This is a genomic window from Streptomyces sp. NPDC101178 (assembly GCF_044767965.1).
Taxonomy (GTDB): Bacteria; Actinomycetota; Actinomycetes; order Streptomycetales; family Streptomycetaceae; genus Streptomyces.
Map to the genome: position 1 here is coordinate 77,565 of NZ_JBIWOZ010000011.1, position 56,726 is coordinate 134,290.

Consider the following 56,726-nt stretch of genomic DNA (forward strand, 5'->3'; position numbering starts at 1 on the left):
GGGGGGCGGGGGGGCGCGCCCGCCCCGGGGGCGGGGGGGGGGGGGCGGGGGCGGGGGGGGGGGGGGGGCGGGGGGGGGGGGGGCGGGCCCCCCCGCCCCCCCCACGGCGAGGATCCCGCCGCCTGCGCGCCTCGGCACCGTAACCGGGACCCGTCAGCCGGCGCGGCGGCCGTCCACCCGCCGGGGCAGGCTCAACGGGTTGGCCTCGCGCAGTTCCGGCGGGAGGAGCGCGTCGGGCGTGTTCTGGTACGTCACGGGGCGCAGCCAGCGTTCGACGGCCGTCGCGCCGACCGAGGTGGTGGGCGAGGTGGTGGCCGGGTAGGGGCCGCCGTGGTGCTGGGCCGGGGCGACGGCGACGCCGGTCGGCCAGCCGTTGACCAGGATGCGCCCGGCGAGCGGGGTGAGGGCGGTGAGGAGCCCGGCGGCCTCCGGGTCGTCGCCCTCCGTCGCGGCCTGGAGCGTGGCGGTGAGGTTGCCGGGGAGCCGGGCCAGGACGGCGGCGACCTCGTCCTGTGCGGCGTACCGGGCGATCACGGTGACCGGGCCGAAGCACTCGTCCAGGAGCGCGTCGTGCGGGCCCTGGGCGGTCAGGCGGGCGGCGGGCACGGTCAGGAATCCGGCGGAGACCGTGTGGTCACTGCCCGCGCCGGGAGTGACCGGGGCTCCGACGTCCGGGAGTCCGGCCCGTTCCCGTACGCCTGCGAGGAACGCGTCCCGCATCCGGTGGTCCAGCATCACGCCGGAACCGGTGGAGCTGACCGTCCCGGTGAGTGCCTCGACCAGCCGGTCGCCCGCGTCACCGGCCGGGACGAGGACGAAGCCGGGCTTCGTGCAGAACTGGCCGACGCCCTGCGTCATGGAGCCGCCGAGCCCGGTGCCGATCTCCGCCGCGCGCTCGGCGGCGGCCGCCTCGGTGACCACGACCGGGTTGAGCGAGCCGAGTTCGCCGTGGAAGGGGATGGGGACGGGACGGGCGGCGGCCGCGTCGAACAGCGCGCGGCCGCCGCGTACCGAGCCGGTGAAGCCCGCCGCGCTCACCAGCGGGTGGCGGACCAGTTCGACGCCCGCGTCGAAGCCGTGGACCAGCGTCACCACATCCTCGGGCAGGCCGGTGCGGGCGGCGGCGCGGCGGAGGACCGAGGCGCAGAGCTCGGCGGTGGCCGGGTGGCCCGGGTGCGCCTTGATCACGACCGGGCAGCCAGCGGCCAGCGCGCTGGCGGTGTCGCCGCCGGGTACGGAGAAGGCGAGCGGGAAGTTGCTCGCCGCGTAGACGGCGACCACCCCGAGCGGGACCTTCCAGCGGCGCAGGTCGGGCCAGGGCGGGGTGCGGGAGGCGTCCTCGTGGTCGATGCGGAGGTCAAGGTAACCGCCCTCCTCGACGACCTCCGCGAAGGCCCGCAACTGGGCGGCGGTCCGCGCGAGTTCGCCGGTCAGCCGGACCGGGCCGAGAGCGGTCTCCGCGTCGGCGGCCTCGATGATGTGCGCGCCGGACGCCTCCAGCAGCTCCGCCGCCGTACGCAGGAACGCGGCGCGTGCGGTGCGGTCGGCCAGGGCCTCGCGTACGGAGTGGGCCGCCCGGACCGCGCGGTCGACCTCCTCGGCGGTGGCCTCCACCGCGACCTGCTCGCGCGGGTTCCCGCTGCGGGGGTCGACACTCCAGACTGGTGCTGCACTCACCGTGATTCCCCTCGGGTCCTGGAACACCGGCCGAACACGTTCGGTATTCTGAACAGAGTTCCTGATCGTGAATGTGCTCGGACTCTATTTCCGGGCCTTCCGTGTTGGCAACGGCCGCAGAAGCCGAAGAAGGAGCGTGGGGCGATGTCGGTCGCCGAGCCCGGCGGGGCACAGGTGAAGTCCGCCGTACGGACGGTGGAGCTGCTCGAATACTTCGCGGGCCGCCCCGGGATGCACACGCTCGCCACCGTCCAGGAAGCCGTGGGCTACCCCAAGTCCAGCCTCTACATGCTGCTGCGCACGCTGGTCGAGCTCGGCTGGGTGGAGACGGACGCGACGGGCACGCGGTACGGGATCGGGGTGCGCGCGCTCCTCGTGGGCACCTCCTACATCGACGGCGACGAGGTCGTGGCCGCCGCCCGCCCGACCCTGGACCGGCTCTCCGACGACACCACGGAGACCATCCACCTGGCCCGGCTCGACGGGACGAACGTGGTCTACCTCGCCACCCGCCAGTCCCAGCACCATCTGCGCCCCTTCACCCGGGTCGGCCGCCGGCTCCCCGCGCACTCCACCGCGCTCGGCAAGGCGCTGCTGGCCACCCACAGCGACGAGCAGGTCCGCAAGCTGCTCCCCGAGACGCTGCCCGCGCTGACCGAACACACCATCACCGACCGCGAGAAGCTCATCGAGGAGCTGCGCCTGGTCCGCGAACAGGGGTACGCGGTGGACCGCGAGGAGAACACCCTCGGCCTGCGCTGCTTCGGCGTGGCCGTCCCGTACCGGACCCCGGCCCGCGACGCGGTCAGCTGCTCGGTCCCGGTGGCCCGCCTCACCCCCGGCCACGAACAGACGGTCAAGGACGCTCTGCTGGACGCCCGCGACCGGCTGGCGCTGGCCACGCGGAGGCTCTGACGAGGTTCGCGTGACGCTGCACGGCTGGGGCCGTCCGCCCCGTCTCCCCCGCGCGGCGGAGGCGGATCAACGACGGGCAGGAGGTGCGGGCGGCGGCCGCGCGGGAGCGTTGTCGTCATGACGACAACGAACCGGGCCCCGCCGAACTCTCGACCGTCCCGCCTCCGACGCAGCACCCGCCCGCCCCGGCCCGTCGCCGAAGGCCCCGTAGCGCCCCGGCCCGAACTGCGGGCCGAGCTTCACAGCCGGGTGGGCCGCGTGAGAAATCGGTGAGAAGCGGCACAACCGGGAACGGGCGGGACGGCCCCGCTCGTCCCTCCAGCGGGATGAACAAGACAATCAGGCGCGCTTCGGTCTTCTGCCTGCTCGCGGTCCTCGCCCTCCTGGTGCGGGCGACGTGGGTGCAGGGCTACCAGGCCAAGGCGCTCGCAGACGACGAGCACAACCGGCGGAACACCATCGCGCAGTACGCGCAGCCGCTCGGGGACATCATCGTGGCCGGTTCGCCGGTCACCGGATCGAAGGGGACCAGTGGTGGCGACCTCCGGTACAAGAGGACCTACACGCAGGGCGAGCTCTACGCGGCCGTGACGGGCTACAGCTCGCAGGCGTACGGGGCTACCCAGCTCGAAGGCATCTACAGCCACGTCCTGGACGGCACGGACGACCGCCTGAAGAACCCGGCCGACCTGCTCACCGGCGAGCAGGCCGCCCCGGGCAACGTCCTGACCACGATCGACCCGGGCGTCCAGCAGGCGGCGTACGAGGCGCTCGGTGACGACAAGGGCGCGGCCGTGGCCATCGACCCGAAGACCGGCCGCATCCTCGGCATGGTCTCCACGCCCTCGTACGACCCGTCGGAGATCAGCGGTACGGACGACGGCGACGCCTGGCAGAGGCTGCTGGACGACGAGGACAAGCCGCTGGTCAACCGGGCGCTGCGGCAGCCGCTGGCGCCGGGCTCCACGTTCAAGCTGGTGGTCGCGGCGGCGGCGCTGGAGAACGGGCTGTACGGCTCCGTCGACGAGGCCACGAAGAGCCCCGACCCGTACACGCTCCCCGGCACCCGTACGGTCCTGCGCAACGAGAACGCCTCCGCGCCATGCGAGGACGCGACCCTGCGCACCGCCCTCCAGTACTCCTGCAACAACGTCTTCGCGAAGGCGGCCGCCGACCTCGGCCAGGACAAGGTCAAGGAGATGGCGGACGCGTTCGGCTTCGACACCGAGAAGCTGGACGTCCCGGTGCGGGCCGCCGAGAGCGTCTACCCGACCGGTATGGACAAGGCGCAGACGGCGCTGACCGGCATCGGCCAGTTCGAGGTCACCGCGACCCCGCTCCAGATGGCGATGGTCACCTCGGCCCTCGCCAACGGCGGTGAGCTGGCCGCGCCGCACATGGTCTCGTCGGTGACGGACGGCGACGGCTCCACGCTGGAGGAGACCGAGGACGGGCAGAACAAGCGGGTGGTGGACGAGAAGACCGCGGAGCAGCTGCGCAGCGCGATGGTGACCGTCGTCGAGGAGGGCACCGGCACCAACGCGAAGATCGCCGGGGCCGAGGTCGGCGGGAAGACCGGGACCGCGCAGAACGGCGTGGACAACAGCAACACTCCGTACGCCTGGTTCACCTCCTACGCCAAGGACGACAGCAGCGGCAAGGAGGTCGCCGTCGCGGTGATCGTCGAGGACTCCGGCTCGGCTCGCTCCGAGGTCAGCGGCAACGGCCTGGCGGCGCCGATCGCGCAGAAGATGATGAAGGCGGCGCTGGAGCGGTGAGTCACCCACCCCGACGCCCTGTTTAGGTTACCCTTGCCTTACTTGGCGCCCCGGACGGTCCCGGGGCGCCAACGTGACGACGTGCGGGGGTACGGGGATGGGGCCGGCGGAGCACGGCGGGACCACGGCCCCCGCCCACAGCCAGGGCCGCGCCCCGCCCGCGAACGGGATCTCCGCCGCCCACCCGGCCCCGCCGGGTGCGTCCGGAGCACCCTACGGACGGATCCGCCTCCCGGTGACGCCGGACCGGTCCCCGCACCTCCTGGCCGGAGGTGCGGGGACCTGACCCCCGTCAGGCCGGCTAGGACGAGGTCTTCGCCGTCGGTTCGGGCGCCGCGGGCGGCAGCTCCCGCAACCGGCTGACCGGCGACTTGACCAGGGCCACCACCACCGCGGCCGAGAAGGCGGCGGCGACGATGAGGGCGTTGCGGTTGCCGATCGCGCCGGAGAGCAGACCGGCCACCAGACCGCCGAGCGCGCCGCCGCCGAAGAGCAGCGTGCGGAAGCAGGCGGTCATCCGGCTCATCATCGAGTGCGGTGTGGTGGTCTGCCGCACGCTGACGATGATGACGTTGGCGATGCCGAGGCCCAGGTAGGTGGTGAAGAAGGACAGCGTGACCAGCCCGATGACCACCAGCTGGGGGCCGCCGGCCAGGACGATCAGGATCGGGCCGAGCAGCAGCGCCGTCTGCGCGACGAAGTAGACGCGCCCGATCGGCCAGCGCTGCACCACCTTGCGCGAGGCGATCGCACCGATCAGGCCGCCCACCGAGGCGGTCCCGAAGATCGCGCCCAGCGTCGAGGCGCTGAGCGAGAGGTCACGGGTGCCGTAGAGCAGGAACATGGTCCACACGGTGATCATCGAGAAGTTGCAGCAGAACCCGACGATCGCCAGCCAGCGCAGGATCGGCTTGCGGAAGACCCACTCGATGCCCTCCCTCAGCTCCCGCCACACGTGCCGCTTGACGCCCGGCTCCGGGACGGCTTCCCGGGTGCGGACCAGCAGCAGCATGAAGGTGGAGAAGAGGTACGAGCCCGCGTTGACGATCAGCGCCACCGGAGCGGTCAGCACGGAGACCAGGACACCGGCCATACCGGGCCCGGCGACGTCGGAGACCGACTGGCTGATGCCCATCTTGGCGTTGGCCTCGACGTAGTGCTTGGGATCCTTGACCAAGGTCGGCACGAACGGCATCCAGCTCACGTCGAAGAGACACGAGGCGGTGCCGAGCGCGCAGGCGATGACCAGCAGCACCGGCATGTTGAGCATGTCCAGCCAGTGCAGCACGGGTATCAGCCCGATCAGCACCGCCCGGAACATGTTGGTCGCCAGCATGACGTTCCGCCGCCGGACCCGGTCCACCCAGACGCCGAAGAGCAGGGCGAACCCGATGTACGGGACGAGCTGGAGGAACCGCAGGAAGCCGACCTGCTCGTCGCTGGCGTTGAAGGCGTAGATCGCCGTGAGCGGCAGCGCCAGGTTGGTGACCTGGGTGCCGAGCAGCGACACGGTCTCGCCGACCCAGAACCTCAGGAAGTCCGGGTTGTGCCACAGGCTCCGTACCTGTTCCTCGGGTTCGCTCCCGGTTTCGGATGTGACCGACATCGCTGCCCCTAACCGTAGTTCTCGGCGTCGAGAGCGTCCTGGACGATCCGGGTCAGGGTCTCCAGGCTCGCGCCGTTCCAGATGGTGTGATGCGTTCCCGGCACGGTGTGCTCGCGGAGGTCGGGCATCAGCCGCTTCCACGGCATGTCCTCCGCGACCGATCCGCTCGCCATGATGTGGATCGCGGGTCCGTCGTAGCCGCCGGTGACGTCGATGGAGTAGAAGCCCTCCAGGTGCGAGCGGAAGACGTCGTACTGGCCCGCCAGCAGATAGGCGTCGAACTCCTCCGGCAGCAGGCCGGACTCCTCCACCGCTTCGAAGACGGTGTCGGGTTCGACGTCCGGCGGGAAGGCCGCGAAGAGCGTCCTGAGTTCGGCCGGCTCCTCTTCCAGGCCCATCATGTCCCGGATGTAGCGGATCAGGATGTCCCGTTCCGGCGGGAGCGGCGACACCACGGGCAGACCGGTGTCCACCATGATCAGGTTGGCGACCCGGTGGCCGGCCGCCGTCAGCCGCTTCGCCATCTCGTGGGCCAGCAGCCCGCCGAGCGACCAGCCGAGCAGCCGGTACTCGCCCTCGGGCCGGAACTCCCGCAGGATCTCGGTGTACTCGTCGGCCAGGTCCGGCAACGACCGCACCGGGGTGCGGTCGTTGTCGAAGCCGGGCGCCTCGAACCCGTACACCGGCCGGCCCTCGTCGAGCAGCCGGGCCAGGCCCGCGTACGAGTAGGCCGAGCCGGACACCGCGTGCACGCAGAACAGCGGTGTCCGGTCGCCCTCGGTCCGCAGCGGGACGATGCGGTCCAGGTCAGCCACGGGTCTTCGCCTCGATGAGCTCGTCGACCACGGTGGAGATGGCGGCGACCGTGGCGTTGCCGTAGAGCAGCCGGACGCTGATGCGGATCTTGAGGGTCTTGTTGATCCGGCTCACCACGCGCAGCGCCTGGAGCGAGTTGCCGCCGATGTCGAAGAAGCTGTCGTCGGCGCCGACCTGCTTCAGCGCCAGGACGTCGGCGAAGGCGGCGGCGACCTGCTCCTCGGTCGGGGTCCGGGGCGCGGTGAAGTCGCGGTCGCCGTCCTCGTCGGCCGGCTCCGGAAGCCCGTTCCGGTTGATCTTCCAGCCGTCGTTGTTCATCGGGAACTTGTCGAGCGGCACCCAGGCGGTCGGCACCATGTAGTCCGGCAGCGACTCGGCCAGGTGCTTGCGCAGGTCGTCGATGTCCGGCACCTGGCCCACCGAGGTGAAGTAGCCCACCAGCCGGTTCTCGCCGCGCCGGTCGGGCCGCATCAGGACCACGGCCCGCAGGATGCCGGGGTGCAGCTGGAGCGCGGTCTCGATCTCGCCGAGCTCCACGCGCAGGCCGCGCAGCTTGACCTGGTTGTCCATCCGGCCGAGGAACTCGATCTGGCCGCCCTCGGTCCAGCGCACCAGGTCACCGCTGCGGTAGACCTTGCTCTCCGGGTCGAAGGGGTCCTGGATGAACTTGGCCGCCGTCATCTCCGGCTGGTTCAGGTAGCCGCGGGCCAGCCCGCCCTCCTTGCCGCCGATGAGCAGCTCGCCGTAGACGCCCTTGGGGACCAGGTTGTTCCGCGGGTCGACGATGTAGACCTGCCGGTTGAGCTGCGGGCGGCCGATCGGCGGCGGCGTCGTCCACTCGATCTGCTCGACGTGGTACTCGGTCTGGCCGATCGCGCACTCGGTGGGGCCGTACAGGTTGAGGTACTTGCGGCCCGGCAGGTTCCACTTGTTGACGAGCTCGGGAGGCAGCACCTCGGCGCCGCCCATGACGTACTTCAGGTCCGGGTAGGGTCCGGGCTCCATCACCGACTGCATCGCCGGCGGCAGTCCGGCGTAGGTGACCTTCTGGTCCCGCAGCAGCGCGGTCAGCGCCTCCGGCGACTGGGCGTCCTCCGGCGACACCGCCACCACCCGCGCGCCGACCAGGAACGCCGTCCAGATCTCGCCCTGCGACATGTCGAAGTTCAGCGCGGGCAGCTGGAGCAGCCGGTCCTCGGGGCCGAAGTCGAACGTACGCCGGTAGGCCTCGCAGAAGAACGAGACGGCGCGGTGGGCGATCATCACGCCCTTGGGCGTACCGGTGGAGCCCGAGGTGTAGAGGACGTACGCCAGGGACTCGCGGGTCGCCCACTCCTCCAGCGGCTCGTCGGCCGGGACCGCCTCGATCTGCGGCCAGTCGGTGTCGATGAGCACCCGGGCCCAGCCGGTGGACTCCGGCAGCCGGTCGGCCAGCGGGGAGCGGGTCAGCACCACCGGGGCGGCGGTGTCCTTGATCATGTAGTCCAGGCGGGCCGCGGGCAGCTTCGGGTCCATCATCGCGAAGGCGCCGCCGGCCTTCAGGATGCCGGCCATCGCCACGTACGCGTCCACGTCACGGTCGATCACCGTGGCGACGACCTGGCCGTGCTGCAGGCCGAGAGCCCGCAGGTGGCGGGCGAGGCGGTCGGCGCGCCGGTCGAGTTCGCCGTAGGTGATCTCGACGTTGCGGCAGACCACGGCCACCGCGTCCGGGGTCTCGCGCGCGATCTTCGCGAGGCCGACGTGCAGCGCGTCCTCGCTGTACTCGGCGTCCTCGCCCTTGCCGATGGCGAAGGCCTCCTCGCGCTCGGCGTCGGTGAGCAGCGGGAGCTGGGAGACGCGGAGCGAGGTGTCCTTCGCCGCGGCGGAGAGCACCGTCTCGATGTGGCCGAGCAGCGCCTTGATCCGCCACTCGTCGAAGATGTCCTTGCTGTACTCGACGAACGCCTTGAGCGTGTCACCGGACTCGACGAAGTCGATCGCCATGTCGAAGCGCGAGGAGGCGCCGGGCGGGCTGACCGGCGTACTGGTAACACCCGAGAAGGCCACGCTCCCACCGGAGTTGGCGGCGCCGAGCAGCTGCATGGAGACCTGGAAGAGCGGGTTGCGGCCGGCCACCCGCTCCGGCTGCACGCGCTCGACGATCAGGTGGAAGGGGACCTCCTGGTGCTCGTAGAGGTCCAGGTTGGCGTCGAGCGTCCGGTCCAGCAGCTCGGCGAAGGTCGGGTCGCCCGACACGTCGGAGCGCGCGACCACCATGTTGACGAAGAGGCCGACCACCTCCTCCAGTTCGACCTCGGTCCGGCTCAGCATGGGCACGCCGATCGGGAGGTCCTCCTGGCCGGTGTAGCGGCTCAGCACCACCTGGAGGGCGGCCGAGAGCACCATGTAGAGCGAGACGTTGTGCTCCTTGGCGAGCGCGCGCGCCCGCTCCAGCAGCTCCGTCGGGAACTCGCCGACCACCGCACCGCCGCCGCGGGTCGCGGTGGCGGGCCGGGGCCGGTCGGTCGGGAACTCCAGGGTCGGCAGGTCGGCCAGCCGGTCGGCCCAGAAGTCCAGCTCCTCCCTGAGCACCTCGCCCTGCATGTGCTCGCGCTGCGCGCGGGCGGCGTCCAGGTACTGCGAACCCGGCTTCTCGAACTCCGGCTCACGGTCGGCGAGCAGGGCGTCGTACGCGGTCCGCAGCTCCGCGTTGACGATGCCGGAGGACCAGCCGTCCGTCGCGATGTGGTGCAGGTTCTGGACGAAGACGTGGTCGTCGTCGGCGAACTTGATCACGCTGTAGCGGTAGAGCGGCCCGTTCTGGAGGTCGAACGGCTTGCCGGAGAGCTCGCCGAGGGTCTCCTGGACGAAGCGGTCCTGGGCCTCGGCGTCCAGGCCGGTCCGGTCGATGACGGGGAGGTCCACCTCGGAGGGGTCCGCCGCCTCCTGGTAGGGGATGCCGCCCTCGTCGGCGTGGATCGTCACGCGCATGGCCTCGTGCCGGGCCAGCACCAGCGTGAGGGCGCGCCCGAGCAGATCGGTGCGGAGCGGGCCGCGCAGGCGGGAGGCGAGCAGGATGTTGTAGGCCGTCACACCGGGGGTCAGCTGGTCCAGGAACCAGAGCTGCTCCTGGCCGAACGAGAGCGGCGCGCGACGCAGGGCTGCGGTGGATGTGGTCATGAGTGCGACTTTCTGTGTGAGCGGATAACAACAACGCAGCACTTGCGGTGGCCGCGTCACCTTTTGGGTGCGGCACCGCAAGTGCTTGTCGTATACGGCGGGGAGGTCAGCCCTTACGGCGGGTGACGAAGGTGTCGTTGATGACGTAGCCGTCGAGACCGTGCTCCTCGCCGTACTTCAGGAGGTCGCTGGTGGTGTTGATGAACCCGCGGCCGTTGAAGTTGAGGGAGGTGTTGCACAGGACGCTGAACCCGGTGATGTCGCGGAACGCCTCCAGCAGCGTCGCGATGCCCGGGTTCCGCTCGTGGGTGACCGTCTGGGTGCGGGCGGAGCCGTCGACGTGCGTGACGGCCTTCAGCTCCTCGGTGGTCACCCGGTTGAAGAAGAGCATGTACGGGTCGTGGACCGAGCCGACGAACCACTTGTCGGCGTCGGCCTCCAGCGCGATCGGGGCGATCGGGCGGTAGCCCTCGCGGCCCTTGATCGTGTTGAGCCGGACGGTGGTCTCCTCGGTGAACGGCGCGGCCAGGATGGACCGGTTGCCGAGCGCGCGCGGGCCCATCTCGTAGCGGCCGCGGGCCCAGCCGATGATGTTGCCCTGCTCCAGGAAGCGGGCCACCTCTGCGGCGACCAGCGGCCGGGTCTCGTAGACCGAGGGGTCCGGCTGGATGTCCTCCTGGAACTCCTCGCCCGCGTAGACGTCCCAGTCGATGGTCGCCTGGCCGGTGTAGAAGAGCTGGGCGTCGATGGCGGTGCCGAGCGCCGCGCCGCTGTCGTTGGGGCACGGCGGCACGAAGACGGACTCGAACAGGCCGCTCTGACGGAACTCCGCGTTCCAGTTGCAGTTGAGCGCGCAGCCGCCGGAGATCTGCAGCGGCAGCCCCTCGGTCATGTTCTTCGCGGCGTAGTCGTAGAACCGGCCGAAGATCGCGTCCGAGTGCTTCGCGGCGGCGTTGCGGTACGCCTGCGAGTCGACACCCGCGTTGTACAGGTGCGACCAGGACATCTCGTCCTTGGAGACACCGAGCACGATGCCGTCCTGCTTGAGGATGAAGTCGATGGTCTCCTTCTCCTCCCTGGACATCGGGGAGTCGTCGGCGAAGGCCGTCAGCGCCATCTGCTTGCCGGCGTGGCTGTAGTTGAAGTAGCCCTTGCCCGCCGGGTGCTTGGGGTCGGCGAGGGAGAAGAGGTAGGCGTACTTGTTGCCCGGGTCGGTCATCACGTGCTGGAGGTGGGTGACTTCGCCGGACTCGTCGATCCGGTAGAAGTCGCCGATGCTGCCCTCCCACACCAGCGAGTAGTGCGCCTTGCCGGTGGCCGCCGGGGCCATCCCGTACGCGGTCATGATGTGCGAGCGCTCGTGGGTGGAGGAGAAGATCCGGACGTCCTTGCCGAACCACTTGCCCGGGTCGTCCTGTATGGAGCCCTCGCCGACGCCGAAGTAGCCGGCCCGCAGCTTCGGTTCGACGGAGTGGAAGCCCTTCACCCAGCCGCTCAGCGAGATCACGTCGGGCTGGCGGTCCAGCATCCCGGCGGCCCGGGTGATCACCTCGGCGGTCAGCCGGTCGTAGCGCGGGAAGCTGTCCTTCTCCGCCTCCAGCGCGAAGAGAAGCTTGCCGTCCTCGATGGCGACGACTCCGCCGTCATGGCCCTCTTTGAAACCCAGGATCAACATGTGTGGGAGAACCTTTCCGTAAGGGATGTCGGGTTACTGCGCCGGCCGGTCGCCGTCGGGGCGGCCGGTGGCACGTCCGGTGCCGAGCACGGGCCCGAGGACGCGGTCGAGGTCGGTCAGTGCACGGGACCAGACGCCTGGTGACGGCACGTAGTGGTTGTAGTAGCTGGCCCCTTCGGCGGGCGGCCCGAAGACGGCGACCGACCGGGAGGAGCCGGCGGGCTCGCGCGGTACGACGAATCCGTCCCGGTCCAGGCGGAGCGCGCCGCGGGGCCCGGGGGTGGCCCACTCGCGCAGCGAGCAGGCGACCGGGTCGATCCGGGGGTCGAGGACCGGCCAGTCCATGTTGGCCTTGATCACCACGTCGGCTTCGATGCGGTGCGGCCGCTCCAGCGTGGTCGAGGCGATCGTCCAGCGGTCGCCGTCCCGGGTCACCTCGGGTGCGGCTCCGGGGCCGGGCACGACCACGTGGGCGTCGATGAGCTGGAGCAGCTCGTGGATGCGCTCCTTCTGCGGGCCGATGACGGTCCGGTTGACCAGAGGGACGTACGCGCTCATGAAGTAGCGGTGCGATGCGTCGGTCAGGCCCGGCGGGTCCAGGGCCGCGCGCACGCCGTCGCGGTGGTCGCGGAGGATCTCCAGGGCCTCCTTGACCGGGCTGGTGCCGAGGCCGCGTTCGGCCTCGCGCAGGTCCGCCGCCGCCTCCTCGACCAGCTCGGCCACGTACTCCTGGTAGCCGGGCGAGGTGCGGGCGTCGGGCCGCAGGGAGCGCTCGACGGCCGCGGTCTCCTCAGGCGTGGCGCCGGCCATCCGGGCGCGGGCCTCGCGGAGGATCAGCGGTTCGACGTCCCGCCGGAAGTCGAGCCGGCCGTCCTCGGTGCGCTCGCGGAGTGCGGCGACGGCCTCCTGGGTGAGGAAGGCGGCCGGTGCGGCGCGGCGTTCGCGGGTGGTGGCCGGGCGGGCGCGGGGCAGTCCGCCGGTCCGGTTCACCAGGACGATGCGCGGCTCGCGGCCCGAGGCGCGGTAGCCGTCCTCTGTGAACTCTCCGCCGCGGCCCACGGTCAGCGCCGCGATGACGTCCATGGCGCTCAGTCCGGTGCCGAGCAGCGCGACCGTGGCGTCCTCGGGGATGGCCTCCACCTGGTCGGGCAGCGGGTAGGGCATGGCGATGAAGCCGTCCCGCGCCGTCGGAGGGGTCCGGGTGAGGCCGTGGCCGGTGGTGACGACGGCCAGGTCCACGCGGTGCTCGGCGCCGTCCGCGAGCGTCACCGTGGCGCCTTCGGCGTCCTGGCGTACGGAGGCGGCGACGGCCGGCAGATGGCGTACGGTCAGCCGCTCGGCGGCCGAGGCCTGCTCCAGCAGCTCACCCGCGGCCCACTGCAGGTACTCGCCGAGCAGACGGCGTGGCAGGAAGGCGTCGAAGGCGACGGGGCCGTGGCGCTCCTGGCACCACTCCAGGAAGCCGGGTCCGGGCGTGACCGGTGCGTCCGGGGTCATCCGCTCGTCGGAGAAGATGGTCAGCTGCGAGGCGATGGTGTTGAGCAGCAGGTAGTCCGGCTGCTTGACCTCGTGCATGCCGATGCCGGGCTCACCGGGCTCGATCAGCAGCAGCTCGACGGGCGGCCCCTCCAGGCGGGTGTGGCTGATGACCCGCTCCAGCGCGGAGAGCCCGCGCGGACCGAGGCCGACCACGGCGATGCGTACGGGAGTCACCAGCGGCTCGTCTCGCCGAAGAAGTTCGGGATCTCGACCGTGAGTCCCTGGGCGCGGGCCGCGGTGAGGACGTACTGGCCGACCGCGAGGTCCAGGACGCCGAGGCCGAACGGGGAGAAGACCAGACCGCGCCGGCCCTGCGGCTGGGTCCGGCCCTTGAGCACGTCCGCGAGGGTCCCGCTGACGAAGTCCCGGCTCCCGGTGGCCTGTTCGGCCAGGTGCGGGGAGGTGTTGGCCTTCATGCAGTGCTCGACGTCGTCGAAGTAGTTCTCGGCGGCGAGGATGACGGTCGGCTGGAAGTCGCGCAGCGAGATGTTGAGCGCCAGCTGTCCCGGGCGGAGCAGTTGCCCGATGTACGGGGTACCGGCCGTGGTGGTCGTGATCACGGTCTGGGCGGCCAGCGCCTCGGCCAGCGTGCCGACCGCCTTGGCCGTGAGCCCGAGCTCCTCGGTGGCGAAGCGGGCCAGGTGCTGGGCCGACTCGGCGTGCAGGTCGAAGATCTCGACGGAGTCCAGCGGATAGCCGGTGGCCACGAGGTACCGGAGGATGGTCCGGGCGATGACACCGGCGCCGATGAAGGAGACCCGGCCGTCCGGGGTCACATGGCGGGCGAAGGCGCGGGCCGCCACGGCGGCCGAGGCGGCGGTGCGGACCGCGCTGATGTTGGCGGCCTCCAGCAGCGCTTTCGGGTAGCCGGTGGCGTAGTCGTTGAGGATCAGCGCGGCGGAGGCACGGGGTATGCCGTCGGCGACGTTGCCGGGGAAGCTGGATATCCACTTGATCCCGACGGCGTGGTCCTCGGGCAGCTCGATCGCGGCGGGCAGGGCGATGATCCGGGCGTCCGGCTTCTCGGGGAAGCGCAGGAAGTAGCTGTCCGGGTTGACCGTCTTCCCGGCGTCGTGACGCAGGTAGGCGTCCTCCACCAGGTCGACGATCTCTCCGGCCGAGCTGTCCAGGATGTCCTTGACGACCTTGCCGGGCACCACATCAAACGAGAACATCGAGCTCCTCCTCGGGTAGCTTTTCATCATCGAAGTGGGCCTTGTCCAGGCCTCGTTCGGCCACCCACGCGTCGTCGTACACGGAGTTCAGGTAGCGCTCGCCGAGGTCCGGGGAGATCGCCACCACGGTGGCGTCCTGCGGGATGCCTGGCGCGAGGCGGCGGATTCCGGCCAGGACCGTGCCGGTCGAACCGCCCGCGAGGAGGCCGGACTTCTCGGCCAGCCAGCGGCACTCGCGTACCGTCTCCCACTCGGGTATCAGCACGACCTCGTCGGGCGCCTGGTTGTCGAGGATCGGCGGTCGCTTGCTCGTCCCGAGTCCCGGGATGTGCCGGGGCCCCGCGGTTGCCTGGAAGTTGACCGAGCCGGCGGTGTCGACCGCGATGATCCGGGTATGCGGGCTACGGCGGCGGAAATAGTCGACGCAGCCCATCAGGGTGCCTCCGGTCCCCACTCCCAGGAAGAGGTAGTCGACCTTGCCGAACTCCCTGAGCATGGACGGCGCGGTGGCCTGTTCATGTGCTGTGGGGTTGGTCGGGTTCTCGTACTGGTTGAGCCAGTAGACATCGGGATCGGCGGCCTGTAATTGCTGGATGTAGGAGATCCGGGAGCCCAGGAATCCGCCGTTGGCGTCCCGTTCGGTGATCTCCACGACCTCCGCTCCGAGAGCGCGCATGATGGCCACGGCCGTCGCGTTGGAATTCGGGTCGGTCACCAGGGTCAGCCGGTATCCCTTCGCCGCGCAGATGACGGCGAGGGAGATTCCGAGATTCCCGGATGTCGACTCGATGAGCCGGAGTTCGGTCAGGTCCCGTCCGGAATCCTCCGCGGCCTGGATGAGGCCGCGGGCGGTCTTCATCTTGATCGAGCCGCCGGGGTTGAATCCTTCGACCTTGAAATAGAGCCGATTCAGGTTGTCGATCCCGGAAACTCTGAGATATATGTCGTCCAGGATAAGGTCATAGACATGCTCAGCGATCAACTTCATTCCCGAAGCGAGTAGGGATGGTGCCTCAGCTGTGCCTGCGACTGCGTTGCTGCAGCTCCTGAAGTGAATTCACCTCGAATTCCATGCGGCTTCTGGCCCGGATGCCCCTGACCATGGCCAGCAGCCCGGAAGCCGTCGTCACGTAGGGGATGGAGTACTGTGCGGCCGCCGTACGGACCGGCCGGTCGGCGTCGTGCGCCGCGAGGCTGATGACGAAGTGGACCTCGCCGTCGCGGAGCCGGTCGACGGTCGGGTCGCCGGGGCCGGCCTCGACCACCTCGTCCGGCAGGAACCCGGCGACCTGCAGCAGCTCCGCCGTACCGGACTCGGCCGTGATCTCGAAGCCGTACCCGCGCAGGGTCCGCAGCGAGGGCAGCACGCGGGTCAGGTGTTCGAGGGCGGAGGAGACGTGGACGCGGCCCGAGAGCGGCAGGGCGAAGCCGGCCGCCAGCTGGGCCTTGGCGAAGGCCACGTCGAAGCCGGTGCCCATGCCCATGACCTCGCCGGTGGACTTCATCTCCGGCCCGAGCAGGCTGTCCAGGCCCTCGCCGTCGTCGGTGCGGAACCGGTGGAACGGCAGGACCACGTCCTTGACCGCGATGTGCGAGCCGGTCCCGCGGTGGCCGCCGTCGCCGGTCGCCGGCAGCAGCCCTTCGGCGCGCAGCCCGGCGACGGTGGCGCCGAGCATGATCCGGGCACCGGCCTTGGCCAGCGGGACGCCGGTCGCCTTGGAGACGAACGGCACGGTGCGGCTGGCTCGCGGATTGGCCTCCAGGACGTGGAAGACGCCGTCCTTGAGCGCGAACTGGATGTTCAGCAGACCGCGTACGCCCAGTCCGGCCGCGATCACCTCGGTGTGGGCGCGCACCATGTCGATGTCGGCCCGGCCCAGCGTGAGCGGCGGAAGGGCGCAGGCCGAGTCGCCGGAGTGGACCCCGGCCTCCTCGATGTGCTCCATCACGCCGCCGAGGAAGACCTCGTGTCCGTCGCACAGCGCGTCGACGTCGATCTCGATCGCGTCCACCAGGAACTCGTCGATCAGCAGAGGGCGTTCGGGGGCGACCTCGGTGGCCTGCCGGACGTAGGCGGCCAGCGCCCCCTCGTCGTGGACGACCTCCATGCCGCGTCCGCCGAGGACGTACGAGGGGCGCACCATCACCGGATAGCCGATCCGGTCGGCGACGCTCCTGGCCTGCTCGAAGGTGACGGCCATGCCGTTGCGCGGGGCCGTCAGCCCGGCCGCGTCCAGCACTTCGGCGAAGGCGCCGCGGTCCTCGGCCAGGTGGATGGCGTCCGGCGAGGTGCCCGCGACGGGCAGCCCGGCCTCGGCGAGCCGCCGCGCGAGCTTCAGCGGTGTCTGGCCGCCCAACTGCACGATGACTCCGGCGACTTCACCGGTCGCGCACTCGGCACGGTAGACCTCGATGATGTTCTCGAAGGTCAGCGGCTCGAAGTAGAGCCGGTCGGAGGTGTCGTAGTCGGTGGAGACGGTCTCCGGGTTGCAGTTGACCATGACGGTCTCGTAGCCGGCCGACCGCAGGGTCAGCGCCGCGTGGACGCAGGAGTAGTCGAACTCGATGCCCTGGCCGATGCGGTTGGGCCCGGAGCCGATGATGAGCACCTTCGGCAGCCGCTCGCTCCGCGCCACCACCTCCGAGTCCGCCGCCGGGTCGGTCTCGTAGGCGGAGTAGTGGTACGGCGTGGTCGCGGCGAACTCGGCGGCGCAGGTGTCGACCGTCTTGTAGACCGGTCGGACCTCCCAGCGGTCACGCAGCGCCCGGACGCCGTCCTCGCCGTCCAACTCGGGTCGCAGCAGCGCGATCTGCAGGTCTGAGAAGCCCATCCGCTTGACCCGGCGCAGCAGTTCGGCGTCGACGGTCTCGGCGTCCAGCAGCTCCTGGCGCAGCTCGACAAGGCCGAGGATCTGGTCGGCGAACCAGGGGTCGATGCCCGAGGCCTCGTGCACCTGCGCGACCGTGGCGCCGAGCCGCAGCGCGCGCTCGACGGTGTACAGCCGCCCGTCGTGCGGGGTCCGCAGCGCCTCCAGGGTGGCGGACCGGTCGGCGTCTTCGGGGTCGGGGGCGGTCCAGAAGCCGGCGGCGGCGGACTCCGTCGAGCGGAGCGCCTTGCCGAGCGCCTCGGCGAAGTTGCGGCCGATCGCCATGGCCTCGCCGACGGACTTCATCGTGGTGGTGAGGGTCGCGTCGGCGGTCGGGAACTTCTCGAAGGCGAAGCGGGGGACCTTGACGACCACGTAGTCGAGGGTGGGTTCGAAGCTGGCCGGGGTCTCGCCGGTGATGTCGTTGGGTATCTCATCCAGCGTGTAGCCGATCGCCAGCTTCGCGGCGATCTTGGCGATCGGGAAGCCGGTCGCCTTGGAGGCCAGTGCGGAGGAGCGCGAGACGCGCGGGTTCATCTCGATCACCACCAGCCGGCCGGTGGCGGGGTGCACGGCGAACTGGATGTTGCAGCCGCCGGTGTCGACGCCGACCGCGCGCAGCACGTCGATGCCGACGTCGCGCATGTGCTGGTACTCGCGGTCGGTGAGGGTCATCGCGGGTGCCACGGTGACCGAGTCGCCGGTGTGCACGCCCATCGCGTCGACGTTCTCGATCGAGCAGACCACGACGACGTTGTCGTTGCGGTCCCGCATGAGTTCGAGTTCGTACTCCTTCCAGCCGAGCACGCTCTCCTCGACGAGCACCTCGCCGAGCGGGCTCTGGGCCAGTCCGTCCCCGGCCAGGGACTCCAGGTCGCCGGGGGTGTACGCCATGCCGGAGCCGAGGCCGCCCATGGTGTAGGAGGGGCGGATCACCACCGGCAGGCCCAACTCCTCGACCGTGGCGCGCACTTCGTCCATCGTCCGGCAGACGGCGCTGCGCGGGGTCTCGGCGCCGACGGAGGCGACGATGTCCTTGAACCGCTGCCGGTCCTCACCGCGGGCGATCGCCTCGACGTCCGCGCCGATCAGCTCGACGCCGTACTTGTCCAGCACGTTCCGCTCGTGCAGCTCGACGACGCAGTTCAGCGCGGTCTGTCCGCCGAGCGTCGCGAGGATCGCGTCCGGCCGCTCCAGCGCGATGATCTTCTCGACGAACTCCGGGGTGATCGGCTCGATGTAGGTGGCGTCGGCGAACTCCGGGTCGGTCATGATCGTCGCCGGGTTGGAGTTCACCAGGCTGACCCGGAGCCCTTCCTCGCGCAGCACCCGGCACGCCTGGGTGCCCGAGTAGTCGAACTCGCACGCCTGCCCGATCACGATCGGTCCGGAACCGATCACCAGGACATGTCTGAGGTCCGTACGCTTCGGCATCAGCGGTCCCCGCTCATCAGGGTGGTGAACTCGTCGAAGAGGGCGGCCGCGTCGTGCGGACCGGCCGCGGCCTCGGGGTGGTACTGGACGGAGAAGGCCGGGACGTCCAGGCAGCGCAGACCCTCCACGGCACCGTCGTTGGGACAGTGGTGGGAGACCATGGCCCGGCCGTACGGGGTGTCGAACCGCTCCCCGGCCTCGCCTTCGACGGCGAACCCGTGGTTCTGCGAGGTGATCGACACCCGGCCGTCGCCGGCGTGGATCACCGGGATGTTGATGCCCCGGTGGCCGTAGCGCATCTTGTACGTCGCCCGGCCCAGCGCCCGTCCGAGGATCTGGTTGCCGAAGCAGATGCCGAAGAGCGGGATGCGGCGCTCCAGCACCTCCCGGGTCAGGGCGACCGCTTGGGTCATCGCCGCCGGGTCGCCGGGGCCGTTGGAGAGGAACACCCCGTCCGGCTCGGTCTCCAGGAGCTGGTCCAGTGTGGTGGCGGGAGGCAGCACATGTGTCTCGATCCCGCGGTCGGCGAACATGCGCAGCGTGCTGGTCTTCACGCCGAGGTCCAGCGCGGCCACCCGGAACCGGCGGGTCCCGGCCGCCGCCCGGACGTAGGGCCGTGCGGTGCCGACGCGGGCCGCGAGGTCGGCGCCGGCCATCAGCGGCGCGGTCAGCACCTGTTCCGTCATGGTGTCGGGTCCGGCCAGGGCGTCGCCGGAGAAGACTCCGGCACGCATCACTCCGGCCTCGCGAATGTGCCGGGTCAGGGACCGGGTGTCGATCTCGGAAATCCCGACGATGCCCTGCCGTACCAACTCGTCCGCGAGTTCTCCGCGCGACCGCCAATTCGAGGCGGCCCGGGAGGGATCGCGCACCGCGTATCCGGCCACCTGTATCCGGGCCGATTCGTCATCGTCGTCGTTCCATCCCGTATTGCCGATCTGCGGGGAGGTCTGCACGACGATCTGACCGTGGTACGACGGGTCGGTGAGCGTCTCCTGGTAACCCGTCATGCCGGTCTGGAAAACCACTTCGCCCAGGGAGCTTCCAAGGGCACCGAATTCTCTGCCCCAGAACACCTTCCCGTTCTCGAGTACGAGTGCGGCCCGCGTCGCGGACGTGTTCATCTTTCCCTCCTCCTAGCCGTCGAACGGATGTGAATCCAGGCGTGCGGACATGCAGGGGCCGCGTCCCGTCAGGGAGAGGACCACTGGGTATGACCGGGCGTGGGGAAGGGCTGTCAGCGGCCGCTTCCGGAGGCATTCCATCCGACGTCGTCGGAGGGCGGGAGGGTGGCCGGTGCCGTCCACGGCGCGACGGCCGCCGTGGCGGCGAGGGTCTCGACCCGCGGTGCGGGGAGCGGGCGGGCCGGGGCCGCGTCCGGGTGCAGTCCGGAACGGTGGGAGCTCATGACTGTCCTGACTTCGGAATGGGTCGGCCGACGAAAGGCCTGACCCGGAGCTTATGAATGTCCTCGGTGACACACGGCGGTTGCCTCGGGGGCATTCCAGCAGCCCTATTGTCCGCTGCCCGCCGATGTCACTGATCTGTTCCGGCCGAATCCGTTCCGGCCGGATTTCACCTTCCGGAAAGGCCTCTCCGGAGTCCCTTCCGGTATCGAGGCCCTGCCGGTTCGCGCCGCTCCGTGACATGAGAAGTGATGGTCGGTCCATGCCGCAAGGGCGGCCCGCCGAAAGTTTTAGGACATCTTCTGCCGAAAGCTTTCGGACACCTTCGGGCAGGGGTGCCGCAAGTGGCCATGAGAGCCGGCTACCGGGAACAGCACCTCGGGGTGACACGCGGGCCGTCAGGTCGAATCACTGGGCCCGTGCCACGATCCACACACTCCATCAGAACTTCCCCCCATAGATGTATCCGGCCACACACCAGATGATTCTGGCCAACGCATCGCCGTCTTGGCTCCATCTTCAAGCGAGTGTCCAGTACCGAACGGGCCGGAGGAAAGATCCATGACGGTTCAGGTAATCGCATTGCTACTATTGGAGCCATCTCGCTTGGCACACGGCGGGTGGCGACGGGCCGCCTCCACGGTGCACGGGTCTGGGGGCGACGGCTGATGACGAGCAGGTCGGAAGGGGTGGGGCCCGGTTCCGGGCTCGCGGCGGTCCGGGACCGTACCGGCCCCGCCCCGGACGACCCGGCGAGAACCGGCGGCTCGGATCCATCGGGGCCCCATGGCTGGAAAGAGATCGCGGAAACGCTCGCCGAACTGTCCCGGCAGGTTCTGCGGCAGGCGGACCACGACGACCGGGCCGGATCCCTGACGACCACGCCGCCCTCCACCGCTCCCCGGAGCCGGCCGGGACTGCTGAACCTGCACGGCGTGGCGACGATCAACGCGGCCATCGGCTCCAGCCTGGACGGTGCCGTGTCGGAGATCCTCACGGCCCAGCCGGACGGCGCGCGTCCGAAGGAGGTGCTGACCGGGGCCCTGGAGTCGGTCCGCCTCAGGATCGACGACGGCGTCGGCATGCGGACGATCTATCAGCACTCGGCCCGCTTCGACGAGGCGACCAAGTCCTACGTCCGCGCCGTCACGGGCTACGGCGCCGAGGTCCGGACCCTGCCCGAGTTCTTCGACCGGCTGATCATCATCGACCGTTCCACCGCCTTCATCCCGGCCAACTCCGAGCGCACCATCGCCGTCGCGATCACCGAGGCGTCCGTGGTCCACTTCCTCGCCGACGTCTTCGAGCGTGCCTGGGACCGCGCGGAGCCCTTCCCGTTCGTCCCCAACTACGCCGCCCAGGCGGCCTCCGAGGTGATCGAACCGATCCGCGCCGCCATCCGGCAACTGCTCGCGCAGGGACATTCGGACAAGGCGATCGCGCGCCGCCTCGGCATCAGCGAGCGCTCGCTGCAGGCACACATCGCGCACATCAAGAAGTGCCTCGGCGCGAAGAACCGCACGCACCTCGGCTACCTCCTCTGCCACTCCGCCCACCACGGCGCACGGCCGGACGCGGAGACCGGAGGCGGGGAGGAGGAGCGTCCGGAGAGCCTCGAAGGTAAGGGAACGGCAAAGCCAGGTCGTTCGTTACCCCGTGCATGACCGCAATGACCCCCGGCTCGAACATCCCGCTCTCCGCCGTCCGTGTGGCGGTGGACGTCGCCGCTCCGGTGCGGCTCGACGTCTCGGGCCTGCTGCTCACCGCCGACGGCAAGGTGCGCTCCGACGACGACTTCATCTTCTACAACCAGCCCTCGGGCCCCGGTGTGACCTACCGCGCCGGCGGGGGCTCCGCGCCCGACGCCATCGTGGTGGACACGACCGCGGTCCCGCCCGGCATCGAGAAGATCGTCGTCACCGCGAGCCCCGACGCCGCAGGACAGACCTTCCAGGGCGTCGAGCCCACCGCCACCGTGCGCAATGCCGACGACGGCACCGCGCTGGCCACGTTCACCCCGCCCCAGCTGGGCGGTGAGACGGCGCTCGTGGTCATCGAGGTCTACCGGCGCAACGGCGCCTGGAAGGCCCGCGCGGTCGGCCAGGGCTATGCGAACGGGCTGGCCGGCATCGCCACGGACTTCGGCGTCTCGGTCGAGGAGCCGGCCGCCCCGCCGGTCCCGGCGGCCGCCGCCCCGGTGGCCCCCGCGGCCGCCCCGGTCGACCCGCGCATCGCCCCGCCCGCCCCCGCCGCTCCCCCGGCCCCGCCCGCGCCCGCCGCCACCGGGAAGATCAACCTCGACAAGGGCCGGGTCAACCTCCAGAAGAACCAGACCGTCTCCCTGGTCAAGGGCGGCGCCCCGCTGCTCTCCCAGGTCAAGATGGGCCTCGGCTGGGAGCCCGCGTTCCGCGGCAAGGACATCGACCTGGACGCCTCGGTCATCGCCTACGGCCCCAACCGCAACCACCTGGACAGCTGCTACTTCGGCAAGCTCTCCATCCTCAACGGCGCGATCAAGCACTCCGGCGACAACCTCACGGGCGAGGGCGCGGGCGACGACGAGGTGATCGTCGTGGACCTGGGCCGGATCCCGGCCGAGGCGACGGGCCTGGTCTTCACGGTGAACTCGTTCACCGGCCAGAAGTTCAACGAGGTCGCCAAGGCCTACTGCCGCCTGATCGACGCGGCCACCGGCGAGGAGCTGGTCCGCTTCGACCTGACCGGCGCCGAGCCGCAGACGGGCGTCATGATGGCCAAGCTGATCAAGCAGTTCAGCGGCGAGTGGGAGATGACGGCCATGGGCGAGTTCGTGAAGTCGCGGACCGTACGGGGCATGGTGAAGCCCGCCGCCAAGTCCCTCTGAGCCGTCCGTCCGGGCCGCAACGGGATCCGGGGCACCTGAAGTGGTTCTTCAGGTGCCCCGGATCCGGAGAAGGAGGAGACGGGCGCTGACGCCGCTCGTCCGGTGTCTCAGAGCTTGGTCAGCTTGGAGTAGGGGCTCAGGATCCTCCCCTGTCGCCCCGAGAAGTCGATGAGGACTGCGTCGTTGTCGCCCTCGACAGCAAGGATCCTGCCGAGCCCGAACTGGTCGTGCGACACCCTGTCGCCCACATCGAAGCATTCGACCGGTGGGGCCTCCTGGGCCGGGCGGTTGAAGGGACTGGAAGGCAGGTGACGCCGGGATCCGGCTGACTGTTTCATTAAGTCGAGTATGCGCCCTGTGGAGGCCCGACGCCATGCCCGTTTGCCGCCCGGGTCCCAGAAGTGCCGGATTCGTGACCCGCGCCCACCGGCTCCGGTCAGCGCTTACCCCTGCCGCCGGCAGCGGAACCACGCGGAACACGGCCTCGGAAAGCCCCCCGAACGTGTGGCGGTTTCCCTCGCGTACGAGGGCGTGGCCGAGCCGGTATCCGGCCGGATACCGGGCGCGGACGGGCACGATGTCCGGAACGCTCCGAGTGGCGTCGCCACGCTGGGTGCACGGAGACTGCTCGACGGTGACGATCGGTACCGCGGGCCGTGACCCGCGCCCGGAGGCGGAGTGCCGGGTCGCATACTGCCCTCAGGTGGATACTCGGCCAGGGGGCGGTTGTGCGAACGGTCTACGACGGTGTTCTGGAAGTCAGCTATCGGCAGTTCTCCGTCGAGAGCCGCCCCGATGGCGCTCACGAGGAGGAGGTGGCGCACAGTGCCGGACAGAGCAACGGGCTGTGCGGAGGAGCCAATCCGGGCTACCTGTTCCTGACGACGGGACTGCACACGGGACGGGTGGGCCTGACCGTGGAGGTCCACGAGGCCGAGCCGCCGATCGATGAGCGGTGGGAGGAGATCGTCGAGGTCTCCTTCCGCCCCGGGTCCACGGAGACCGCCGTCGTACCGTGGGGCGACGGACCGCTCTGCTCGCTCGGTCTGCCGATCGCCGACCACCGGGTCCGCTACTGCGCACAAGGCATGGACACGACGCCGGACGACGAGCTCTCCGTTCTGGACGGCGGCCCGGTCGTCGATCACTACCTGCTGCAGTTCTGGCCTGCGGAGCCCGCCGCGGACCGCGTGGTCAAGCAGACGACGCAGAGCGCCGCGTACTGGCACGACCGCGCCCGCGCGCTGCCACCGCCGCCCACGCCCGAGGAGCGCGCCGAGGCCGAGCGCCCTCGGCGTGAGGCGGAGGAGAAGATCGTCCGCGACGCGGAGTGGCAGGCGCCGGCGGGCGAGTGGGGCGGCCGGGAGCCGAGCCAGGCGCTGCGCGAGGCCGGTGGCGACAAGTGGGGCCTCGCCCTCCTGGACCGTGACCTGGTGGACGCCGTGGACACCGCCGACGCGGCCACGCAGAGGGCCATCGCCCGCTGGGCCGTCAGCCGCGCTATCGTCCGGGCCGAACTCCACACGTTCTACGCGTTCGCCCGCGCCGTCCGGGACCTGCACACCGGCGAGCCGTTGTCCGGCCCCTTCGAGGACCGGGAGAAGGCCTGGAAGTGGCTCTTCGCCCAGAAGAACGTCCCGCGGACCTTCGTAGGCGCTCCGCACGGCCCCCGGGACGAGCTGTTGCAGCAGGCCATGGCGGTACGCGCGCTGTTCGCCGCGGTGGAGGAGGATCCGCTGCGCGCCGCACTGGATGCCGTGTACGCGGCCGCCGCCACCTACGGCGGCGCCTACCCGGACCTCCTGGCGGAGGTGCGGGAGGCGTTTCCGGAGCTGAACCGGCCGACCTGAGTGACCGCGGACACCTGCTTTGTAAGAGCAGATGCCTTCGCCTGAGCTACGCTCCCTCGCCGCCCGCGCGCGACCGGGCCTTGAACGCGGCCTTCCGGGCGGCCTTCGCCGCCTTCTTGTCGCTGTGCAGGCGGCCCATGGCCTCCAGCACATCGGCGGTGGCCGGGTGGTCGACCCGCCAGACCTCGTCGAAGAAGCCGCTGTGCTGCGCGGAGAGCCCTTCGACCAGGCCCTGGAGCTCGTCGAGTTCGCCGTCGGCGTCCAGTTGGGCGGCGATCGTGTCGATGGCCAGCCAGAAGATCATCGCCTCCGGCGGGGCCGGGACGTCGGACGCGCCGTGTTCCGCGAGCCAGACGCGGGCCAGGCCGCCGAGCTCCTGGTCGCCGAGGACAGCGCGTACGGCCGGTTCGGCCTCCTCACCGGTCAGCGCGAGGGCCTGCTGGCAGTGGAGGCGGCGCAGCGGTGCGCCCTCGTCCGTGCCGCGTGCGGCGGCCAGCAGTTCGGCGGCGGCCGGGACCGCGCCTTCGGCCCCGTGCCCCGCGAGCCAGAGCTGGATCTCGGCGCGGGCGGCGGCCTCCGGGTAGGAGGCGATGCCGTCGAGAAGGGCATCGGCACCCTTGTCGGCCAGGTCACCGACGGCCGGGGCGTCCACGCCGGCCTCCAGCATCCGGGCCCGGATGCCGTACAGGCCGAGCGGGGTGAGCCTGACCATGCCGTACCGCGTGACGTCGTCCTCGTCGGCCTCGGTGACGGCGGCCTCCGCCGCATCGCCCTCCTCGGCCATCAGCGACTCGTCCACCGGCTGGTAGGCGACGATCCCGATGGGTTCGAGGAGCCGGAACTGGTCGTCGAGGCGCATCATCGCCTCCGACACCTGCTCCAGGATGTCGTCGGTGGGCTCGCCCATGTCGTCGGGGACGATCATCGACGCGGCGAGGGCCGGCAGCGGCACCGGGCCCTCGCCCGCGCCGTGGTCGGCGAGGGTGAGCAGGTAGAGGTTGCCGAGGACCCCGTCGAGGAACTCCGCCTCGGCCTCCGGGTCCCAGTCCAGGGCCTCGAAGTCGATCGAGCCGTCCTCACCGACGAGGTCGGCGAAGTCGTCCAGGACGGGTGCGGTGGCGTCGGCGTGCACGGCGTCGAGGCCGTCGAGCCAGATGGAGAGGACGTTCTGCGGGGAGCCGGAGGTGAGCAGCGCCAGGTTCTCACCCACGGTGACGGTGCCCTCGCCGTCCTCGTTCTCGGGGTCCGTGACGTCGAGGAGCCCGGTGTCCACGGCGAGCCGCCAGGCCTCGCTGGCGTACGCGGCACCGTCCCCGTCGTCCGTCAGGCCGAGGTGCTGGGCGGCGGCGGGCAGTTGCGCCTCCACCAGCTCGCCGCCGGCGCCGACCCGCGCGTCGGGCCCGGCCCACCGGGCGAGCTTCACGGCGCGCACGAACAGCGGCGCGGCGAGCGCGTCCCGCGCCAGTTCGGCCTCGGAGGGCAGCCGCACCGGCGGCAGGATGGGGCGCTCTGCGGACATCGGGGGTTCTCCTCGGTGCGTGCTCGGGGGCGTACGGAACGGGTACGCGGTTCAGCCGCCCAAGCCTAGGGCGTGTCCGGCGGATCCTGCCCGGGTGCACGACGCCTGGCACGGCACCTCGCGGCCCTGATCCGCCGGACACACCCTAGACGTCCTTCACCGCCCGCCGCCCGCCGCGCCCCCTCATGCGCCCGCGCCCGCCTCCATGCTGAGCGCGGGCGTGTAGCGGTTCACGCCCCCACCGGTCACGCCCGGGTACGTCGACACGCGCTCCCACAGCGGCGACGGCGAACCGACCCCCTCACCGGGCGCGGCGAGGGCCGCGATGTGGTGGTCGGCGCTCTCCCACTCGGCGTAGTTGAGGACCCGCGTCCCGTCGGTGCTGACGTGGAAGTGCGCGGCGATGCCACCGGTGAGCATGTGCGGGTCCTCGCCGAGCGCCTCGAACACCGTGTCCACCCAGTCCCGTTGCCGGATCGGATCCGGCCCGGCGAACTCCACGTCGACGATCAGCGTCGATGTCGTCGTCGCGGGTGTCCCGGCTCTCCCGGACGAAGTCCTGCTAGGCGGGTTCGCCGGTCCACTGGGAGTGGTGCAGCAGGGCCGCACCGTCCTCACCCTCATGAACGCTGTACGAGAGCAGCCCGGGATGCGGCCACTCCCGGCTCCCCCACGCCTTCCGGATCGCGTCGACGACCTGCCTCCGCCGCTCCGGCGTACCGGCGTTCCAGGTACTGACCTTGACGATTCTCGCGTCGGTACGGGCCGGGTCCGGGCGGTCGGTGAACTGCACGGTCATGGTGGCTCTCCCCTCTCCCGCGCGCCGGTCGGCGAGCGGTTGCCACCCCCGTTCCACCTCAAGTCAGCTTGAGGTCAAGCACGGTCACTCGGGCAGCTCCGCCCGCCACGCCGTCATGTTCAGCTCGTCCATGTACCGGATGTCGTGGCCCTCCAGCCGGTAGACGCGCGCCCCGCTGTCCGGCGCGGCCGCCAGTTCCAGGGCGTCGGCCATGATGAGTTCGCCACCTTCCTGGGTGGAGACCCAGGCGAGCATCGACCGCGCGGTGGCCCCGGGTTTCAGGGTGCGGGGCTCGGGGCCCTTGTCGTGGCCGAACATCGACCCGCCCGGGTTGACCTTCACCGGCAGGCGCTCCCCTTCCTCGCCGAGCGCCTGGACCGACGGGTAGCCGTCGACCCGGTAGGGCTTCGTGCCGCAGTTGGTCAGGGTCAGGACGACCGCGCGGCTCATCATCGCGGTCAGCACCTCCCCCATGGTCACCACGGCCCCGGAGGCGGGGCAGCCACCGGTGGGGGTGGGGGTGGGCGACGGGTCCGGACCCTGAGCCGGCAGGTCAGCGGTCGGCGGCGTCACGGAAGGCGGCGCCACGGCCCGGGCGGACCGGGCCGGCTCCGGTTCGCCCTCACCGGCAGGTACGAGGAACCCCGAACAGCCGCTCAGCACCGTCAGCGCCACCGCCACCACCGGGACCAGTCTCCACATCCGCGCCTGCTCGCCCATCCCGCGCCCGCCCCTCATCACAGCCCTCCAGCCGTACGTCGTCCACGTGTTCGATCATGTCAGCAGGCGGGCGCACCGACAGCACTGTTCAGCATCTCTTCCCGATCCGGCCAAGCAGATCTAAGTGGACCTTCACGGTCGCCCCGGCCGACACTGCGGACATGACCACCACCGCACCCCGCCCCCGTCCCGGCCCCTTCGGCCGCACGCTCTGCGCCATGATCACGCCGTTCACCGCCACCGGCGCACTGGACCTCGACACCGCGCGCGCCCACGCCGCGCACCTGGTGGCCGAGGGCTGCGACGGGCTGGTGCTCAGCGGGACCACCGGCGAGTCGCCGACCACCTCGGACGCGGAGAAGGCGGAGCTGCTGCGGGCCGTACGGGCGGAGGTCGGGGACGGGGTGCCGCTGGTCTCGGGCGTCGGCAGCGCGGACACCGCGCACGCGGTGCGGCTCGCGCGGGAGGCGGAAGAGGCGGGCGCGGACGGGCTGTTGGTGGTGCCGCCGTACTACAGCCGCCCGCAGCAGACCGCCGTCGAGGCGTACTTCCTGCGGGTCGCCGAGGCCACCGGCGTACCGCTGATGCTGTACGACATCCCCGGCCGCACCGGCGTCCGGATCGAACCGGAGACCCTGCTGCGGCTCGCGGACCACCCGCGGATCGTCGCGGTGAAGGACTGCGCGTACGACCTGCTCGGGTCGACGAAGGTGATCGCCCGCACCGGGCTGGCGCACTACTCGGGGTGCGAGGAGCTGAACCTCCCGCTGTACGCGCTCGGCGGCGCGGGCTACGTCTCCACCGTGGCCAACGTGGCCGCGCGCCGGATGCGGGCGCCGCTGGACGCGTTCGACGCGGGGCGCACGGGCGAGGCGGCCCGGCTCAACGGGCTGACCGTCCGCCTCACCGAGCTGATGATGGCGGGCGGCCTGCCCGGCACCGTCACCGCGAAGGCCCTGCTGGACGCGGGCCCGGTCCGGGAACCGCTGCAGCCCGCCGGCCGCGAGGCGGTCGACGGGCTGCGTGCGGCGTACGAGGAGCTTCTCGCGGCCCGCTGAGTCAGTTGTGGGCGTGCAGGACCTCGTTCAGCCCGCCCCACACCGCGTTGTTCGGGCGGGCCTCGACCGTGCCGGTGACCGAGTTGCGGCGGAAGAGGATGTTGGAGGCGCCGGAGAGCTCGCGGGCCTTGACGACCTGGCCGTCCGGCAGCGTGACCCGGGTGCCGGCCGTGACGTACAGCCCGGCCTCCACCACGCACTCGTCGCCGAGCGCGATGCCGACGCCGGCCTCCGCGCCGACCAGGCAGCGCTCGCCGATGACGATGCGGACGTTGCCGCCGCCGGAGAGGGTGCCCATGGTGGAGGCGCCGCCGCCGATGTCCGAGCCGTCGCCGACGACGACACCGGCGGAGATGCGGCCCTCGACCATGGAGGTGCCGAGCGTGCCCGCGTTGAAGTTGACGAAGCCCTCGTGCATGACGGTGGTCCCGGCGGCGAGGTGCGCGCCGAGCCGGACCCGGTCGGCGTCGGCGATGCGTACGCCCTTGGGGGCGACGTAGTCCGTCATGCGCGGGAACTTGTCGACCGAGGTCACCTGGAGGTGCAGCCCCTCGGCGCGGGCGTTGAGGCGGACCCGCTCCAGGTCGTCGACGGCGACCGGGCCGAGCGAGGTCCAGGCGACGTTGGCGAGCAGGCCGAAGAGGCCGTCCAGGTTCTGGCCGTGCGGCTGGACGAGCCGGTGCGAGAGCAGGTGCAGGCGCAGGTACGCGTCGTGCGCGTCGAGCGGCTTGTCCTCCAGCGAGGAGATGACCGTGGAGACGGCGACGACCTCGACCCCGCGACGGGCGTCCACGCCGATGGCCTTGGCGGCGCCCTCGCCCAGGCGGTTGACCGCCTCGTTGGGGGTGAGCCGCTGCGTACCGGCCGGGCCGGGCTCGGGCTTGAGCTCGGGGGCGGGGAACCAGGTGTCGAGGACGGTGCCGTCACCGGCGACGGTGGCGAGGCCGGCGGCGACGGCGCCGGTGGTACGGGAAGTGGCCTGGGAAGTCGTGTCGGTCATGGACAGAAACCTAACCGGCCGGAGCCCGCTCGGGCGAACCGGTCTCAGCCTCCGGCCGGTTCTCCGTGACCCGCACCGGCTCCACCGCCCGGGCAGCCTCACCTCCGCCCCTCCACCACCCGCGCCAGCATCTCGCGGGTGTAGGCGGCGTCGAAGGCGGAGCCGCTCAGCAGCACCTGGAGGCAGACGCCGTCCATCAGCGCGACCAGCGCCCGCGCGGTGGCCGGGTCGGTGCGGGTGGACAGCAGCTCGACCGCCGACGTGGCCCACTCGGCGGCGACGGGACGCAGGGCCGGTCGGCGCAGGGCGGCGAGGTACAGCTCGTACTCCAGCTCGATCGCGCCCCGCTCGCCCGCGAACCACTCCCCCAGCACCCGCGTCAGCTCATCGGCCAGCCCGGTACCGGAGGACGCCTCCCCGGCGCAGACCTCGCTGTCACGCAGCGCCTGCGCGAAGTTCTCGTTGGACCGGCGCAGGGCCGCCGTCAGCAGCTCGTCCAGCGAACCGAAGTGGTACGTGGTCGAGCCGAGCGGCACGTCCGCCTCGGCGGCCACGGTGCGGTGGCTGAGCCCGGCTATCCCGTCGGCCGCTATCACCCGCAGCGCCGCGTCGATGATCCGCGTCCGCCGGTCGGGGTCGTACCTGCGGGCCATCAGTGCGCGCCTCCCAGGTTGAGCACGACGACCCCGACGACGATCAGACCGACCCCCACGATCTTGACCAGGCTGGTGGACTCGCCAAGGAACAGGATGCCGATGAGGGCCACGGCCGCCGTGCCGACGCCGGCCCAGATCGCGTACGCGGTGCCGACGGAGAGGGTCTTGAGGGTCTGCGCGAGCAGGGTGAAGGCGATCAGATAGCCCACCGCCGTACCGATCGAGGGCCAGAGGCGGGTGAAGCCCTCGCTGTACTTCATGGCCGTCGTCCCGGCCACCTCCGCCGCGATCGCCGCGGCCAGCAGTCCGTATGCGTATCCCATGTGTACGACTGTACGCATCGTTGCGTACAGCTGTACATATCATCGGCCCACGTCGGGGGCGCTACGGTGTCCCGACCGATGACACGTGACAGGGCCCGGGACCACGGGCCGGCGGAGCTGAGCGGAGACGCAGTGGCGCAGGACGCAGGGTGGGGCGGTGGCCCGTACGGGGGCGCGCCCCACGGTGGGGGGCCCTTCCACGGGGGAGCGCAGGGACCAGGTGGCTGGAACGGCGGATGGGCGCCGCCCAGGCCGGGGGTGATACCCCTGGCGCCGCTGAGGGTCTCGGACATGCTCAGCGGCGCCTTCGCGACCATCGGGCGGTACTGGAAGCCGCTGATCGGCATGGCTCTGACGCTGTTCGGCGCGGCGACGCTCGTGATGGTCGTCGCCTTCGTGGTGGCCGCCTCCGCCGTGGCAAGCCAGTGGGACGAGCTGACGTCCGGCTCGTCCAGCTCCCCCGACGCCACCGAACTCGTCCCGCTCGCCGTGGCGTTCGGCGTATTGATGGCCATCGGCATGATCGTCTACCTGCTGGCGTCGGCCATGATGCAGGCGGCGGTCCCCGTCGTCCTCCAGGAAGCCGTCCTGGGCCGCCCGGTCAGCTTCGGGGAGGTCTGGAAGCGGGCGTGGGAGCGGGTCTGGTCGATCATCGGCACGGTGTTCCTGATGGGGCTGGTCATGCTCATCGGAATGGCGCCCCTCCTGGCCGCCTTCGCCGGGCTGATGGTCTACGCGGTCTCGCTGGGCGACGAGGACGGCGCGCTGCCACTGGCGCTGATCGGCTCCCTCGTCGGGCTGCTCCTGGCTCCGGCGGCGATATGGCTCTGGGTACGGCTCTGTCTGGCACCGACCGTCGTGGTCTTCGAGAACCAGCGCCCGTTGGCAGCCCTGCGTCGCTCGGCCCAGCTCGTGCGCGGCACGTGGTGGCGGGTCTTCGGTATCACGCTGCTCGGCTTCGGTCTTGCGGCCATGATCGGCTTCATGATCCAGATGCCGTTCCAGATGATCGGCATGCTGCCCGGCCTGTTCGACCCCGCGGACATGGGTTCCGAACCGAGCGACGGGGCGCTCATCGCCATGTTCGGCGGCCTGATGGTGCTGTCGTTCATCAGCCAGATGATCTCGCAGCTGATCACGATGGTCCTCCCGCCGCTGGTGACCGGCCTGCTCTACGTCGACCTCCGGATGCGTACGGAGAACCTGGGCCCGGTCCTGGCCGGGGCGGCGGGAGCGACGCTGCCCGAGCAGTACGGCCCGGCGCCGGCCACACCCGCGTAGGGCAAGGGCTCAGTCGGTCAGCTTCCGCTTCGGCCGCAGCACACAGAACTCGTTGCCCTCGGGGTCGGCCATCACCACGAAGGTGGCGTCCGGCCCCTGGCCGACGTCCACCCGCCGGGCGCCGAGCGCGAGGATCCGCTCGACCTCGGCGGCCTGGTCGTCGGGGGTCAGGTCGATGTGCAGCCGGTTCTTGACGGTCTTCTTCTCCGGCACGGGGAGGAAGCACATGCCCGGCAGCGCGGTCTCATGGGCGCCGATGACGATCTCGTGCTCGTCCTCGAAGAGCACCTGCCACTCCAGCACCGCGCTCCAGAAACGAGCCATGAGCGGCAGATCGTGGGCATCTACGGCGAGGTGGTACAGGGATACGGCCATGCCCGCCAGTATGACTGGCGGGCATGGCCGTATCCGTGCTGCTCGGGGCGCGTCAGACGTTGAACCCCAGCGCGCGCAGCTGCTCGCGGCCGTCGTCCGTGATCTTGTCCGGGCCCCACGGCGGCATCCAGACCCAGTTGATCCTAAGTTCGTTGACGATGCCGTCCGTGGCGGACTTCGCCTGGTCCTCGATGACGTCGGTCAGCGGGCAGGCCGCGGACGTCAGGGTCATGTCGAGGGTGGCGATGTTGGCGTCGTCGACGTGGATGCCGTAGATCAGGCCCAGGTTGACGACGTCGATACCCAGCTCGGGGTCGACGACGTCGTACAACGCCTCGCGGACCTCCTCCTCGGAGGCCGGCTTCATGGTCGCGGTCTCGTTCTCGCTCATGCGGTCTTCCCTTCGGACAGCGCCTTGGCCGTCGCGTCCTTCCACGCCATCCAGCTCAGCAGCGCGCACTTGACCCGGGCGGGGTACTTGGAGACGCCGGCGAACGCGACCGCGTCCTCCAGCACCTCCTCCATCGCGTCGTCCGGCTCCAGCTGGCCCTTGGACTGCATCAGCTCCAGGAAGGCGGCCTGGATCTTCTGCGCCTCGGCCAGCTCCTTGCCGACGAGCAGCTCGTTCAGCACGGAGGCGGAGGCCTGGCTGATGGAGCAGCCCTGGCCCTCGTAGCTGACGTCGGCGATGGTCTCGCCGTCGTACTTCACCCGGAGCGTGATCTCGTCACCGCACGTCGGATTGGTGTGGTGCACCTCGGCGTCGCCGTCCCGCAGGCCGCGCCCGTGGGGGTGCTTGTAGTGGTCCAGGATCACTTCCTGGTACATGGAATCGAGCTTCACCGTTCCACCCTCAGCCGAAGAAGTTCCGGACGTGCTCCAGCCCGTCCACCAGTGCGTCGACCTCGGCGGGCGTGGAGTACAGATAGAACGACGCTCGCGTCGTCGCGGGAATTCCGTACCGCAGGCAGACCGGGCGGGCGCAGTGGTGGCCGACCCGGACGCAGATGCCCAGCTCGTCGAGGACCTGGCCCACGTCGTGCGGGTGGATGTCGCCGAGCGTGAAGGAGATCGTCGCGCCGCGGTCCTCGGCCGTCGAGGGGCCGATGATCCGCAGGTCCGGGACCTCCAGGAGGCGCTTCACCGCGTACTCGGTGATCGCCTTCTCGTGCTGGTGGATCTTCTCCATGCCGATCGCGGAGAGGTAGTCCACGGCCGCGCCGAGACCGACGGCCTGCGCGATCGGGGGCGTACCGGCCTCGAACTTGTGCGGCGCCGGAGCGTAGGTGGACGAGTGCATCGACACGGTCTCGATCATCTCGCCACCCCCGAGGAACGGCGGCAGGTCCTCCAGGAGTTCCTGCCGTCCCCAGAGCACGCCGATACCGGTCGGGCCGACCATCTTGTGGCCGGTGAAGGCCACGAAGTCGGCCTGGAGCGCCTGCACGTCCAGCACCATGTGCGGGGCCGCCTGCGAGGCGTCGATGCAGACCAGCGCACCGACCTGCTGGGCGCGGCGGATGATCTGCTCGACCGGGTTGACGGTGCCCAGGATGTTGGAGACCAGCGTGAAGGAGACGATCTTCGTCTTCTCGGTGATGATCTCGTCGATGTTCGACAGGTCGAGCCGGCCGTCGTCGGTGATGCCGAACCACTTCAGCTTCGCGCCGGTGCGCTGCGCGAGCAGCTGCCACGGCACGATGTTGGAGTGGTGCTCCATCTCCGTGGTGACGATCTCGGTGTCGCGGTCCACCCGATAGGGCTCGTCGGCCCAACCGAGCATGTTGGCCACGAGGTTGAGCGACTCCGAGGCGTTCTTGGTGAAGATCACCTCGTCGCGGCTCGGCGCGTTGATGAAGGCCGCGACCTTGTCACGGGCGCCTTCGTACAGCGCGGTGGCCTCCTCGGCGACCGTGTAGACGCCTCGGTGCACGTTCGCGTTGTGGCGCTCGTAGTACGTGTTGAGCGCGTCGAGGACCTGGCGCGGCTTCTGCGAGGTCGCCGCGGAGTCCAGGTAAACGATCTTCTTGCCGTCGTGGACCGTGCGGTCCAGGATCGGGAAGTCCTTGCGGATCGCCTCGGTGTCGAGGAGGCCGGTGAGCCCCTGTCGGGCGTCAGTCACGCGGAAGCGCCACCCTTCGTGTATGCCTCGTAGCCCTCGTTCTCCAGCTGGTCGGCCAGCTCGGCGCCGCCGGAGGCCGCGATCCGGCCGTTGGCGAAGACGTGCACGAAGTCGGGCTGGATGTACTTCAGGATGCGGGTGTAGTGCGTGATCAGCAGCGTGCCGACCTCGCCGGTCGCACGGACCCGGTTGACACCCTCGGAGACGGTCTTGAGCGCGTCGACGTCCAGGCCGGAGTCGGTCTCGTCCAGGACGGCGATCTTCGGCTTGAGGAGCTCCAGCTGAAGGATCTCGTGGCGCTTCTTCTCACCGCCGGAGAAGCCCTCGTTGACGTTGCGCTCGGCGAAGGACGGGTCCATCTGGAGCCCGGCCATCGTCTCCTTGACCTCCTTGACCCACGTACGCAGCTTGGGGGCCTCGCCGCGGACGGCGGTGGCGGAGGTGCGCAGGAAGTTGGAGACCGAGACACCGGGGATCTCGACGGGGTACTGCATGGCGAGGAAGAGGCCGGCGCGGGCGCGCTCGTCGACGGACATCTCCAGGACGTCCTCGCCGTCCAGGGTGACCGTACCGCCGGTGATCGTGTACTTGGGGTGACCCGCCAGCGAGTACGCGAGGGTGGACTTGCCGGACCCGTTGGGGCCCATGATGGCGTGGGTCTCGCCCTGCTTCACGGTCAGGTCGACGCCCTTGAGGATCGCCTTCGTGGCGTTGTCGGCCTCGACGGAGACGTGCAGGTCGCGGATTTCAAGCGTTGCCATGGGTGACTCAGGACTCCTGGGTGACGGAGACGAGCACATCGTCCCCTTCGATCTTTACGGGGTATACGGGGACGGGGCGCGTCGCGGGAAGGCCGGACGGCTTGCCGGTACGGAGGTCGAACGACGAGCCGTGCAGCCAGCACTCGATCGCACAGTCCTCCACCTCGCCCTCCGAGAGCGACACGTTCGCGTGCGAGCAGATGTCGTTGATCGCGAACACCTCGCCCTCGGTGCGGACGACGGAGACCGGTGTGCCGTCGAGCTCGACCCGCTTCGGGGTGTCGTCCTCCAGCTCACTGAGCGCGCACGCCTTGACGAAGGTCATCAGACCGACGCCTTCAGCTCGGCCTCGATCTTGTCGAGCAGCCGCTGCTCCACGTCCGGCAGGCCGATCTGCTGGACCAGCTCGGCGAAGAAGCCGCGCACGACCAGACGGCGGGCCTCCTCGGCCGGGATGCCGCGGGACTGGAGGTAGAAGAGCTGCTCGTCGTCGAAGCGGCCGGTCGCCGAGGCGTGGCCGGCGCCGACGATCTCGCCGGTCTCGATCTCCAGGTTGGGTACGGAGTCGACCCGGGCGCCGTCGGTGAGGACGAGGTTCCGGTTCATCTCGTAGGTGTCGGTGCCCTCGGCCGCGGCCTGGATGAGGACGTCCCCGATCCAGACGGCGTGGGCGCCGTCGCCCTGGAGCGCGCCCTTGTACACCGCGTTGGACTTGCAGTGCGGGGTGTTGTGGTCGACCAGGAGGCGGTGCTCCTGGTGCTGGCCCTTGTCGGTGAAGTACAGGCCGAAGAGCTCCGCCTCGCCGCCGGGCGCCGCGTAGGCGACCCGCGGGTGCAGCCGGACGAGGTCGCCGCCGAAGGTGACGACGATCGACTTGAAGGAGGCGTCCCGGCCGACCAGCGCGTTGTGCTGGCCGACGTGGACGGCCGTGTCGTCCCAGTCCTGGACGGAGACGACGGTCAGCTTGGCGCCGTCACCGAGGACGTAGTCGACGTTGGCGGCGAGCACCGCGTCACCGGTGTGGTCGATGACCACGACGGCCTCGGCGAAGGCCTTCAGCTCGATGAGCTGGTGACCGTAGGCGATGCCGCCCTCGCCGTGCACGGCGATCCGGATCGGCTCCGTGAGCACGGCCTCCTTGGCGACCGTGACGACCGAGGCCTGCTCGAAGGAGGAGTACGCCTGGGCGGCGACCCGGTCCACCGGCGTACCGGCCTTGCCGAGCCGCGCGTCGTCGCGGCCGACGGTCTCGACCGTGACGCCGTCGGGCGCCTCGATCGCGACCTTCACGCCGCCGCCCGTGGCGACGGCGGTGCCGTCGTGCAGCCCGCGCAGCCGCTCCAGCGGCGTGAAGCGCCACTCCTCCTCGCGACCGTGCGGGACGGGGAAGTCCGCGACGTCGAAGGACGGGGGTGCGCTCATGCGCGTGGCGACGGTCGACTCCGCGGCCACCGCGATGGAGCCGGCGGTGGTGGAGCCCACCGGAGTGTTCTGAGCCTCAGCCATGGCTGTCGTAGTGCTCGCTTTCTCAGTCAAGAAGGGGGGTGGTTCGGTGGGGTGCGGGGGCGGCCGCGAGGGCCGCCCCACAGGATCCTCGTACGAGGTCCTAGCCGACCGAACCCTCCATCTGCAGCTCGATCAGCCGGTTGAGCTCCAGGGCGTACTCCATGGGCAGCTCCTTCGCGATCGGCTCGACGAAGCCGCGCACGATCATCGCCATGGCCTCGAACTCGGTGAGTCCGCGGCTCATGAGGTAGAAGAGCTGGTCCTCGGAGACCTTGGAGACGGTCGCCTCGTGGCCCATCGACACGTCGTCCTCACGGACGTCGACGTAGGGGTAGGTGTCCGAGCGGGAGATCGTGTCGACGAGGAGAGCGTCGCAGAGGACGTTGGACTTCGCGCCCGGCGCGCCCTCGCCGATCTCGATCAGTCCGCGGTAGGACGTACGGCCGCCGCCTCGCGCCACCGACTTGGAGACGATGTTCGAGGAGGTGTTCGGCGCCATGTGGACCATCTTGGCGCCGGCGTCCTGGTGCTGGCCCTCGCCCGCGAAGGCGATGGAGAGGGTCTCGCCCTTGGCGTGCTCGCCCATCAGGTAGATGGCCGGGTACTTCATGGTCACCTTGGAGCCGATGTTGCCGTCGACCCACTCCATGGTCGCGCCCTCGTAGGCCACGGCCCGCTTGGTGACCAGGTTGTAGACGTTGTTCGACCAGTTCTGGATGGTCGTGTAGCGGCAGCGGCCGCCCTTCTTCACGATGATCTCGACCACGGCGCTGTGCAGCGAGTCCGAGGAGTAGATCGGGGCGGTGCAGCCCTCGACGTAGTGGACGTAGGCGTCCTCGTCGACGATGATCAGCGTCCGCTCGAACTGGCCCATGTTCTCCGTGTTGATACGGAAGTAGGCCTGGAGCGGGATCTCGACGTGGACGCCCTTGGGCACGTAGATGAACGAGCCGCCGGACCACACGGCCGAGTTCAGCGAGGCGAACTTGTTGTCACCGACGGGGATGACGGTGCCGAAGTACTCCTTGAAGAGCTCCGGGTGCTCCTTCAGCGCGGTGTCGGTGTCCATGAAGATGACACCCTGCGCCTCCAGCTCCTCGTTGATCTGGTGGTAGACGACCTCGGACTCGTACTGCGCGGCGACACCGGCGACGAGGCGCTGCTTCTCCGCCTCCGGGATGCCGAGCTTGTCGTACGTGTTCTTGATGTCCTCGGGCAGCTCCTCCCAGGAGGCCGCCTGCTTTTCCGTGGACCGCACGAAGTACTTGATGTTGTCGAAGTCGATGCCCGACAGGTCGGAGCCCCAGTTCGGCATGGGCTTCTTGTCGAAGAGCTTGAGGCCCTTGAGCCGCAGCTTCAGCATCCACTCGGGCTCGTTCTTCTTCTCCGAGATGTCGCGGACGACAGCCTCGGAGAGGCCGCGCTTCGCCGCCGCGCCTGCCGCGTCGGAGTCGGCCCAGCCGAATTCGTACGTACCCAGACCCTCGAGCTCAGGGTGGGCAGTCTCCGTGGGGAGCGTCATGCGGGGTTCCTCCCGGCCGTGCTTGCAGATGCTGAATGGGTGGTCTGTGGGGGTGCTGTCTGACCGCTGCGCGGCACATAGGTCGTGCACACGCCGTCGCCGTGGGCGAGGGTGGCCAGACGCTGCACATGGGTCCCGAGGAGGCTGGAGAAGAATTCCGTCTCCGCCTCGCACAGCTGTGGGAACTGCTCGGCGACATGCGCCACCGGGCAGTGGTGCTGGCACAGCTGCTCGCCCTGCTGCGGGCCCGGCGCGCTGCGCGCCGTAGCAGCGTACCCGTCGGCGCTCAGGGCCCTGGCGAGGGCCTCCGTGCGCTCGGAGGGCTCCGCGGCCTCGACCGCGGCGCGGTACGCCTCGCCCATCGCCGCCATCCGGGCGCGGGCGAAGGCGGTGACCGCCTCGTCCCCGCCGGACTCGGCGATGAACCGCAGCGCGTCCGCGGCCAGCTTGTCGTAGGACTGGTCGAAGGCGTCCCGGCCGCAGTCGGTCAGGGCGAACACCTTGGCGGGCCTGCCGCGGGTCCGCGCCCCGTAGACCCGCTGTTCACGGGCTTCGACGACATCGTCGGAGACGAGGGCGTCCAGGTGGCGGCGGACGGCGGCCTGGGTGAGGCCGACGCGCTGGGCGAGGTCGGCGGCGGTGGACGGGCCGTGGTCCAGGATGGAGCGCGCGACCCGGTTGCGCGTCGAGCGCTCACCGGTCGCGAGTTCCTCCTGAGGAGCCCCACCGTCGTATTTCACAACACCATTGTTGCGTAATTCATTCGGCCATGACAACCACGGTCCGGAACGATCTACGGTGTGGTTCGTCACTTAGGGTTACCTAATCTGGCCCCGGGACCGGGCCGCCGCCGGGCCCTGCCTAAACTTCCCTGCCATGGAGAACGAGCCCGTCGTACAGGTCACCGGCCTGGTGAAGCGGTACGGCACGAAGACCGCGGTGAACGGCCTCGATCTGGTCGTGGCGTCGGGCGCGGTGACCGCCGTGCTCGGCCCGAACGGCGCCGGCAAGACCACCACGATCGAGACCTGCGAGGGCTACCGCCGCCCCGACGCCGGCACCGTACGCGTCCTCGGACTCGACCCGGTCGCCGACGCGGAGCGGCTGCGCCCCAGGATCGGGGTCATGCTCCAGTCCGGCGGCGTCTACTCCGGCGCCCGCGCCGAGGAGATGCTCCGCCACATGGCCAGGCTCCACGCCCACCCGCTGGACGTCGACGCCCTGATCGAGCGCCTCGGCCTCGGCTCCTGCGGCCGCACCACCTACCGCCGGCTCTCCGGCGGCCAGCAGCAGCGCCTCGCCCTGGCCCTCGCGGTCGTCGGCCGGCCCGAGCTGGTCTTCCTGGACGAACCGACCGCCGGGCTCGACCCGCAGGCCCGCCGCTCCACCTGGGACCTGGTGCGCGAGCTGCGCGCCGACGGGGTCTCCGTGGTGCTGACCACCCACTTCATGGACGAGGCCGAGGCGCTCGCCGACGACGTCGCGATCATCGACGCGGGCCGGGTCATCGCCCAGGGCTCCCCCGAACAGCTCTGCCGCGGCGGCGCGGAGAACACCCTGCGCTTCACCGGGCGTACGGGGCTCGACCTCGGCTCCCTGGTCAAGGCGCTGCCCGACGGCTCCGAGGCCGCGGAGCCGCTCCCGGGGACGTACCGCATCACCGGGACCATCGACCCGCAGCTGCTCGCCACCGTCACCTCCTGGTGCGCGCAGCACGGCGTGATGCCCGACGGCATCTCGGTGGAGCGGCACACCCTGGAGGACGTCTTCCTCGAACTGACCGGCAAGGAGCTGCGCGCATGAGCGCCGGTACGTACACCCCGCGCCCCGGCGCCGCCCCGCTCCCCCGGATGATCGCCGCGCAGACCGCGCTGGAGACCCGGATGCTGCTGCGCAACGGGGAGCAGCTGCTGCTGACGGTGATCATCCCGACGCTGCTGCTGGTCCTGTTCAGCGCGGTGGACATCGTCGACACCGGCCCGGGCGCGTCGGTCGACTTCCTGGCGCCGGGCATCCTCGCGCTCGCGGTGATGTCGACGGCCTTCACCGGCCAGGCCATCGCCACCGGCTTCGAACGCCGTTACGGGGTCCTGAAGCGGCTCGGGGCCTCTCCGCTGCCGCGCTGGGCGCTGATGACGGCGAAGACGCTGTCGGTGCTGGTCACCGAGGTGCTCCAGGTGCTGCTGCTGACGGCGATCGCCTTCGCGCTGGGCTGGTCGCCGCAGGGCAGCCCGCTCTCCGTACTGCTGCTGCTGCTGGTGCTGGGGACCGCCGCGTTCTCGGGGCTCGGGCTGCTGATGGCCGGGACGCTGAAGGCGGAGGCGACGCTGGCCGCCGCCAACCTGGTCTTCCTGCTGCTGCTGGTCGGCGGCGGGGTCATCGTGCCGCTGGACAAGTTCCCGGACGCGGTGCAGTCCGTGCTGGGTCTGCTGCCCGTCTCGGCACTCTCCGAGGGGCTGCGGGACGTCCTCCAGCACGGCGCGTCGATGCCGTGGGCGCAGGCCGGGATCCTGGCGGTGTGGGCGGTGCTGGGGCTGGGCGCGGCGGCGAGGTTCTTCCGCTGGGAGTAGCCCCGGCAGCAGGGATCTTCACGGGCAAGCCGCCACGAACCACCCCTCGTGAAATCATGCACAAGCCACGTCCTACGATGGTCCGCGTGGAAACCCCCATCACTGCCATCGCCAAGCGCTGGACGCCGTCCACCAAGATGGTGAAGCGCGCCGCGCTCTCCGCCATCCTGATGAGCGTCTTCATCATCGTGACCGGCGGTGCCGTCCGGCTGACCGGTTCGGGCCTCGGCTGCGACACCTGGCCCAAGTGCACCGACGACAGCCTCTTCGCCACGCCCGCGCAAGGCATGCACGGTGCGATCGAGTTCGGCAACCGGCTGCTGACGTACGTCCTGTCGGCCGCCGTCGGCTGGGCGATCATCGCCGTCAGTTCGATGAAGCCGCGCCGCCGGAAGGTGACCCGGCTGGCCTGGTCGCAGTTCTGGATCGTGCTCGGCAACGCCATCCTCGGCGGGATCACGGTCTGGGCGGGACTCAACCCGTGGACGGTGGCCGGGCACTTCCTGCTGGCCAATGCGCTGCTCGCGGTCGCCGTTATCACCTGGGTCCGGATCGGCGAAGGCGACGGCCCGGTCCGCCCCCGCGCACCCCTGCCCGTACGCCGGCTCTCCTGGGCCATCCTGGCGACCACCGTGGTCCTCATCGTGCTCGGCACCACGGTGACCGGTTCCGGCAAGCACGCGGGCGACAGCAGCGACGTACCGCGGATGCCGTGGGACTGGTCGGCCGCCGCACACATCCACGCCATCGCCGCCTGGGTGGTCTGCGCGCTCGCCATCGCGATGTGGCTGGCCCTGCGGGTGGTCGACGCCCCCGCCGACACCCGGGCGCGCGCCCGCGACCTGCTGGTCGTGCTGCTCGCCCAGGGCGCGATCGGATACGTCCAGTACTTCACCGACGTCCCCGAGATCCTGGTCGGCGTCCACATGTTCGGCTCGGCCATCATGTGGATCGCCGTGGTCCGCCTGGTGATGAGCATGCGCGAGCGCGGCGACGTCGAGCCGGCCACGCTGCCGGGCCCGTCCGCCTCCGCCGAGCAGCGGGAGTCGCAGGCGGTCTGAGAGACCCCGCATACGGAGAAGGGGCGGCGGGCCTGTGCCCGCCGCCCCTTCTCCGTACCCGCTCAGCTGTCGTTGGACGGGCCGCCGACCTGGATCCCGGCCATCCGCGACCACTCGTACGGACCCGTGCGGACCTTCAGCGCGAAGTCGCCGTCGAACTCCTCGTGCATCGTGATGCCGGACTTCTCAGCCGCGCTCTCGGCCACCGCGTACGTCGGCGCCACCAGGTCGCCCCAGGCGCCGTCCTGGCCGACCAGGACGATCCGGGCGCCCGCCTGGCCGATGTAGGCGAGCTGCCCCTCCGCGCCGCCGTGCTCCTTGGCGAAGGCACCGATCTCGCGGGCCAGCTTCGCCGCCTTGCGCTCCGCGCGGGCCGCCTTCCTGGCGTCCGTCCGCGAGGTCTGCTCCGTGTCTGCTGCGTCTGCTGCCGTCTCTGCCATGGACAGGATGCTACCGACGGGTAGAAGGAACGGCGACGGGCGGGGGGGGGGGGGGGGGGGGCGCGGGCCCCCCCCCCGGGGGCCCCCCCCCCCCCGCGCGGGGGGGCCCCCGCCCCCCCCCGGACGCCGCCGGCCGCGGTGGGGGGGGGCGGGCGGGGTGGGCGGCGGGTGTGTGCGGGGTGCGGGGGCCGGGTCTCCCGGCGACTGACGCCTCCCGCGGGGGGCGGGGCCGGGGGGGGGGGGGGGCGGGGGGGGGCCCCCCCCCCCCCCGCCCGTGAGGACACGCCCTAACGGAGGAAGGGGTCCACCGCGACGGCCAGGAAGAGCAGCGAGACGTAGGTGATGGACCAGTGGAACAGCCGCATCTCCTTGAGCTTGGCACCGGTCACCCCGGCCCTGGCCCGGTTCTGCAGCCCGTGGGCCTCCCAGAGCCAGAAGCCGCCCGCCAGCAGCGCCACCGCGAGGTAGAACCAGCCGGTGTAGCCCAGCGGGGTGAGCAGCAGCGAGACGCCGACCATCACCCAGCTGTAGATGACGATCTGCCGGGCCACCACCTGGTTGGAGGCGATGACCGGGAGCATCGGGACGCCGACCCGGGCGTAGTCCTCCTTCACCTTCATGGAGAGCGGCCAGTAGTGCGGCGGCGTCCAGAAGAAGATGACGGCGAAGAGGATGACGGCGGCCCAGGAGAGGGAGTTCGTCACGGAGGACCAGCCGATGAGCACCGGCAGGCAGCCGGCGATACCGCCCCAGATGATGTTCTGCGAGGTGCGGCGCTTCAGCAGCATCGTGTAGACGACGACGTAGAAGAGCAGCGCCCCGAGGGCGAGCGCGGCGGACAGCCAGTTGACGAGCAGTCCGAACCAGAGCGTCGAGATCACCGCGAGCGAGATGCCGAAGACCAGGCACTCGCGCGGACTGACCATCCCGGTGACCAGCGGACGCTGCGACGTGCGGTCCATCAGCGCGTCGATGTCGCGGTCGATGTACATGTTCAGCGCGTTGGCGCCGCCCGCCGAGAGGTAACCCCCCAGCGTGGTGGCGAGCACCAGCCACAGGTCGGGTACGCCCTGGGCGGCGAGGAACATCACCGGAACGGTGGTGATGAGCAACAGCTCGATGATCCGTGGCTTGGTAAGCGCCACGAATGCCTTGACACGGGCCCCGTACGGGCGATGGCCCCTTGGGCTGGGAGTCAAGGCGACCCCTGCGGGTCGGGACTCGACGGCCGTCACGCACACCCCTGACAGAGAAATCCCAGCAAGCTCCGGGCCGGAAGGCCCTTGTGAAGACTTGCGCGAACTCGACCACTCTAGACGTTGGGGATACACCGCCCTTCGCGGGGGTGGGCTCGTGTTGAGGGTGACTGTGGGATGGACGGGACCCGTCCGCCGGGAGGCGAAGTGGGCGGGTCGCCCGCACCCTGGAAAATGCTCGGAAAGCGCGCCCTGCGGCGAGGGTAGGCTCGACAGCGCCCGGTGCGGTAACAGTCACCGGCTTACGAACAGTGGAGAGGAGCCCTGACTCAGGGTGAGCATCAAGCCGACCACCGCAGACCTCCAGTGGACCGATTTGGACCAGCGGGCCGTGGACACCGCCCGTGTCCTCGCCGCGGACGCCGTACAGAAAGTCGGAAACGGCCACCCGGGTACGGCCATGAGCCTGGCTCCCGCCGCGTACACCCTGTTCCAGAAAGTCATGCGGCACGACCCCGCGGACGCGGAGTGGACCGGCCGCGACCGGTTCGTCCTGTCGGCCGGTCACTCCAGCCTGACCCTGTACATCCAGCTCTACCTCGCCGGTTACGGCCTGGAGCTTGAGGACCTGAAGTCCTTCCGGACCTGGGGCTCCAAGACCCCGGGCCACCCGGAGTACGGCCACACGACGGGTGTCGAGACGACGACCGGTCCGCTGGGCCAGGGTGTCGCCAACGCGGTGGGCATGGCGATGGCCGCCCGCTACGAGCGCGGCCTGTTCGACCCCGAGGCGGCCCCCGGCACCTCCCCGTTCGACCACACGGTCTGGGTCATCGCCGGTGACGGCTGCCTCCAGGAGGGCATCTCGGCCGAGGCGTCCTCGCTGGCCGGCCACCAGAAGCTCGGCAACCTGGTCCTGCTCTGGGACGACAACCACATCTCCATCGAGGGCGACACGGAGACCGCGGTCTCCGAGGACACCCTGAAGCGGTACGAGGCGTACGGCTGGCACGTCCAGCGTGTCGAGCAGGCGGCCAACGGCGACCTGGACCCGGCGGGTCTGTACGCGGCGCTGCAGGCGGCCAAGGCCGAGACCGAGCGCCCGTCGTTCATCGCGGCCCGCTCGATCATCGCCTGGCCGGCCCCGAACGCGCAGAACACCGAGGCCGCGCACGGCTCGGCGCTCGGCGACGAGGAGATCGCGGCCACCAAGCGGGTCCTCGGCTTCGACCCGGAGCAGACGTTCGAGGTCGCGGGCGAGGTCATCGGCCACACCCGTGAGGCGCTGGACCGCGGCCGCGAGGCCCGTGCCGAGTGGGACAAGTCGTTCGCCGCGTGGCGCACCGCCAACCCGGAGCGCGCCGCCGACTTCGACCGGATCGCCGCGGGCGAGCTGCCCGCGGGCTGGGAGGAGAAGCTCCCGGTCTTCGAGCCCGGAAAGGGCCTGGCCACCCGTGCCGCCTCCGGCAAGGTGCTCCAGGCGCTGGGCGAGGTCGTGCCCGAGCTGTGGGGCGGCTCCGCCGACCTGGCCGGCTCGAACAACACGACGATCGACAAGACGTCGTCGTTCCTCCCGGTCGGCAACCCGCTGCCGGAGGCCGACCCGTACGGCCGCACGATCCACTTCGGGATCCGCGAGCACGCGATGGCCGCCGCGATGAACGGCATCGCGCTGCACGGCAACACCCGCATCTACGGCGGCACCTTCCTGGTGTTCTCCGACTACATGCGCAACGCGGTGCGGCTCTCCGCGCTGATGCACCTGCCGGTGACGTACGTGTGGACGCACGACTCGATCGGCCTCGGCGAGGACGGCCCGACCCACCAGCCGGTGGAGCACCTGGCCGCGCTGCGCGCCATCCCGGGCCTGAACGTCGTGCGCCCGGCCGACGCCAACGAGACGTCCATCGCCTGGCGCGAGATCCTGCGCCGCTACACCAAGGAGTTCGGCGTGGGCGCCCCGCACGGTCTGGCGCTGACCCGCCAGGGCGTGCCGACGTACGAGGCGAACGAGGACGCGGCCAAGGGCGGTTATGTCCTGTTCGAGGCCGAAGGTGGCGAGCCGCAGGTGCTGCTCATCGCGACCGGCTCCGAGGTCCACGTCGCCGTGGAGGCGCGCGAGCAGCTCCAGGCCGCCGGTGTGCCGACCCGGGTCGTCTCGATGCCGTGCGTCGAGTGGTTCGAGCAGCAGGATCAGGGTTACAAGGAGAGCGTGCTCCCGCCGTCGGTCAAGGCGCGGGTCGCCGTCGAGGCGGGCATCGGCCTGACCTGGTACCGGTACGTCGGGGACGCCGGCCGGATCGTGTCGCTGGAGCACTTCGGTGCCTCGGCCGACGCGAAGGTCCTCTTCCGCGAGTTCGGCTTCACGGCCGAGAACGTGGCCGCCGTCGCGCGGGAATCCCTCGAAGCCGCAGCGCGCTGACGCCGTATATACGACGTAGATATACGACTAGTAGGAGATGCAACCCATGACAGACGCACTCAAGCGCCTCTCCGACGAGGGCGTGGCGATCTGGCTCGACGACCTGTCGCGCAAGCGGATCACGTCGGGCAACCTGGCCGAGCTGATCGACCAGAGCCACGTCGTCGGCGTCACCACCAACCCGTCGATCTTCCAGAAGGCGATCTCCTCGGGCGACGGTTACGAGCAGCAGCTCACCGACCTCGCCGCCCGCAAGGTGACCGTCGAGGAAGCGCTCCGCATGATCACGACGGCGGACGTCCGCGACGCCGCCGACATCCTGCGCCCGGTCTTCGACGCGACCGGCGGCCAGGACGGCCGGGTCTCCATCGAGGTGGACCCGCGCCTGGCGCACAACACCCTGGCCACCGTGGCCGAGGCCAAGCAGCTGGCCTGGCTGGTCGACCGGCCGAACACGCTCATCAAGATCCCGGCGACCAAGGCCGGTCTCCCGGCGATCACCGAGACCATCGGCCGGGGCATCAGCGTCAACGTGACGCTGATCTTCTCGCTGGAGCGCTACCGCGCGGTCATGGACGCCTACCTGGCGGGCCTGGAGAAGGCGAAGGCCGCGGGCCTGGACCTCTCCGAGATCCACTCGGTGGCGTCCTTCTTCGTGTCCCGCGTGGACACCGAGATCGACAAGCGCCTGGACGCCATCGGCTCCGACGAGGCGAAGGCCGCCAAGGGCAAGTCCGCCCTGGCCAACGCGCGTCTGGCCTACGAGGCGTACGAGGAGGTCTTCTCGGGCGAGCGCTGGGAGGCCCTGGACAAGGCGCAGGCCAACAAGCAGCGTCCGCTCTGGGCTTCCACCGGCGTCAAGGACCCGTCGCTGAAGGACACCCTGTACGTCGACGACCTGGTGGCGCCGAACACGGTGAACACCATGCCGGAGGCGACCCTGGAGGCGGTGGCCGACCACGGCGAGATCACCGGCAACACCGTCGCCGGCGGCTACGACCAGGCGCGCGCCGACCTGGACGCGGTCAAGAAGCTCGGCATCTCGTACGACGAGGTCGTACAGGTGCTGGAGGACGAGGGCGTCGAGAAGTTCGAGGCGTCCTGGAACGATCTGCTCAAGTCGACCGAGGCGGAGCTCTCGCGCCTCGCCCCCTCGGAGGGCTGACCACTTTGTCTGCTGTTCCCGGAGCCAACCCGCTCCGTGACGCACAGGACCGACGGCTCCCGCGTATCGCGGGGCCGTCGGGCCTGGTCATCTTTGGCGTCACGGGCGATTTGTCCCGTAAAAAGCTGATGCCTGCCGTCTACGACCTGGCCAACCGCGGCCTGCTGCCACCGGGCTTCTCGCTCATCGGCTTCGCGCGCCGCGACTGGGAGGACGAGGACTTCGCGCAGGTCGTCCACGACGCCGTCAAGGAGCACGCCCGTACGCCGTTCCGCGAGGAGGTCTGGCAGCAGCTCATCCAGGGGATGCGCTTCGTCCAGGGCGACTTCGACGACGACGAGGCGTTCGAGACGCTCAAGGCCACCATCCAGGAGCTCGACAAGGCACAGGGGACGGGCGGCAACTTCGCCTTCTACCTCTCCGTGCCGCCGAAGTTCTTCCCCAAGGTCGTCCAGCAGCTCAAGAAGCACGGCCTGGCCGACCAGAAGGAGGGCTCCTGGCGACGGGCCGTCATCGAGAAGCCGTTCGGCCACGACCTGGCCAGCGCGCAGGAGCTCAACCAGCTCGTGCACGACGTCTTCCCGCCCAACGAGGTCTTCCGGATCGACCACTACCTGGGGAAGGAGACGGTCCAGAACATCCTGGCACTGCGGTTCGCCAACACGATGTGGGAGCCGATCTGGAACCGGTCCTACGTCGACCACGTACAGATCACGATGGCCGAGGACATCGGCATCGGCGGCCGCGCCGGCTACTACGACGGCATCGGCGCCGCCCGTGACGTCATCCAGAACCACCTGCTCCAGCTGCTGGCGCTCACCGCGATGGAGGAGCCCGGCTCCTTCCACCCGAAGGCCCTGGTCGCCGAGAAGCTCAAGGTGCTCACCGCCGTCGAGCTGCCGGAGGACCTCGGTCTGCACACCGTGCGCGCGCAGTACGAGCACGCCTGGCAGGGCGGCCAGGAGGTCCTCGGCTACTGCGAGGAGGAGGGCATCGACCCCAAGTCGACGACCGACACCTACGCGGCGATCAAGCTGACGATCAACAACCGCCGCTGGGCGGGCGTGCCGTTCTACCTCCGGACCGGAAAGCGGCTCGGCCGCCGGGTCACGGAGATCGCGGTCGTCTTCAAGCGCGCGCCCTACCTGCCGTTCGAGTCCGGCGCCACGGAGGAGCTCGGCGGCAACGCCCTGGTCATCCGGGTCCAGCCGGACGAGGGCGTCACCGTGCGCTTCGGCTCCAAGGTGCCCGGCACCTCGATGGAGGTCCGGGACGTCACGATGGACTTCGCGTACGGGGAGTCCTTCACGGAGTCCAGCCCGGAGGCGTACGAGCGGCTCCTGCTGGACGTGCTGCTCGGCGACGCCAACCTGTTCCCGCGCCACCAGGAGGTCGAGCTCTCCTGGACCATCCTCGACCCGATCGAGGCGTACTGGGACAAGCACGGCAAGCCCGCGAAGTACGCGGCCGGCACCTGGGGTCCGGCCGAGGCCGACGAGATGCTCGCACGTGACGGACGGAGCTGGAGGCGGCCATGAAGATCGATCTCACGGAGACCACATCCAGCAAGATCAACCAGGCGCTGGTCTCGGCCCGCCGGGCGATCGGCACCCCGGCCATCGGCATGGTGCTCACGCTGGTCATCGTCACCGACGAGGAGAACGCGTACGACGCGCTCAAGTCGGCCGGTGACGCCTCCCGCGAGCACCCCTCGCGGATCATCGCGGTGATCAAGCGGGTCAGCCGCTCGCCGCGCGCCCGCCGGGACGCCCGGCTCGATGCCGAGGTCCGGGTCGGTTCCGACGCCGGGACCGGCGAGACCGTCGTCCTGCGCCTCCACGGCGAGCTGGCCAACCACGCCCAGTCGGTGGTCCTCCCGCTGCTGCTGCCGGATGCCCCGGTCGTGGTGTGGTGGCCCGAGGACGCGCCCGCCGACGCGGCGAAGGACCCGCTGGGCGCGCTGGCCCAGCGCCGGATCACCGACAGCTACTCGGCCGAGCGCCCGATCGACGAGCTGGCGGTGCGTGCGGCGACGTACAGCCCCGGCGACACCGACCTGTCGTGGACCCGGATCACGCCGTGGCGCTCGATGCTGGCCGCGGCGCTGGACCAGCAGCCGGCGAAGGTGATCGGCGCGACCGTCGAGGGCGAGAGCGACAACCCGAGCTGCGAGCTGCTCGCGATGTGGCTCGCGGACCGGCTCGGCGTCCCGGTGGAGCGTACGTACTCCGACGGGCCGGGTCTGACCGCGGTCCGGATGGAGACGAAGAACGGCGTCATCGTCCTCGACCGGGCCGACGGCTCGCTGGCCACGCTCTCCATGCAGGGCCAGCCGGACCGCGCGGTGGCGCTCAAGCGCCGGGAGACCGCCGAGCTGCTGGCGGAGGAGCTACGCCGGCTGGACCCGGACAACACCTACGAGTCCGCGGTGAAGTTCGGGGTGGAGAAGCTCCACGCGGGCGGCGAGGTGAAGGCGGCCCCGGCTGCCTCGGCCGAGGAGAAGCCCGCGGAGGGCGAGCGGAAAACGCCGGCCGCGAAGAAGGCACCGGCGAAGAAGGCGGCCGCCAAGTGACGCCTCCTCAGCTGGTCGTGCACCGGGACAAGGAGCTGATGGCGCAGGCCGCGGCGGCCCGGCTGATCACCAAGGTCGTGGACGCCCAGGCCTCCCGGGGCCACGCCTCGGTGGTGCTGACCGGCGGGCGCAACGGCAACGGCCTGCTGGCCGCACTCGCCGCCGCGCCCGCCCGGGACGCCGTCGACTGGTCGCGGCTGGACCTGTGGTGGGGCGACGAGCGGTTCCTGCCGGAGGGCGACCCCGAGCGGAACGTGACCCAGGCCCGCGAGGCGCTGCTCGACGCGGTGGAGCTCGACCCGGCCCGGGTGCACGCGATGCCCGCCTCGGACGGCCCGTACGGCAAGGACGTGGACGAGGCGGCAGCGGCGTACGCGGCCGAACTGGCCGCCGCCGCAGGACCGGAGGACCACGGTCCGGTACCGGCGTTCGACGTGCTGATGCTCGGCGTCGGCCCGGACACGCATGTCGCCTCGCTCTTCCCGGAGCTGCCGGCGGTACGGGAGACGGAGCGCACCGTCGTCGGTGTGCACGGAGCGCCCAAGCCGCCGCCGGTCCGCGTCTCGCTCACGCTCCCCGCGATCCGCGCGGCGCGTGAGGTGTGGCTGCTGGCGGCGGGCGAGGACAAGGCGGAGGCGGCGGCCATCGCGCTGTCCGGCGCCGGCGAGATCCAGGCGCCGGCGGCGGGCGCGTACGGCCGCAGCCGGACGCTCTGGCTGCTGGACGCGGCGGCGGCCTCGCAACTGCCGCGCGCGCTGTATCCACCGGCGTCCGCCTGACCGTTTCCGGCTCTACGCCACCGGGCCCGGCCCGCTCTCCGTCCGAGCGGGCCGGGCCCGGTGCGTGAAAGGCTCGCGCCCATGGTGCATATCGGAACCGTGGTGATGGGTGCGACCGACGTGGCGCGGGCGGCCGCCTTCTGGAAGGCGGCGCTCACGTACACCGAGCGCGAGCCGGGGGCGGACGACTGGGTGGTGCTGGTCCCGGTCGAAGGACCCGGCATCGGCGTGGCGCTGGGCCGCTCCGACTCACCCGTCCAGGAGGTCCCCCGGGTCCACCTCGACCTCTACTCCGACGAGCAGGAGGCCGAGGTGGAGCGGCTGATGGGGCTGGGCGCGGTGCGGGTCGCGTGGGAGCTCTATCCGCCGGACCCGGACTTCGTGGTCCTGGCCGACACCGAGGGCAACCGCTTCTGCGTCATCGACACGACGCACAGCGCCTGAGGACCCCGCAGATCAGAGGATGACCTGGTCCGTGCCCTGCTCCAGCTTGGTGATCGCGGCCCGGCAGGCGGCGGTGAAGCGGTCGAAGACCGCGGTCGTGGAGCCGGCCCGGCCCGCGCGGGTGTTGTTGGTGAACATGGCGGCGCGCAGCTCCGTGGTGAGCTCCAGCTGACCGCCCTTGGAGAGCATGGTGCGGTTGACCGGGTTGGTGGGGTTGACGCCGGCCAGGTCGGGCGTCTCGTTCCCGTCCCGCCAGGCGATGCCCACCTTGTCGAACTCGGCCTTGAGCAGGGTCTTGAACCGGGTGTTGAGCCCGCCGACCACCACGGCCTGCGGGACGGTGCCCGCCTGTGCCGACGTACAGCCGTGCAGGCTCAGGACGTTGAGGCTGCCGGCCGCCATGGAGATCGCGACGTGGTCGTCGCAGTTCTTGGCGGTGACGTGCAGGTCGCGGTTGCCCGAGGTGCGCAGTCCTTCGAACATCCAGTAGTCGTGCACCCCGTGGCCGTCCTGGAGCGGCGCGAGCGTGGCCGGGTGGTAGCCGGCTATGGCGAGGCAGAGTTCGGAGGTGCCGGTCTCGATGCCGCCGCCGTGCAGGGCCATGACGGTGGTCCGGTTGTACGGGTATCTCTGCGGCGTCGAGTGGTCGACGTACTCGTGTCTCTTGTAGCGGCGGGCGAACTCGACGCCTTCCTGTCCGGCGAGCTTCTTGTAGAGGTCGGTGTTGGAGGTGTAGATGTCCAGGTCGTCCGTGGCGTGGGCCGGGGTCGCGGCGAGCGAGCCGAGCAGCGGGCCGCTGACGGCGGCGGTGGCCAGGGCGGTGAGGACGGTACGGCGATGGGTGAAGGTCATGATCTGTATCGTCGCCGACGCGGGTCCGGCGCCCCACGCCGGGGTGGTGCCGTCGGGCGTGTGGTGAGGCGCCGGGCGCTCCGTCACGTGCCGGTGCGCGCGTCCCGCTCCAGGAACGGCTCCAGCAGCCCGGGGACGGCCTCGGCGGCGAAGCTGAGGCCCTCGGCCGCGTCGGTGTCGTACGCCGTGTACGCGCCTCCTCCGGCGGCCGTGGTGGCCGTGATCGTGAGCAGTCCGGCCCGCCGCTGGAAGTACGACTGCCTGACGGTCCAGCCGATCACTCCGGCCCGCTCCAGCGCGGCGGTGGAGCGGCGGAGCGTGCCGGAGCGGGTCACCAGGTAGCGGCCGGAGAGCGCGTGGCCGAGGTTGCGGTACGCGTCCAGCGCCAGCGCCACCGCGAGCGGCAGGAACACCGCCGCGCAGCCGAGCGCGATCCAGAGGAGTACGGGAGTGAGGAGCGTGCCGAGGACGGTGAGGAACAGCACCGGGGCGAGGGCGGCGGCGAGCGACCAGCGCAGCCTGCGGCCCCGGGCGGCGCGCGGGTGGCGGGTCAGCCTGGCGCCGGTCGGCGTGGCCTCCTCGCGGAGTATCGCGGCGGCGACGGAGTCGGCCCGTGGGCGCGGCACCGCCGGGAGGACCGTGTTGTGGTCGGCGTTCCTGGACTCCTTGTCCTTGGCGAGTCCGGTGGTGATGGCGTCCAGCCGGCCGGCGCCGAACAGCCGTACGCCGAGCGGTTCGACCAGGTCGACCCCGCGCAGCCGGGCCTCCTCGACGGAGATCGACCGGGAGGTGAAGAGCCCGCGCCGGACCCGGATGGTGCCGCCGGGCTCGCGCTCCAGGCGGTAGTTCCACCACATCTCGATCCAGAGGCCGAGCGCCCCGACGGCACCGGCGACCAGTGCGGCGAGGACCAGGATGACGATCATCCAGAGCAGCGGGGTGTCCCGGAACCGGTCGGCTGTCCACGCGATGACCTCGCCCTGCGCCCCGACCCAGTCGCTGATCTGCATCACGGCTCCGACGGCCGCGCCGCCGAGCATGGGCGCGACGAAGGAGACCGGTGCGTACCGGATCCAGCGCGGGTCGAGCAGGGCCAGTTCGCCGTCGCGGTGGACGCCGGCAGGCGGGGTGGTGGCGCGTTCCAGCAGGAGGCGGCGGAGCCGTTCGCCTTCGGCGCGGGTGACCGGGTCGAGCTCCAGGGTGGAGTCACCGCCCTGTTCGCCGGTGCCGATCCTGACGGTGACCAGGCCGAGGAGGCGCAGCAGCAGGTTGGCGGTGAGGTCGACCGTACGGATGCGGCTGCGGGCCAGCGAGCGGCGCTTGACCAGGAGGAGGCCGGTGTGGAGGTCGACGCGCTCCTCGCCGATCCGGTAGCGGGTGCGGTGCCAGCGGACCCGGTCGGCGCCCGCCGCCACGCCGATGACCAGGAGGCCGGCGCCGAGGACGGCGAGCACCCCGCCCGGGAGCCCGAGCCAGTTGGAGAGGCCGAGCGCGGCGGGCAGGGCCGCGCCGGCGACGACGCCCGCCACGACGAGGGCGGAGACCAGGACCGTACGGGGATCGAGGCGGAGCCAGTCGTCGTAGGGCGGGCGCGGGGTGCTCATGTGGCGTCGCCGGGGGTGTTCCGGGTGATGCGGGTGAGGCGCTCGGCCAGTTCGGCGGCGGTCTCGTGGTCCAGGCCCTCGATCCGTACCGCGCCCTTGGAGGAGGCGGTGGTGACCGTGACGGTGGCGAGCCGGAAGAGCTGTTCCAGCGGGCCGCGCACGGTGTCCACGGTCTGGATCCGGGACATCGGCGCGATCCGCCACTCCTGCCAGAAGAACCCGGTGCGTACGTACACCGCGTCCTCGGTGACCTCCCAGCGGTGCGTGCGGAACCACCAGAGCGGGAGGAGGACGGCAAAGGCCAGGCCCGCCGCGGCGAACACCGCGGCGGGCAGCAGGAGCCAGAGGCGGGCGGGCCCGATCAGCGCGCCGAGGACGACCAGCGGCACGACGGGGACGGCGGTCATCAGCAGCCACTGGACCCGCCACCAGCCCACGACCCGCCCGTTCAGCGTGTTGCGCGGCGGCCGCAGCCGTATCTCCGCCGCCGTCCCGTCCGCCTCCCCCTCCGGCATGGGCTCAGCGCCCCCGCAGCGTGCGGTAGGCGGCGACCAGAGCGGCGGTGGAGCTGTCGAGCTCCTCCGTGCCGGCCTCACCGGTCAGGACCGGCTCGATCTTCTTGGCGAGGACCTTGCCGAGTTCGACGCCCCACTGGTCGAAGGAGTCGATGTTCCAGATGGCGCCCTGGACGAAGACCTTGTGCTCGTAGAGCGCGATGAGCTGGCCGAGGACCGAGGGGGTCAGCTTGTCGGCGAGGATCGTCGTCGTCGGGTGGTTGCCGCGGAACGTCTTGTGCGGGACCAGCTCCTCCGGCACGCCCTCCGCGCGGACCTCGTCGGGCGTCTTGCCGAAGGCGAGCGCCTGGGTCTGGGCGAAGAAGTTGGCCATCAGCAGGTCGTGCTGGGCGATCAGGCCGGGCAGCAGGTCGTGGACCGGGGCGGCGAAGCCGATGAAGTCCGCCGGGATCATCTTCGTACCCTGGTGGATCAACTGGTAGTACGCGTGCTGTCCGTTGGTGCCGGGCGTGCCCCAGACGACCGGTCCGGTCTGCCAGTCGACGCGGTGGCCCTCGCGGTCGACGGACTTGCCGTTGGACTCCATGTCGAGCTGCTGGAGGTAGGCGGTGAACTTGGAGAGGTAGTGGCTGTACGGCAGCACCGCGTGCGACTGGGCGTCGAAGAAGTTGCCGTACCAGACGCCGAGCAGGCCGAGCAGGAGCGGCGCGTTCTCCTCGGCGGGGGCGGTGCGGAAGTGCTCGTCGACCAGGTGGAAGCCCTCCAGCATCTCGCGGAACCGGTCCGGGCCGATGGCGATCATCAGCGAGAGGCCGATCGCGGAGTCGTAGGAGTAGCGGCCGCCGACCCAGTCCCAGAACTCGAACATGTTGGCCGTGTCGATGCCGAACTCCTCGACCTTCTCCGCGTTGGTCGACAGCGCCACGAAGTGCTTCGCGACGGCGTCCTGACCGGCCCGCAGCTCGGTGAGGAGCCAGTCGCGGGCGGAGGTGGCGTTGGTGATCGTCTCGATGGTGGTGAAGGTCTTCGAGGCGACGATGAACAGCGTCTCGGCCGGGTCCAGGTCGCGGACGGCCTCGTGGAGGTCGGCGCCGTCGACGTTGGAGACGAACCGGACGGTGAGCGAGCGGTCCGTGAAGGAGCGCAGCACCTCGTACGCCATGGCGGGGCCGAGGTCGGAGCCGCCGATGCCGATGTTGACGATGTTCTTGATGGGCTTGCCGGTGTGGCCGGTCCACTCGCCCGCCCGGACCTTGTCCGCGAAGGCGGCCATCTTGTCCAGGACGGCGTGCACGGCGGGTACGACGTTCTCGCCGTCGACCTCGATGACCGCTCCGCGCGGGGCGCGGAGCGCGGTGTGCAGGACGGCCCGGTCCTCGGTGGTGTTGATCTTCTCGCCGCGGAACATCGCGTCCCGCAGCTCGGCGACCCCGGTGGCGGCGGCGAGCTCGCGCAGCAGACGCAGCGTCTCGTCGGTGACCAGGTGCTTGGAGTAGTCGAGGTGGAGGTCGCCGACCCGGAGGGTGCAGGCGGTGCCCCGGTCCGGCTGGCGCGCGAACAGCTCGCGGAGCTCGGTGGTGCCGAACTCCTCACGGTGCTTGGCGAGAGCGGTCCACTCGGGGGTCTGGTTGAGCTTGGTTCGGCTTGCTGCGTTCATCCCGGATATCAGCCCACTTCTTCTTGTACGTCAGCATCCCCGCTGCCCCACCAACCTAATTGATCGAGGAGGCGGGTGGCGCGGACGCGGGCCACGGCGCGGAAAAGCAGTCCGGCCGGACACCCGTGAGGTGTCCGGCCGGTGAACGACTGGGGGTGGCCCGTGGAGCGGACCGGGGAGTGGCTAGATCTCGCCGCGGAGCTTGGCCAGCGCCTCGGCGAGGATCGCCTCGCCGTCCTCGTCGCTGCGTCGCTCACGTACGTACGCGAGGTGCGTCTTGTACGGCTCGGTGCGCGGCGGGTCCGGCGGGCTGTCCTTGTCCTGGCCGGCCGGGAAGCCGCAGCGCGGGCAGTCCCAGGTGTCCGGCACCTGCGCGTCATGGGCGAAGCTCGGCTGCGTCTCGTGCCCGTTCGAGCACCAGAAGGAGATGCGGAGGCGCGGCGCGGACTCGCCCCGCTCGGCCTCCCCCATCGGCCCCGCTCCGACCCGGCTTCCCCGGATCGCGTTGCCACTTGCCACGGTCGTAACTCCCTGCCTGATGGTGCTCGACGAAGCCCCAGTCTACGTAAGGCCCAACGCGCGTCCAGTGAAAGGAGTTACACCCTCACCGGGGATCGCGGACGACGGTCAGTCGCCCAGCTTGACCAGCAGACCGAGGACGACGACGCAGGCGAACCAGATCAGGCCGACCACGACGGTGATGCGGTCGAGGTTGCGCTCGGCCACGGAGGAGCCGCCGACGGAGGACTGCATTCCGCCACCGAACATGTCGGAGAGGCCGCCGCCCTTGCCCTTGTGCATGAGCACCAGCAGCATCAGCAGCAGGCTGAAGACGATCAGAGCGATCTGGAACGCCATAACCACGGCTGGTCCCTACTTTCAGAATTCTCGACTACTGCCTGTACGTACAGCGGGGGCCGGAGGGTGACAACCCCCTCGGCCCCCGCAAGGGTACGACGGATCCGCGCTACCGCATACTCACTGGTCGCGGAAGCGGACGATCTTGACGAACTCGTCGGCGTCCAGCGCGGCGCCGCCGATCAG

Annotated in this window: 51 protein-coding genes and 1 pseudogene (1 of these 52 only partly in view); 16 read left to right on the top strand and 36 right to left on the bottom strand. The window is 70.7% G+C overall.

Going from position 1 to position 56,726, the window contains the following annotated elements; all coding sequences use genetic code 11:
* Positions 1-153 precede the first annotated feature (153 nt).
* Positions 154-1,677, bottom strand: a complete 1,524-nt coding sequence (locus tag ACIRR8_RS27750) for an aldehyde dehydrogenase (NADP(+)) (RefSeq protein ID WP_404069883.1) — start codon at positions 1,675-1,677, stop codon at positions 154-156.
* A gap of 144 nt (positions 1,678-1,821) precedes the next feature.
* Between ACIRR8_RS27750 and ACIRR8_RS27755 the strand changes: the two genes are divergently transcribed.
* Entirely contained in the window at positions 1,822-2,592 is a 771-nt protein-coding gene (locus tag ACIRR8_RS27755) for an IclR family transcriptional regulator (RefSeq protein ID WP_404069885.1), read from the top strand.
* Between the two features lie 326 nt (positions 2,593-2,918).
* The gene (locus tag ACIRR8_RS27760; protein WP_404069887.1) at positions 2,919-4,370 is read left to right on the top strand and encodes a peptidoglycan D,D-transpeptidase FtsI family protein; all 1,452 of its coding nucleotides are present in this window, start codon (positions 2,919-2,921) and stop codon (positions 4,368-4,370) included.
* Positions 4,371-4,671: 301 nt separating this feature from the next.
* Here ACIRR8_RS27760 and ACIRR8_RS27765 read toward each other — a convergent pair whose 3' ends face one another.
* From ACIRR8_RS27765 to ACIRR8_RS27810, 10 genes are all read right to left on the bottom strand, one after another.
* A complete protein-coding gene (locus ACIRR8_RS27765; protein WP_404069889.1) occupies positions 4,672-5,976 on the bottom strand; it encodes an MFS transporter in 1,305 nt (434 codons plus the stop codon).
* Between the two features lie 8 nt (positions 5,977-5,984).
* Positions 5,985-6,791 (bottom strand): alpha/beta fold hydrolase, encoded by an 807-nt coding sequence (locus ACIRR8_RS27770; protein WP_404069891.1) that lies wholly within the window; start codon positions 6,789-6,791, stop codon positions 5,985-5,987.
* Positions 6,784-9,954 carry an amino acid adenylation domain-containing protein gene (locus ACIRR8_RS27775; protein ID WP_404069893.1) on the bottom strand — a complete coding sequence of 1,057 codons (3,171 nt, stop codon included), beginning with the start codon at positions 9,952-9,954 and terminating at the stop codon, positions 6,784-6,786. Before ACIRR8_RS27775 ends, ACIRR8_RS27770 begins: the two co-directional genes overlap by 8 nt.
* A 106-nt stretch (positions 9,955-10,060) precedes the next feature.
* The gene (locus tag ACIRR8_RS27780) at positions 10,061-11,629 is read right to left on the bottom strand and encodes a carbamoyltransferase C-terminal domain-containing protein (RefSeq protein ID WP_404069894.1); all 1,569 of its coding nucleotides are present in this window, start codon (positions 11,627-11,629) and stop codon (positions 10,061-10,063) included.
* Between the two features lie 33 nt (positions 11,630-11,662).
* Complete coding sequence (locus ACIRR8_RS27785) at positions 11,663-13,342, bottom strand: FAD/NAD(P)-binding protein (RefSeq protein WP_404069896.1); 1,680 nt, start codon at positions 13,340-13,342, stop codon at positions 11,663-11,665.
* Entirely contained in the window at positions 13,339-14,343 is a 1,005-nt protein-coding gene (gene sbnB, locus ACIRR8_RS27790) for a 2,3-diaminopropionate biosynthesis protein SbnB (protein ID WP_404069898.1), read from the bottom strand. Before sbnB ends, ACIRR8_RS27785 begins: the two co-directional genes overlap by 4 nt.
* On the bottom strand, positions 14,330-15,331 hold the full coding sequence (sbnA, locus tag ACIRR8_RS27795) for a 2,3-diaminopropionate biosynthesis protein SbnA (protein ID WP_404069900.1): 1,002 nt from the start codon (positions 15,329-15,331) through the stop codon (positions 14,330-14,332). The genes sbnB and sbnA overlap by 14 nt, the downstream gene beginning before the upstream one ends.
* Before the next feature lie 25 nt (positions 15,332-15,356).
* Positions 15,357-18,644, bottom strand: coding sequence for a carbamoyl-phosphate synthase large subunit (carB, locus tag ACIRR8_RS27800; RefSeq protein ID WP_404069902.1), 3,288 nt, complete (start codon positions 18,642-18,644; stop codon positions 15,357-15,359).
* Positions 18,644-19,768, bottom strand: coding sequence for a glutamine-hydrolyzing carbamoyl-phosphate synthase small subunit (carA, locus tag ACIRR8_RS27805; protein ID WP_404069904.1), 1,125 nt, complete (start codon positions 19,766-19,768; stop codon positions 18,644-18,646). Before carA ends, carB begins: the two co-directional genes overlap by 1 nt.
* A gap of 113 nt (positions 19,769-19,881) precedes the next feature.
* Entirely contained in the window at positions 19,882-20,052 is a 171-nt protein-coding gene (locus tag ACIRR8_RS27810; protein ID WP_404069906.1) for a hypothetical protein, read from the bottom strand.
* 666 nt (positions 20,053-20,718) lie between these two features.
* On the opposite strand from ACIRR8_RS27810, the gene ACIRR8_RS27815 reads away from it, so the two are divergent.
* Positions 20,719-21,714: a LuxR C-terminal-related transcriptional regulator gene (locus ACIRR8_RS27815; RefSeq protein ID WP_404069908.1), complete on the top strand. Its 996-nt coding sequence runs from the start codon at positions 20,719-20,721 to the stop codon at positions 21,712-21,714.
* Positions 21,711-22,913: a TerD family protein gene (locus ACIRR8_RS27820; RefSeq protein WP_404069910.1), complete on the top strand. Its 1,203-nt coding sequence runs from the start codon at positions 21,711-21,713 to the stop codon at positions 22,911-22,913. Before ACIRR8_RS27815 ends, ACIRR8_RS27820 begins: the two co-directional genes overlap by 4 nt.
* Positions 22,914-23,020: 107 nt before the next feature.
* Here ACIRR8_RS27820 and ACIRR8_RS27825 read toward each other — a convergent pair whose 3' ends face one another.
* Entirely contained in the window at positions 23,021-23,251 is a 231-nt protein-coding gene (locus ACIRR8_RS27825) for a hypothetical protein (protein ID WP_003969918.1), read from the bottom strand.
* Between the two features lie 390 nt (positions 23,252-23,641).
* Between ACIRR8_RS27825 and ACIRR8_RS27830 the strand changes: the two genes are divergently transcribed.
* Positions 23,642-24,763, top strand: a complete 1,122-nt coding sequence (locus tag ACIRR8_RS27830; protein WP_404069912.1) for a hypothetical protein — start codon at positions 23,642-23,644, stop codon at positions 24,761-24,763.
* A 46-nt stretch (positions 24,764-24,809) separates the two neighbouring features.
* Here the strand turns inward: ACIRR8_RS27830 and ACIRR8_RS27835 are convergent, their stop codons facing one another.
* From ACIRR8_RS27835 to ACIRR8_RS27845, 3 genes and pseudogenes are all read right to left on the bottom strand, one after another.
* Positions 24,810-26,282, bottom strand: coding sequence for a hypothetical protein (locus ACIRR8_RS27835; protein ID WP_404069914.1), 1,473 nt, complete (start codon positions 26,280-26,282; stop codon positions 24,810-24,812).
* Between the two features lie 183 nt (positions 26,283-26,465).
* Positions 26,466-27,081, bottom strand: a pseudogene (locus ACIRR8_RS27840) (antibiotic biosynthesis monooxygenase).
* An 84-nt stretch (positions 27,082-27,165) separates the two neighbouring features.
* A complete protein-coding gene (locus tag ACIRR8_RS27845; protein WP_404069916.1) occupies positions 27,166-27,801 on the bottom strand; it encodes a DUF4232 domain-containing protein in 636 nt (211 codons plus the stop codon).
* Positions 27,802-27,962: 161 nt separating this feature from the next.
* Here ACIRR8_RS27845 and dapA point away from each other — a divergent pair, with 161 nt between their 5' ends.
* Positions 27,963-28,859: a 4-hydroxy-tetrahydrodipicolinate synthase gene (gene dapA, locus ACIRR8_RS27850; protein ID WP_404069919.1), complete on the top strand. Its 897-nt coding sequence runs from the start codon at positions 27,963-27,965 to the stop codon at positions 28,857-28,859.
* Between the two features lies 1 nt (position 28,860).
* Here dapA and dapD read toward each other — a convergent pair whose 3' ends face one another.
* The 3 genes from dapD to ACIRR8_RS27865 form a co-directional block, all read right to left on the bottom strand.
* Positions 28,861-29,859, bottom strand: a complete 999-nt coding sequence (gene dapD / locus ACIRR8_RS27855) for a 2,3,4,5-tetrahydropyridine-2,6-dicarboxylate N-succinyltransferase (RefSeq protein WP_404069921.1) — start codon at positions 29,857-29,859, stop codon at positions 28,861-28,863.
* A gap of 98 nt (positions 29,860-29,957) precedes the next feature.
* Entirely contained in the window at positions 29,958-30,512 is a 555-nt protein-coding gene (locus tag ACIRR8_RS27860) for a TetR/AcrR family transcriptional regulator (protein ID WP_404069923.1), read from the bottom strand.
* Positions 30,512-30,838, bottom strand: a complete 327-nt coding sequence (locus tag ACIRR8_RS27865) for a DMT family transporter (RefSeq protein ID WP_404069925.1) — start codon at positions 30,836-30,838, stop codon at positions 30,512-30,514. The genes ACIRR8_RS27860 and ACIRR8_RS27865 overlap by 1 nt, the downstream gene beginning before the upstream one ends.
* 291 nt (positions 30,839-31,129) lie before the next feature.
* Between ACIRR8_RS27865 and ACIRR8_RS27870 the strand changes: the two genes are divergently transcribed.
* The gene (locus ACIRR8_RS27870; RefSeq protein WP_404069927.1) at positions 31,130-32,119 is read left to right on the top strand and encodes a hypothetical protein; all 990 of its coding nucleotides are present in this window, start codon (positions 31,130-31,132) and stop codon (positions 32,117-32,119) included.
* A gap of 9 nt (positions 32,120-32,128) precedes the next feature.
* Here the strand turns inward: ACIRR8_RS27870 and ACIRR8_RS27875 are convergent, their stop codons facing one another.
* The 9 genes from ACIRR8_RS27875 to ACIRR8_RS27915 all read right to left on the bottom strand — a co-directional run bounded on the left by ACIRR8_RS27875 (position 32,129) and on the right by ACIRR8_RS27915 (position 39,145).
* On the bottom strand, positions 32,129-32,494 hold the full coding sequence (locus ACIRR8_RS27875) for a VOC family protein (protein WP_404069929.1): 366 nt from the start codon (positions 32,492-32,494) through the stop codon (positions 32,129-32,131).
* A gap of 52 nt (positions 32,495-32,546) precedes the next feature.
* The gene (locus tag ACIRR8_RS27880; protein WP_015607822.1) at positions 32,547-32,885 is read right to left on the bottom strand and encodes a metal-sulfur cluster assembly factor; all 339 of its coding nucleotides are present in this window, start codon (positions 32,883-32,885) and stop codon (positions 32,547-32,549) included.
* Positions 32,882-33,337: a Fe-S cluster assembly sulfur transfer protein SufU gene (sufU, locus tag ACIRR8_RS27885; RefSeq protein WP_355867492.1), complete on the bottom strand. Its 456-nt coding sequence runs from the start codon at positions 33,335-33,337 to the stop codon at positions 32,882-32,884. The genes ACIRR8_RS27880 and sufU overlap by 4 nt, the downstream gene beginning before the upstream one ends.
* A 10-nt stretch (positions 33,338-33,347) precedes the next feature.
* Positions 33,348-34,616 carry a cysteine desulfurase gene (locus ACIRR8_RS27890; RefSeq protein ID WP_404069931.1) on the bottom strand — a complete coding sequence of 423 codons (1,269 nt, stop codon included), beginning with the start codon at positions 34,614-34,616 and terminating at the stop codon, positions 33,348-33,350.
* Positions 34,613-35,377: a Fe-S cluster assembly ATPase SufC gene (sufC, locus tag ACIRR8_RS27895; protein WP_084745288.1), complete on the bottom strand. Its 765-nt coding sequence runs from the start codon at positions 35,375-35,377 to the stop codon at positions 34,613-34,615. Before sufC ends, ACIRR8_RS27890 begins: the two co-directional genes overlap by 4 nt.
* 7 nt (positions 35,378-35,384) lie before the next feature.
* Positions 35,385-35,702, bottom strand: coding sequence for a bifunctional 3-phenylpropionate/cinnamic acid dioxygenase ferredoxin subunit (locus ACIRR8_RS27900; protein ID WP_031125577.1), 318 nt, complete (start codon positions 35,700-35,702; stop codon positions 35,385-35,387).
* Positions 35,702-36,883 carry a Fe-S cluster assembly protein SufD gene (sufD, locus tag ACIRR8_RS27905; RefSeq protein WP_404069934.1) on the bottom strand — a complete coding sequence of 394 codons (1,182 nt, stop codon included), beginning with the start codon at positions 36,881-36,883 and terminating at the stop codon, positions 35,702-35,704. Before sufD ends, ACIRR8_RS27900 begins: the two co-directional genes overlap by 1 nt.
* Before the next feature lie 100 nt (positions 36,884-36,983).
* Positions 36,984-38,405 carry a Fe-S cluster assembly protein SufB gene (sufB, locus tag ACIRR8_RS27910; RefSeq protein ID WP_356376931.1) on the bottom strand — a complete coding sequence of 474 codons (1,422 nt, stop codon included), beginning with the start codon at positions 38,403-38,405 and terminating at the stop codon, positions 36,984-36,986.
* Positions 38,402-39,145 (bottom strand): helix-turn-helix transcriptional regulator, encoded by a 744-nt coding sequence (locus tag ACIRR8_RS27915; protein WP_404069936.1) that lies wholly within the window; start codon positions 39,143-39,145, stop codon positions 38,402-38,404. The genes sufB and ACIRR8_RS27915 overlap by 4 nt, the downstream gene beginning before the upstream one ends.
* Before the next feature lie 136 nt (positions 39,146-39,281).
* On the opposite strand from ACIRR8_RS27915, the gene ACIRR8_RS27920 reads away from it, so the two are divergent.
* The 3 genes from ACIRR8_RS27920 to ACIRR8_RS27930 all read left to right on the top strand — a co-directional run bounded on the left by ACIRR8_RS27920 (position 39,282) and on the right by ACIRR8_RS27930 (position 42,036).
* Positions 39,282-40,208 (top strand): ABC transporter ATP-binding protein, encoded by a 927-nt coding sequence (locus ACIRR8_RS27920; protein ID WP_404069938.1) that lies wholly within the window; start codon positions 39,282-39,284, stop codon positions 40,206-40,208.
* Positions 40,205-40,975: an ABC transporter permease gene (locus ACIRR8_RS27925; protein ID WP_404069940.1), complete on the top strand. Its 771-nt coding sequence runs from the start codon at positions 40,205-40,207 to the stop codon at positions 40,973-40,975. The genes ACIRR8_RS27920 and ACIRR8_RS27925 overlap by 4 nt, the downstream gene beginning before the upstream one ends.
* A 77-nt stretch (positions 40,976-41,052) precedes the next feature.
* Positions 41,053-42,036 carry a heme A synthase gene (locus tag ACIRR8_RS27930; RefSeq protein WP_404069942.1) on the top strand — a complete coding sequence of 328 codons (984 nt, stop codon included), beginning with the start codon at positions 41,053-41,055 and terminating at the stop codon, positions 42,034-42,036.
* 62 nt (positions 42,037-42,098) lie between these two features.
* On the opposite strand, the gene ACIRR8_RS27935 is transcribed toward ACIRR8_RS27930, so the two are convergent.
* Positions 42,099-42,476, bottom strand: coding sequence for a hypothetical protein (locus ACIRR8_RS27935; RefSeq protein ID WP_404069944.1), 378 nt, complete (start codon positions 42,474-42,476; stop codon positions 42,099-42,101).
* 287 nt (positions 42,477-42,763) lie between these two features.
* Positions 42,764-43,717, bottom strand: a complete 954-nt coding sequence (locus ACIRR8_RS27940) for a heme o synthase (RefSeq protein ID WP_404069946.1) — start codon at positions 43,715-43,717, stop codon at positions 42,764-42,766.
* Positions 43,718-44,006: 289 nt separating this feature from the next.
* On the opposite strand from ACIRR8_RS27940, the gene tkt reads away from it, so the two are divergent.
* The 6 genes from tkt (at position 44,007) to ACIRR8_RS27970 (ending at position 51,054) form a co-directional block, all read left to right on the top strand.
* The gene (gene tkt / locus ACIRR8_RS27945) at positions 44,007-46,094 is read left to right on the top strand and encodes a transketolase (protein ID WP_404069948.1); all 2,088 of its coding nucleotides are present in this window, start codon (positions 44,007-44,009) and stop codon (positions 46,092-46,094) included.
* Positions 46,095-46,140: 46 nt separating this feature from the next.
* The gene (gene tal / locus ACIRR8_RS27950) at positions 46,141-47,259 is read left to right on the top strand and encodes a transaldolase (protein WP_404069950.1); all 1,119 of its coding nucleotides are present in this window, start codon (positions 46,141-46,143) and stop codon (positions 47,257-47,259) included.
* Between the two features lie 5 nt (positions 47,260-47,264).
* Positions 47,265-48,797, top strand: a complete 1,533-nt coding sequence (gene zwf / locus ACIRR8_RS27955; RefSeq protein WP_404069952.1) for a glucose-6-phosphate dehydrogenase — start codon at positions 47,265-47,267, stop codon at positions 48,795-48,797.
* The gene (gene opcA, locus ACIRR8_RS27960) at positions 48,794-49,831 is read left to right on the top strand and encodes a glucose-6-phosphate dehydrogenase assembly protein OpcA (protein WP_404069954.1); all 1,038 of its coding nucleotides are present in this window, start codon (positions 48,794-48,796) and stop codon (positions 49,829-49,831) included. The genes zwf and opcA overlap by 4 nt, the downstream gene beginning before the upstream one ends.
* A complete protein-coding gene (pgl, locus tag ACIRR8_RS27965) occupies positions 49,828-50,610 on the top strand; it encodes a 6-phosphogluconolactonase (protein ID WP_404069956.1) in 783 nt (260 codons plus the stop codon). The genes opcA and pgl overlap by 4 nt, the downstream gene beginning before the upstream one ends.
* An 81-nt stretch (positions 50,611-50,691) precedes the next feature.
* Entirely contained in the window at positions 50,692-51,054 is a 363-nt protein-coding gene (locus ACIRR8_RS27970) for a VOC family protein (RefSeq protein ID WP_404069958.1), read from the top strand.
* 12 nt (positions 51,055-51,066) lie between these two features.
* Here the strand turns inward: ACIRR8_RS27970 and ACIRR8_RS27975 are convergent, their stop codons facing one another.
* From ACIRR8_RS27975 to tpiA, 7 genes are all read right to left on the bottom strand, one after another.
* Complete coding sequence (locus ACIRR8_RS27975) at positions 51,067-51,906, bottom strand: poly-gamma-glutamate hydrolase family protein (RefSeq protein WP_404069960.1); 840 nt, start codon at positions 51,904-51,906, stop codon at positions 51,067-51,069.
* 83 nt (positions 51,907-51,989) lie between these two features.
* Positions 51,990-53,510, bottom strand: a complete 1,521-nt coding sequence (locus ACIRR8_RS27980) for a PH domain-containing protein (protein WP_404069962.1) — start codon at positions 53,508-53,510, stop codon at positions 51,990-51,992.
* Positions 53,507-54,025 (bottom strand): PH domain-containing protein, encoded by a 519-nt coding sequence (locus tag ACIRR8_RS27985; protein ID WP_404069964.1) that lies wholly within the window; start codon positions 54,023-54,025, stop codon positions 53,507-53,509. Before ACIRR8_RS27985 ends, ACIRR8_RS27980 begins: the two co-directional genes overlap by 4 nt.
* A gap of 4 nt (positions 54,026-54,029) precedes the next feature.
* A complete protein-coding gene (gene pgi, locus ACIRR8_RS27990; protein ID WP_404069966.1) occupies positions 54,030-55,682 on the bottom strand; it encodes a glucose-6-phosphate isomerase in 1,653 nt (550 codons plus the stop codon).
* 183 nt (positions 55,683-55,865) lie between these two features.
* Positions 55,866-56,201, bottom strand: a complete 336-nt coding sequence (locus ACIRR8_RS27995; RefSeq protein ID WP_073217477.1) for an RNA polymerase-binding protein RbpA — start codon at positions 56,199-56,201, stop codon at positions 55,866-55,868.
* Between the two features lie 108 nt (positions 56,202-56,309).
* Positions 56,310-56,546, bottom strand: coding sequence for a preprotein translocase subunit SecG (gene secG, locus ACIRR8_RS28000; protein ID WP_026237546.1), 237 nt, complete (start codon positions 56,544-56,546; stop codon positions 56,310-56,312).
* Between the two features lie 114 nt (positions 56,547-56,660).
* Positions 56,661-56,726: the end of a triose-phosphate isomerase gene (tpiA, locus tag ACIRR8_RS28005; protein WP_404069969.1), read on the bottom strand. The gene runs 711 nt beyond the window's last position; the window shows 66 of its 777 coding nt (coding positions 712-777); the start codon falls outside the window, past its right edge — the gene reads right to left on this strand; the stop codon is at positions 56,661-56,663.

Coding starts and splice junctions, on each gene's coding strand:
- opcA (WP_404069954.1), top strand. CDS start 48,794: ATGAAGATCGATCTCACGGAGACCACATCCAGCAAGATCAACCAGGCG.
- ACIRR8_RS27865 (WP_404069925.1), bottom strand. CDS start 30,838: ATGGGATACGCATACGGACTGCTGGCCGCGGCGATCGCGGCGGAGGTG.
- dapD (WP_404069921.1), bottom strand. CDS start 29,859: ATGACCGACACGACTTCCCAGGCCACTTCCCGTACCACCGGCGCCGTC.
- ACIRR8_RS27775 (WP_404069893.1), bottom strand. CDS start 9,954: ATGACCACATCCACCGCAGCCCTGCGTCGCGCGCCGCTCTCGTTCGGC.
- ACIRR8_RS27925 (WP_404069940.1), top strand. CDS start 40,205: ATGAGCGCCGGTACGTACACCCCGCGCCCCGGCGCCGCCCCGCTCCCC.
- ACIRR8_RS27920 (WP_404069938.1), top strand. CDS start 39,282: ATGGAGAACGAGCCCGTCGTACAGGTCACCGGCCTGGTGAAGCGGTAC.
- ACIRR8_RS27970 (WP_404069958.1), top strand. CDS start 50,692: ATGGTGCATATCGGAACCGTGGTGATGGGTGCGACCGACGTGGCGCGG.
- ACIRR8_RS27835 (WP_404069914.1), bottom strand. CDS start 26,282: ATGTCCGCAGAGCGCCCCATCCTGCCGCCGGTGCGGCTGCCCTCCGAG.
- ACIRR8_RS27935 (WP_404069944.1), bottom strand. CDS start 42,476: ATGGCAGAGACGGCAGCAGACGCAGCAGACACGGAGCAGACCTCGCGG.
- sufD (WP_404069934.1), bottom strand. CDS start 36,883: ATGGCTGAGGCTCAGAACACTCCGGTGGGCTCCACCACCGCCGGCTCC.
- sufB (WP_356376931.1), bottom strand. CDS start 38,405: ATGACGCTCCCCACGGAGACTGCCCACCCTGAGCTCGAGGGTCTGGGT.
- tal (WP_404069950.1), top strand. CDS start 46,141: ATGACAGACGCACTCAAGCGCCTCTCCGACGAGGGCGTGGCGATCTGG.
- ACIRR8_RS27980 (WP_404069962.1), bottom strand. CDS start 53,510: ATGAGCACCCCGCGCCCGCCCTACGACGACTGGCTCCGCCTCGATCCC.
- dapA (WP_404069919.1), top strand. CDS start 27,963: ATGACCACCACCGCACCCCGCCCCCGTCCCGGCCCCTTCGGCCGCACG.
- carA (WP_404069904.1), bottom strand. CDS start 19,768: ATGAACACGTCCGCGACGCGGGCCGCACTCGTACTCGAGAACGGGAAG.
- sufC (WP_084745288.1), bottom strand. CDS start 35,377: ATGGCAACGCTTGAAATCCGCGACCTGCACGTCTCCGTCGAGGCCGAC.
- ACIRR8_RS27845 (WP_404069916.1), bottom strand. CDS start 27,801: ATGGGCGAGCAGGCGCGGATGTGGAGACTGGTCCCGGTGGTGGCGGTG.
- ACIRR8_RS27765 (WP_404069889.1), bottom strand. CDS start 5,976: ATGTCGGTCACATCCGAAACCGGGAGCGAACCCGAGGAACAGGTACGG.
- carB (WP_404069902.1), bottom strand. CDS start 18,644: ATGCCGAAGCGTACGGACCTCAGACATGTCCTGGTGATCGGTTCCGGA.
- ACIRR8_RS27860 (WP_404069923.1), bottom strand. CDS start 30,512: ATGGCCCGCAGGTACGACCCCGACCGGCGGACGCGGATCATCGACGCG.
- ACIRR8_RS27875 (WP_404069929.1), bottom strand. CDS start 32,494: ATGGCCGTATCCCTGTACCACCTCGCCGTAGATGCCCACGATCTGCCG.
- ACIRR8_RS27820 (WP_404069910.1), top strand. CDS start 21,711: ATGACCGCAATGACCCCCGGCTCGAACATCCCGCTCTCCGCCGTCCGT.
- sbnA (WP_404069900.1), bottom strand. CDS start 15,331: ATGAAGTTGATCGCTGAGCATGTCTATGACCTTATCCTGGACGACATA.
- ACIRR8_RS27810 (WP_404069906.1), bottom strand. CDS start 20,052: ATGAGCTCCCACCGTTCCGGACTGCACCCGGACGCGGCCCCGGCCCGC.
- pgi (WP_404069966.1), bottom strand. CDS start 55,682: ATGAACGCAGCAAGCCGAACCAAGCTCAACCAGACCCCCGAGTGGACC.
- ACIRR8_RS27985 (WP_404069964.1), bottom strand. CDS start 54,025: ATGCCGGAGGGGGAGGCGGACGGGACGGCGGCGGAGATACGGCTGCGG.
- ACIRR8_RS27975 (WP_404069960.1), bottom strand. CDS start 51,906: ATGACCTTCACCCATCGCCGTACCGTCCTCACCGCCCTGGCCACCGCC.
- ACIRR8_RS27825 (WP_003969918.1), bottom strand. CDS start 23,251: ATGAAACAGTCAGCCGGATCCCGGCGTCACCTGCCTTCCAGTCCCTTC.
- ACIRR8_RS27755 (WP_404069885.1), top strand. CDS start 1,822: ATGTCGGTCGCCGAGCCCGGCGGGGCACAGGTGAAGTCCGCCGTACGG.
- ACIRR8_RS27870 (WP_404069927.1), top strand. CDS start 31,130: ATGCTCAGCGGCGCCTTCGCGACCATCGGGCGGTACTGGAAGCCGCTG.
- sbnB (WP_404069898.1), bottom strand. CDS start 14,343: ATGTTCTCGTTTGATGTGGTGCCCGGCAAGGTCGTCAAGGACATCCTG.
- ACIRR8_RS27930 (WP_404069942.1), top strand. CDS start 41,053: ATGGTCCGCGTGGAAACCCCCATCACTGCCATCGCCAAGCGCTGGACG.
- ACIRR8_RS27900 (WP_031125577.1), bottom strand. CDS start 35,702: ATGACCTTCGTCAAGGCGTGCGCGCTCAGTGAGCTGGAGGACGACACC.
- ACIRR8_RS27880 (WP_015607822.1), bottom strand. CDS start 32,885: ATGAGCGAGAACGAGACCGCGACCATGAAGCCGGCCTCCGAGGAGGAG.
- ACIRR8_RS27760 (WP_404069887.1), top strand. CDS start 2,919: ATGAACAAGACAATCAGGCGCGCTTCGGTCTTCTGCCTGCTCGCGGTC.
- ACIRR8_RS27815 (WP_404069908.1), top strand. CDS start 20,719: ATGACGAGCAGGTCGGAAGGGGTGGGGCCCGGTTCCGGGCTCGCGGCG.
- ACIRR8_RS27780 (WP_404069894.1), bottom strand. CDS start 11,629: ATGTTGATCCTGGGTTTCAAAGAGGGCCATGACGGCGGAGTCGTCGCC.